The following is a 57114-nucleotide window of genomic DNA, read 5'->3' on the forward strand; positions in this document are numbered from 1 at the left end:
TTCTTCTTGGAAGCCTTCTTCTTGGAAGCCTTCTTCTTGGAAGCCTTCTTCTTGGAAGCCTTCTTCTTGGAAGCCTTCTTCTTGGAAGCCTTCTTCTTGGAAGCCTTCTTCTTGGAAGCCTTCTTCTTGGAAGCCTTCTTCTTGGAGGCCTTCTTCTTGGAGGCCTTCTTCTTGGAAGCCTTCTTCTTGGAAGCTCCCGTAGCTGACGTCGCCGAGGATGTACCGGACGCGGCCGGTGTCGATGCCGTCGCAGTCCCCTGGTCAGACACCTGTTGTTCGAGCTGAGATTCTTCGTTTGTTTGCATGATGCTGACCTCCCGGGGTCGTGATCAAGAAAATCCAACTTTTCGTCCGGCGAGACCGATCGCTCTGCGTTCAGGTCAGGCAACGTCTCGCAGCGCGCTCTACTCTGCCATACTCTGCAGTCTGGTTAAAGGTTTTCAGGCCAGATACTGATCGCATTGCACAGGCATGAAGCAAGGTCCGTGTCAGAACAACAAACAACCATTACAAGCGCAGTTCAACTACCGCCCTGCAGTCTGCTTCGCCGTCTGGCAGCCATGCTGTATGACGGCCTGCTGATCATCGCGCTGCTGATGGTGGCAGCAGCCATCGTCGTTATCCCCGCAGGCGCCGGAGTCAAGGCGGGCACCTTTGCCTTTCAGCTCTATCTGCTGGTCGTGTGGTGGGCCTACTTTGCCACTTGCTGGCGCATGGGCGGGCAGACCGTCGGCATGAAAGCCTGGCGCATAAAACTGATCACGGCCAACGGGCAGCGAATGAGCTGGTCCAGCACCGTGCTGCGGTTTGTGGTTGCAGCGCTTTCGGCGGCACCACTGGGCCTGGGTTATCTGTGGAGCCTGTTCGGTGCGCAACGCCGCAGCTGGCACGACATGGCCACATCGACACGGCTGGTGGTCATGCCCAGGGTCAAAGACGCCTGAGCAGCCACAACCCCAACAACCCGAAGAACAACGCCGGCAGGATCATCAGCAGCCACAGCGGCCCCGGCCACAGCATGGCAGCACCACGAATCAGGCGGCTGATCACGAAGAACATCAAACCAAGCGACAGGCCGACGAACACGCTCAGCCCGCGCCCGCCCTGCCGGCCACCGCGGAAAGAGAACGGCAGGCTGACAAGAATCATGGCCAGCACGTTGAGCGGGAAAAACACCCGATTCCAGAGCGCCTGCCGGTACTGACCGGTATCGAGTTCATTGGCGTCAAGCAGCCCGATCATGCCCAGCAGATCATTGATGGCCAGCAGGCGTGGCTTGCTCACGGCAGAAGAGAACAGGTCGTAACTGAGCGTCGATTCCAGCGACAGCCTTTCCAACCGGCTGGATTGATCCGCCGTGCCAAACACTTCGCGCTGAACAACATCACGAAGCTCCCAGGTCTGTCCGGTGTGGGTTGCTCCTTCGGCACGCAATACCGCCCGGGGCTGAACGCCACCATCGATTCGATAGATGGTGAGATTGCCGAACTTGGGCTGATCCTCGTCCGTCCAGGCCGAATAACCGATACGGATCATCATCTCTCCGTCGCGCAGCCACAGCGCGCCGAATCGACCGAGATGAACCTGCCCGCTTCTGAGCTGATCCCGCTGCGCGTTGGCGCGCGCCTCGAGGTCGGGAATCAGAAACTCCGCCATCAGGAACAGAACAACCAGGCAGGCGCCGACGGCCAGCACCACGCTGCCGAGAATGCGCTCACGGTCGTAACCGGCCGCGCGCATGGCCACCAGCTCATTGCTGCCGGCCAGGCCGCCCAACCCGAGCATGGTGCCGATCAATGCAGCAAACGGAAAAATGTCGTAGAGCCGGCTGGGCAACGTCTGCGCCAGGTAAGCCAGCATCTGCAGCGGGCCATAATCGCCGGTGATGTCCTGGGCCTCGCGCACCAGCTCGATCAGGGTATACAACCCCACCAGAAGCACGGCCACGATCAACACCCACACCAGTACGGTGCGGCTGACATAGCGCCCGAGTATGCCGGCGATCACCACGACCTCCAGTGGCGCCAGAAAAGCGCGCACAGCAGCAGCGTCAGCGCCGCATGAATCGGCCACAGGCCCACACCCTGCATGCTGTCGTGCCGCTCCATGAGAATCAGTCCGCCGTGTACGGCGTTGCTGTACACCAGATAGAGCACCAGCGCCATGACCACGCTGGCATGCCGGCCCTGCCGCGGCCCGCGGCTGGATAACGGCAGCGCAAGCAGCCCAAGCATCAAACCCGCCAGCGGCGAAGCCAGCCGCCAGTGCCACTCACGCCGCTGAGCCGGCGTTTCCGGGGGCCACAGCTGCGGCAGCCGATGGCGGGACTCGCTGTCAATGGAGATGTCTTTCGGCGCTGGCAGCCGCAGCTCGTTGCGCCCGAAACGGATCTCCTGAATGCTGCCGTCGAGCAGGTCAACGGCATGCTGAACCTGGCGACCATCGCGCAGAAGAAGATACCGTTCCTCGTCTTCGCCCGGCAGCCAGAGCTGGCCATGGCTGGCCGTCAGCAGCTGAACGCTGTCGTCTTCCGTGTGCTGGATGAAAACATCGCTGAGCTCGCCGCTGCGTCGCTCGACGCCGCCGACATAAACCGTGGTTCGCCCCTGGTTGAGCCGATCGAACTGCCCGGGGCGCAGCCCCGCCACCATGGCCGTGCGCGCAGCGTCCGCCAGCAGGCCGGCCGAGCGCTCCACTGCCATGGGCGAAAGCCAGCCGGTAACGATCAGCAGACCACCGGCCCAGAACACCGCCGCGGTCGCCACCGGTCGGAAAAGCCGCCGATAGGTCAGGCCGCCGCTGCGCATGATCACCAGCTCGCTGTCTTCCTGCAGCCGCCCCAGGGTCATCAGCATCCCGGTCAGCAAAGCCAGAGGCCCAACCAGAATGGTGGCCTCGGGCAGCCTGAGCACGAGCATCAGCAAAACGCTGCCGCCGGGCAGGTCACCCTGAGCGGCTTCGCCCAGGAGCTCAGCCAGGAACAGCGCGCTGATGACGCCGAGAAACACGGCCAGGCTCAAGAGGCTGGCGAGCAGGCCCTGGCGCAAAACATAGCGCTGAAGAATCAGCATTCAGACCACGCGCGCTGACGGGTACAATGACCCGGAAAACCCTGACCGGCAAAACGCGCGCCAGCTACGGCCCGCGGAAGAAAACCCGGCCCGACGTCGGCAAACACGACCCCGCCAGACAAACTGAAGCGAAACCGGTTGCCGACCAGCGCGATATCTTTCGGGCCAATACCGGAAGCGCGGTGCCGGGCGCCCTTGATGCGCTGGCCGCGCCGCGCCCGTCGGTCCTGGCCAGGGCAACAGCCACCCGGTTGGCGCCATGTCATTTGCAGCGTGTTCCACTGACGCGCTCGGCGCGTATCATGGGCCAGGCTTTGCCAGTCTGCCATCAGCATTCACATTGATCCTTCAAATTCGAGCAGGAAACGCGACTCATGCAGTTTACAACCACCAAAGACTCCGCCACGAACGTGCGCACCGATTGTCTCATTGTTGGCCTGGGTGAAACCGGGCTGGCTGGCCCGCTGACCGAAATCGACCAGGCCAGCGACGGCCTGCTGTCGCGCCTGCACGCCAGCGGCGACCTGCCGGGCAAGGCCGGCAAGACCACGCTGCTGCACGCCGTTTCCGGCATCGAGGCGGCTCGCCTGCTCATCGTCGGCCTGGGCAAGAACGAGAAATTCGACGGCGTAGCTTACGACAAGGCGGTCAAGGCTGCCGGCAAGGCGCTGAGACAGTCGCGAGCAAAAACTGCTCACTGTCTGCTCGCTGACCTGGAAGTCACAGACCGCGGTCACGACTGGAAGGTTCGCCAGGCCGGCATCGCACTGCAGTATGCCGACTATGTCTACAGCGCCACCAAGCAGCCCGCCAGCGACGCGCCGCCGGCAACCGACAGCGTCAGCTTTCCTGACGGCGAAGGCGTCAGCCACCAGCTGACTCTGGCCACGGCCATCGGCGCCGGCGTTCAGCGCGCACGCGATCTGGCCGATCTGCCGCCCAACCTGTGCACCCCCGCCTATCTGGCTGAGACCGCCGAAAAACTGGCCGCTGCGCACGCCGACCTGGAAGTGGAAGTCCTGGAAGAAGAGGCCATGCAGAAGCTGGGCATGAACGCGCTGCTGGCCGTCGGTCAGGGTTCGGCCAACCGCCCGCGCCTGATCCGCCTGAGCTGGAAAGGCGGCAAAGCCGGCGAGGCGCCGCTGGCCATGGTCGGCAAGGGCGTCACTTTCGACACCGGCGGCATCTCGCTCAAGCCGCGCGATCTGATGGAACAGATGAAATTCGACATGGGTGGCGCGGCAGCGACCATCGGCACAATGGAAACCGTGGCCCGGCTGAAGCTGCCGATGAATATCGAGGGCGTGGTCGCCGCCGTCGAAAACATGCCCAGCAGCAATGCCTATCGACCGGGTGATGTGGTTACCGCCATGAACGGCAAGACCATCGAGGTGCACAACACCGATGCCGAAGGCCGCATGATCCTGGCCGACGCGCTGTCATGGACCGGCAAGAACCTCGAACCGCAGACCACCGTTGACCTGGCCACGCTGACCGGCGCCTGCGTGGTCGCGCTGGGCCATCATGCCAGCGGCGTCATGACCCAGAACGACGAGCTGGCCGAGGAGCTGCTCTCGGCCGGGCAGCGCTCGACCGATCGCAGCTGGCGCCTGCCGCTGTGGGACGACTACCAGGAGCAGATCGACTCGCCCTTTGCCGACATGAAGAACATCGGCGGCATGCCCGCAGGCAGCATCACCGCCGGCTGCTTCCTGTCGCGCTTTGCCGAAGGCCAGCGCTGGGCGCACATCGACATTGCCGGGTCGGCCTGGCAGTGGGGCAAGCCCGGATCCGGTACCGGCCGGCCGGTCGGCATGCTGGTCGACTGGCTGGTCAATCGCGCCGGTGGCTGGGACGCCCTCGGCTGACCTTCGACGCGTCCCGGATCGTTGTGACTTCGATGCGAGCGCTGCCAGGTGGCATCACGCAGAGTCGCAGAGGAAACAAAAGAAACTCAAGGATGACTTCGAGTGCTGAAAACGCCCGCCCGACGTATCATCAGGCCCGGGATTCTGTTTTTGACTCCGCTCCTCTGCGGCTCTGCGTGAGAACTGACAAGCTGCAATCATGCGCGTAGATTTCTACGAAATGGGCGGGCGCTTCACCGATCCGCTCTACGTTGCCGGAGTACTGGTCTCCAAGGCCTGGCCAGCGACGCGCGATATTGCCGTCGTCGGCCCGGCCGGCGACCTGGAAAAGCTTGACCGGCAGCTCTGGGAGTTGCCGGAAGGGCGCTTCCTGCCGCATGATCGCAATGGCGAATCCGGAGCCCCCATCCGTCTGCTTGAGCAAGCTCCGCAGGAGGCCGGCATCCTGATCAACCTGAATCCGAGCGCGCCCCTGCCGGGCGGGTACTTTCAGCGCGTGCTCGAAATCGTGCCGCCCGACGAGTCGCTCAAGCAGAAACTGCGCGAACGCTGGCTGGCCTGGAAGCAGCGCGGCGCCGAACTGCAGCACCATGTATTGAAATGACCGCGGGTCATTGCGGGCATGATCCGGCATTTTCCGGCGACCATCACCCAACCGAACAACGATAACGCAAGCAATCGACACACCCCATGGAAAAAACCTACAACCCTGATCAGATCGAGCAGCGCTGGTACCCCTTCTGGGACGAAGCGGGCTGCTTCAGGCCCTCCGGCGAAGGCAAGCCATTCACCATCCTGCTGCCGCCGCCCAACGTCACCGGCACGCTGCACATGGGGCACGCCTTTCAGCACACGCTGATGGACGCGCTGATTCGTTATCAACGGCTGAAAGGCCGCGACACGCTCTGGCAGGTGGGCGTCGACCATGCCGGCATTGCCACCGAAATGGTGGTTACCCGCCAGATCGAGGCCGAGGGCGGCAAGCGCGATGACTACAGCCGCGACGAGTTCATCGACAAGGTGTGGGACTGGAAAGAACACTCGGGTTCGACCATCACCGCGCAGATGCGGCGGCTGGGCGCCTCGTGCGACTGGTCGCGCGAGCGCTTCACCATGAACCCGGATCTGTCCGAAGCCGTCGTCGAGACCTTCGTTCGCCTGCATGAAGAAGGCAGGATCTACCGCGGCCCGCGCCTGGTCAACTGGGATCCGGTACTCCAGACAGCCATTTCCGATCTGGAAGTCGTCAACAGCGAAGAGCAGGGCAAGCTGTGGTCGATTCGCTACCCGCGTACCGACGGCAAAGGTGACGTCATCGTTGCCACCACCCGCCCCGAGACCCTGCTCGGCGACGTCTGCGTTGCCGTCCACCCCGACGACGAGCGCTATACCGACCTGGTCGGCAAGACCGTCGAATTGCCGCTGACCGGCCGCCAGATTCCGGTCGTGGCCGATGACTATGTCGATATGGAATTCGGCACCGGCTGCGTCAAGATCACGCCAGCGCATGACTTCAATGACTACGAAGTCGGCAAACGGCACAGCTTCGAACCGATCAACGTCTTCACCCCCACCGCGGAAATCAACGACAACGCCCCCCAGGCCTACCGGGGCCTGGATCGCGTCGAAGCCCGCAAACGCATCATTGAGGACCTGAAGTCAGAAAATCTGCTGGTCGAAGAAAAACCTCACACCCTGATGGTGCCGCGCGGCGACCGCTCCGGCCAGATCATCGAGCCCTACCTGACCGATCAGTGGTTCGTGAGGATGGACGAGCTGGGCCAGCTCGGGCTCCAAGCGGTCGAGTCCGGCGAGGTCGAATTCGTGCCCGGCAACTGGATCAACACCTACCGTCACTGGATGGAAAACCTCCAGGACTGGTGCATCTCGCGCCAGCTGTGGTGGGGCCATCGCATTCCGGCCTGGTACGACGGCAAGGGCAATGTCTTCGTCGGGCGCAGCGAATCCGAAGTGCGCGCCAAGCATGGCTTGTCCGATGACGTCCATCTCGAGCGCGACGAAGACGTTCTCGAAACCTGGTTCTCCTCGGCGCTGTGGGCATACTCCACCCTCGGCTGGCCCGATGAAGAGCGCATGCAGTCCGAAGGTTTCGAACGCTATCTGCCCAGCTCGGTGCTGATCACCGGCTTCGACATCATCTTCTTCTGGGTTGCCCGGATGATCATGATGACCAAACACTTCACCGGCAAGGCGCCCTTCGAGCAGGTCTACATCACCGGTCTGATCCGCGACCGCGACGGACACAAGATGTCGAAATCCCGCGGCAACGTGCTCGACCCGATCGATCTCATCGACGGCATCGAGCTCGAAGCGCTGGTGGCCAAGCGCACCGACGCCATGATGCAGCCGAAAAAAGCCGAAGCCGTGGCCCGGGCCACCCGCGAGGAATATCCCGACGGCATCCCGGCCTTCGGCGCCGATGCGCTGCGCTTCACCTTCGCCGCCCTTGCCGGTTACGGTCGCGACATCAAGTTCGACCTGGGCCGCTGCGAAGGCTACCGCAACTTTCTCAACAAGCTCTGGAACGCCGCGCGCTTCACCCTGATGAACACCGGCCAGGAAGAAAAGCTGCCGGTCCCGGCTGAACACGACCATGACGTGCTCTCGCGCTGGATTCGCTCGCGGCTGAGCCGCACCATCGAAACCGTCGACGCCGCCCTGGCCGACTATCGCTTCGACCTGGCCAGCCGCGCGCTCTACGACTTCGTCTGGCACGAATTCTGCGACTGGTATCTGGAGCTGGCCAAGCCGGCCCTGGCCGACGACGCCGATCAGGCGACCGCCCGCGCCACACGCTACACCCTGGCCACCGTACTCGAAGCGACGCTGAAGCTGCTGCATCCGTTCGTGCCCTTCGTCACCGAAGAAATCTGGCAGCGCGTACGCGTGCCGGCCGGCAGCAATGCCGACACCATCATGGCCACCCGTTGGCCCGAACCCGGCCAGATCGACGAAGCAGCGGAACACGACGCCGAGTGGCTCAAGACCGTGATTTCCGCCATCCGCTCGGCGCGCACCGAACTGGGCCTGGCGCCCGGCAAACCGATGCCGCTGATGGTGCAGCTCGGCAGCGACGACGACTTCGAGCGCCTCGAACGCTTCGGCTCGCTGATTCAGCGCCTGGCGCGCATCGAGTCCATAGAACGGGTTCCCGACGAACGCGACAGCGGCGACTGTGCGGTGGCCCTGGCCGGCAACCTGCGGCTGCTGATCCCCCTGGCCGGCCTGGTCGACATCGGCGAAGAACTCGCCCGGCTCAACAAGCAGCTCGAGCGCGAACGCAAGGGTCTGACGCAAACCGAAAGAAAGCTGGCCAACGAGCGCTTCGTCGACAACGCCCCGGCCGAAGTCGTTGACCGCGAGCGTCAGCGCCTGGACAAGCACAAGGCCCGAGTGGCCGAGCTCTCCAACCAGGTCAAAAAGCTCGAAGCACTGGCCTGAACAGGTGCCGGCATCAGGGGTTCAGCGCCGCCAGCGCATGCCCCAGAACACCGCGGTGCCCACCAACAGCACCGCCGCGGTGGCGAGAATGGAATCGAGGCTGATCTGCACCAGCAGCAGCCCGCAGGCGCAAAATGCAATCACCGGGATGGCCCAGCCGCCGGGCAATCGAAAACCGGACTCACCGGTCTGGCTGCCCGCCGCGCGCAGTCGCGGCATGGCACCGATGCAGGCCATGTAGATCAGCACCCGCACCAGCGCGCTCATCGCTGCCAGCCACAGAAAAGAACCCACTACCGACAACAGCAGTGTCAGCACGGAAAAGAAAATGATGGAGTTGGCCGGCGTGCGATAGCGGCCGTGCACCTGCCCGAGCCAGTCCGGCAGGTTGCCATCGCGCGCCAGAGCATAAGTCAGCCGCGGTGCTGAAATCATGGTGCCGGCAACGTTGCCGCCCACCGAAAGCACCACGCCGGCAGTCAACAGGACGGCGCCCGTGGGCCCCATGAGCACAGCAGCGACATCAACCAGCGCGCGCTCGGACGTGGCCAGATCGGGCAGGGCCGCCACGCTGATGGCCTGAATCAGCACGTACAACGCGGTGGCCACCGCCAGCGCTCCGAACAATGCCAGCGGCATGGCCCGTCCCGGCATGCGCACCTCGCCGGCCGGCACCAGCGCCGACTCCCAGCCAACAAAGGCATAAATGACCAGCAGGGTCGCCGCGCCAAGGTCACCGCCGACCGGCAGCGGTGCGGCCGTCACCGCCCGCACCGACGGCGCCAGCCACGACAGCCCGGCCACCACCAGGGCCAGCAGCGGAATCAGCTTGAATATCGTCAACACGCCCAGCGAGCCCACAGCGCGCCGAACGCCGGTGACATTGACCCAGCACAGCAGCCCGAGAATCACCGTCAGCAGGGCAACCCGAACCCAACCCTCGCCGGCGGGCGGCCACAGGTAGGCAACCGACACGATCAGCAGATTCAGGTTGGCCGCATAAGCGGTCAAGCGAGCAATATAGAAAGCCCAGCCGGTCTGAAAACCGGCAAAGCGACCAAAAGCGGTATCGATATAACGAATGGGACCGCCGGTGTGCTCGAAGCGCGAAGCAATCTCGGCAAAGCACAGCATGATGAAGCCCAGCACCAGCGCGCAGACCACGAACACCAGCGGGCTCCATGCGCCCGTCAACGCCGCAGCACCGGCAGGCACCCCGAAAATACCCGCTCCGATCATGCCGTTGAGCGCCAGCAAACCAATACCGACCGCACCAAGCTGCCGATCGAGCCCCTCGTCGCCTGACTGTTGCCTGTTTCTCATCGCGTGCTCACGGACCATTGACCGCAGCAGTATAGAGGGCAACTGCCGTATGCAGCCAGCCCGGCGGGGCCCGTCAGAACCGGGCGCCTGAATCGGTCATGGTTTGATTCCGGTAACCGGCTCTGTTAATTTTTACAGGCACAGGCGTAGCAATGGGGATTGCCAATCATCGCTTTCGAGCCCGTCGGATTCTCAGGTTTTGAGAATCCGGCGGGCTAGCCTGACTGCAGATTGAAGGCGCGAAAGGGAGGTGCCGTGCCAGACAGCACGAAACTGAAGCACTACTGGGGCAAGGCGGGAGAAGGTTCCGAGCACCATCCGCTAGCTTGTCACCAGCTCGATGTAGCCGCCACCGGGATCGCGCTTCTTGAAGCGATGCCGCGACTCAGGCAGCAGTTTTTGATCGTCAGCGGCCTGCCCGATGCACTACTTGAAGGCTGGGTCGGGTTTTTCCTCGCCATTCACGACCTCGGCAAGTTCAGCAGCGCTTTCCAGCAGCTGAGAGGTGATCTTTGTCCGCAAGTTGAACCAGCCTACTTCTATACGATTCGCCACGACACACTCGGCTACATTGCCTGGCGGAAGCTCTTCGCCTACGACGAAAAGCTGCTGAATCGCCTCGCATCCTGGGGCGAAGACGAATCGGATGAGAGCGATCCACTCGATCTTATCGATACCTGGGTGCAGTGCGTGACGGGACACCACGGCCAGCCCCCACTGCAGAAATCCCGAACTCCGCTGTCTGAGCACTTCAGCGCGCAAGATCAGACCGCTATCCGTGAATGGGTCGAAATTGCCGCCGATGCCTTTCTGCCTGCGCCGCCCGTTGATCTCGGCGCCACACTCTCCTATGCAATCAATCGACGTCACGATACCTCCTGGCTACTGGCCGGACTGTGCACTCTGGCTGACTGGCTGGGCTCCAATCGCGAACACTTTCCCTTTCAAACCATGCCGCAGGATCTGGGGCAGTATCTTCATCAGCAAGCGCTGCCGCAGGCGCGCAAGGCAATCGTGGCCAGCGGACTCGCGCCTGTTGATGCGGCAGCCTTTCCGGGCATTGAACAACTCTTCGACTACATTAGTGAGCCAACACCGCTGCAGGCGGCCTGCCTTGAACTACAGCTGGAAGATGGGCCGCAACTTCACATTCTTGAAGATGTCACCGGCGCGGGCAAGACGGAAGCGGCATTCACTCTGCTGGCGCGGTTGATGGCCGCTGGGCAAGCCGACGGCGCCTACATCGCGCTACCCACCATGGCCACCGCAAACGCCATGTACGGGCGGACGGCCAGCGTTTATCGCCAGCTTTTCCACGCGCAGGGTCAGCCGCCCTCGCTGGTCCTGGCTCACGGCTCACGCCGCGTTGACTCGCGGTTCAACAACAGCCTGATTCACCCGCATCAATTGACAGGAGAAGGTGAGTACGAGCGTGACGAGCTCGACGCCGAAGCGCGCTGCAACGCCTGGCTGGCCGACAACAACAAGAAAGCGTTGCTCGCTCACCTTGGCGTCGGCACTATCGACCAGGCACTGCTGGGGGTACTGCAGTCGCGGCATCAATCGTTGCGTTTGCTGGGCCTGGTCGGCAAGGTTCTCCTCGTCGACGAGGTGCATGCCTCGGACGACTACATGCACACTCTGTTGTGTCAACTGCTGACGATGCATTCACGCGCCGGAGGCAGCGCCATACTGCTCTCGGCCACCTTGCCAGCCGCCATGCGCGACGAGCTCATCGGCGCCTGGGGCGGTAAAGTCCACTCGCTGGAGTCGGAAGAAGGCAAGCGCCCTTATCCCCTCTTGACCAGTGTTGTACCCGCAAGATCGCCCGACTACCGCCCGGTTTCAACTCGCCCCAGCGTGCGCCGCAAGCTGCAATTTCGCCTGATAAACGAAACAGAGCAAGCCAGCCGCTGGATCTTGAACCAGGCCGAACAAGGGCGCTGCGTGGCCTGGGTGCGAAACACCGTCAACGACGCCATCGAAGCCTGGCATACGCTTGCATCCGTTCTGGGCGAAGACCGGGTGACGCTGTTCCATGCCCGTTTTGCAATGGGCGATCGCCTGGAAATAGAACGCACCGTACTGGACGCTTTCGGCCCCAAAAGCACCGAAGCCGACCGGCGCGGCCAAGTGGTGGTTGCCACCCAGGTCATCGAACAATCTCTGGATCTGGACTTCGATGAGATGGTCAGCGACCTGGCCCCAATCGACCTGCTAATCCAGCGGGCGGGCCGTCTGAAAAGACATCGACGTGACGCCGATGGCAACCGTCTCGGCGACGATGGCTCCGACGATCAGCGCAGCCGCCCCTGCATGCATGTGCTGTCACCAGAGCCAGACGAAGCCCCGGGGAAACAGTGGATGCGGCAGCTTCTTCCGGGCAGCGCCGCAGTCTACCCCGACCATGGCCAGCTATGGCTGACCGCTTGGGAGCTGGCCCGGCGCCAGACCCTGCGCATTCCTGAAGACTTGCGCGACCTGATCGAGTCGGTCTACGGCGATGAGGCCTTCGAGAAAATCCCCGAGGCCTTGCGCTCGAGCAGTCAAGAGGCCGAAGGCAAGGCCTACGGCGACCGCAGCATGGCGCGCCTGAACGCCATCAAACCCGCCATCGGCTACCGGCGACAGGGCGGCCAGTGGCTGGATGAATCGATCACGCCAACGCGCCTGGGCGAACCAACCGTGACCGTTCGATTGGCCCGCTGGCACCAGGGTGAACTCACACCCTGGTGCGAAGCCGACCAACATGCGTGGGCGCTCTCCGAAGTCCGGCTGATCGCAAGAAACTTTGGTGAACCAATGATCGACGACCACTCGCTGGCCGATGCCATGGAGCAACTGCGAAAAACCTGGCCGCGGGCGCTTCAGAACCAACCGATCCTGCCATTTGCCCGGATCGACGGGCAGTGGAAAGCACAGATCAGATCGACCAGCGGCGAAAGCACTCAATTCCGATACAGCCCCGACTTCGGCCTGAGCAGAGTCGAAAAGGAGAATGCATGAACCTGATCACCACCCCCTGGATCCCGGCCCGGCGACGCGATAGCCGATCGACCGAATACATTCACCCTTGGCAACTCACTGAAGGCCACGAGGACAACCCGATCGTGGCGATCGATTTCCCTCGCCCCGATCTGAGCTCCGGCGTCGTCGTTTTTCTGGTTGGGCTATTCCAGCTCGCCATGACACCCGGAAATAACCTTCGCTGGCATCGCAACTACGAAGAGCCGCCCAAACCGCAGGAACTGGAGACCGCGCTGAAGCCCTGGCGCGATCATTTTCAGGTCGACGGCGACGGAGCGCGCTGCTTTCAGGACCTGGAACTGGCGGATGAGGATCCGCGCCCGATCAGCGCCCTGCTGATTGACGAGCCGGGCGGGCAGACACTGCGGCGCAACTCCGATCTGTTCATCAAGCGGGATCAGTTCCCGGGCCTGGGAATCTCCGCCGCTGTGGCGGCGCTTATCACGATGCAGTCCAGCGCGCCGGCCGGCGGCAAGGGGCATCGCACGTCGCTGCGGGGAGGCGGCCCGCTCAACACGCTGCTCGTTCCCGACCCACACAACGACGAACTCGCACCCACGCTTTGGCGCACGATCTGGCTCAACGTACTCAACCGCGACGAGGTCGAGTCCCTGAGCGGCAACCCCGCGCTCGATCAGCCTGAGTCCATCCTGCCCTGGCTGGCGCCCACCCGCACCAGCGAGCGCGATAGCGGCACAGATACTTACCCCGAACATGCCCATCCCCTGCAGATGTATTTCGCGATGCCCAGGCGCATCCGCCTCGAGCTGGAAGGCCTGTCAGAGGGCCCCTGTCCCCTGACGCTGCGCGAAGAACCCCTGGTGAGCCATTACCAGACCCGCAGCTACGGGGTCAATTACCAGGGGGCGTGGCAGCATCCGCTCTCCCCGCACCGCTTCGACAAGGACGGCCAACCGATACCCCTGCACCCGCAGCCGGGCGGCATCGGCTACCGCCACTGGCTGCACCTGACCCTGGGCAGCCCCGAGGGCGCCAGGACCCGGGTGCAACCGGCTGCCGTGATGGAAGCCGCGCAGGGCAACCGTAAGGACAAGCGACGCGTCCTGGTCTGGTCCTTCGGATTCGATATGGACAACATGAAGGCTCGCGGCTGGTACGAGTCCACCATGCCGGTCCTGCACATCGAACCCGAACACCTTGATGAGCTGGCCAGCCGCACCGATGCGCTGATCGATTCCGCCCAGCAGATCAGCTCGAAACTGCGCCAGGCCGTTCGCAAGGCCTGGTTCAGCGATGGCGCAACGGTCAGCGGCGACTTTTCGGTGATTACCCAGAGTTTCTGGCACAACACCGAATCGGCCTTTTTCGATCAACTGGCACAGGAACATGCCGCACTCGAACACCGCAGCGATCCGCCGGATAGAAGAGATTGGCTGAAACGCCTGAGCACTGAAAGTCTCCGGCTGTTCGACCAGTTCGCTGCCAGCGGCAACATCGCGTTCGAAAACCCGAAACGTATCGCCCTGGCCAGACGCAATCTCATCAAGTTCAACGCTAAAAAGTCGATCAAGGACAAGCTGCATATCGGCAGCCGCGCCGCTTGAAACCAACGAGGTCCAACATGAATCAGCCCGAAAAGCAATCCAGTGAGCAAAGTCAGAAACAGGAAAGGCCGATAGAGCACCAGCGCCTGCTCGAATGGTGGCGCGCGCTGGAAGAAAATCGCGGCGACCGCGCGACCCTGCGCCGAGCCTCAAGCGTCCAGCAGGTGATCTTCAATCCAGGATTTCACCGGCTCTGGCACAAGCTTCGCGATACACGCTGGAACCGATCTGAGCGGGTGGCGCTGATTGCCGCCCTGGTCGCAAGAATCAAACACAACGATACGCACAAGCCCTTTGCCGCCCAGCTGGGCGCGCCGCCAAAAGGACGCGAAAAGGCGGCCCTGTCCGGGCTGCGCTTCAGGCGCCTGCTGCAGAGCGAGCAACCCGACGACCTGCTGCAGGCCTGCTCCCGCGCAATCGCCATCCGGGGCGGACAAGCCAATATCACCAGCCTCGCCGAAAGCGTCTACTGGTGGAACGACGGTGCCCGGAAGCAGTGGGCTTTCGATTATTACGACGCCAATCCGTCTGCCGACTGAACACGCTTTCAGCAACCCGACTCACTCATTCCAAGGGAGAACCAAAATGAACCGTTTCATGCAACTGCACCTGCTGACCAGCTATCCGCCGTCCAACCTCAACCGCGACGACCTGGGCCGCCCCAAGACCGCAGAAATGGGCGGCGCTCAGCGGCTGCGAATTTCATCGCAAAGCCTCAAGCGCGCCTGGCGCACATCCGGCGTCTTCGAAGAAGCCGCCAAGGGCCACGTCGGCACCCGCACCAAGGAAATGGGCGCGCGAATCTGCAAGCGCCTGCTCGAGGGCGACGTTGCAGAAAAGAAGGCCCGGGACTGGTCGCGCAAGATCGCCGAACAATTCGGCAAGCTCAAGCGGACCAAGGACGACGACAAACCCGAGGGTCTCGAAATCGAGCAGCTTGCCCACTTCAGCCCGGAAGAAATCGAACAGATCGACAAGCTTGCCGATATCTTGATCGAGCGCGGCTCCGAGCCCACAAAGGAAGAACTGACGCTGCTGCGTGAAAAGCCGGCAGCCGCCGACATTGCCCTGTTCGGCCGCATGCTCGCGGCGAGCCCGCGCTTCAATGTAGAGGCCGCCGCCCAGGTCGCACATGCCATCACTATCCACAGAGTTGCCGTTGAAGACGATTTCTTCACCGCCGTGGACGACCTCAACGAAGGCATCGACGATGTCGGCGCCGGCCATATGGGAGAAACCGAATTCGGCGCCGGCCTGTTCTACCTGTATGCCTGTGTAGATCGACATTCACTGCTTGAAAACCTCGGCGGCGACGAGAAGCTGACCGAGCGGACGCTGGCCGCGCTTGTTGAAGCTGCCGTCAAGGTCTCGCCCACCGGCAAGCAGAACAGCTTCGCCTCGCGCGCCTACGCCTCCTTCGCGCTTTGTGAAACCGGCGATCAGCAGCCGCGGTCACTCTCGGTGGCCTATCTTCAACCCGTTGGCGGCACCAGGCTGCTCGAAGAAGGCATCAAACGCCTGAAAGAAACCCGCGAGCGGATGAATCAGGTCTACGGCGACTGCGCTGACCGCCAGAGCTCCTTCAACACGCTCTCCGGCGAAGGCAGCCTGAACGAACTCATCGAGTGCGCCACGCAATGAGTAACGACAACCGCTATCTGCTCTTTCAGCTCTACGGGCCGATGTCGTCATGGGGCGATGTCGCGGTAGGCGAGTCCAGAGTTTCGGCCATCCTGCCCGGTCGTTCGGCATTGCTGGGCATGCTGGGCGCAGCCGCAGGACTGAAACGAACGAACGAAGAGCAACTCGCCTCGCTTTCGGCCAGCGCCCGGTTTGCCGTGCTGGCACTCAGTACCGGGCACTTCATGCGCGACTACCACACCGTTCAGGTGCCACCGGCCAGCGCACTGAGAAGACGCCCGTCCCGCACCCGGCGCGACGAACTGGCCGTGCCCAAAAGCGATCTGGGCACCATTCTTTCATCGCGTGACTACCGCGGCGATGGCCTGTACCGCATTGCGGTCGAAAATACCGGTCGCGGCGGCTTCAGCCTGGAGCGCCTGCAGCAGGCCCTTCGCAAACCGGTCTTTCCGCTCTACCTCGGCCGCAAGGCCTGCCCACCTGCCCTGCCGCTGCAGCCACAGATCATTGCAGCCGGCAGCGTGCTCGAGGCGTTTCAGAAGGCCGCTTTCGAGCATCCCGAAACCTGGCTGACCGCTCTGGTGCGCGGAGGACGAATCCCAGCGCTGGATCAACCGCCCTACCCGCTGACCTGGGAAGACGGCATGAATGCCGGCGTCGGCGCACTGAAAACCACGTTGCGCCGCGATCATCCGCGCACGCGCCGCCGCTGGCAGTTCGATGAACGCCTCGAACACCAGGCAACGTTGCCGAACCTGGAGGAGAACCCATGTACCTGAGCCGAGTTCAGGCTTCCAGCCAATCCGATCAACTGCGCCGCCTGGCACACATCGCCGGCGGCGGGCAATATCGCATCCACCAGGCGCTCTGGAATCTGTTCGACCGCGACCCCGATGCCTCGCGCGACTTTCTCTATCGCCAGGAAGGTCAGGCTGAAAAGCTGTCCTTTCTTGTCCTTTCAAGGCGCAGGCCCGGCGATAGCGAAGGCCTGTGGGCGATCCAGACCAAGGCGTTCGCGCCCAGGCTCCAAACCGGCCAGCGCCTGCGCTTCTCCGTTCGCGTCAACCCCGTCATCAAGCGTCGCGATGAGTCCGGAAAGCAGATACGCCACGACCTGGTGATGGATCTTCGGAAACGAGACCCGGACGCGGACACGAGCCAGGCCGAGCTCGTACAGCAGGCCACGCGACAATGGCTGAGCGCACGTGCCGAACCAAACGGCTTCGCCCTCCACAGCGACAGCCTGATCGGCGAGGCATACCGGCAGTGGCGCTTCCGCGGCAAGGGTGGACGCTCGATTCGCTTCAGCTCCATCGACTGCACCGGGTTCCTGACAATTACAGACGCCGAGCGCTTCCAGGCCTTGCTGGCCACCGGCCTGGGCCCGGAAAAAGCCTTCGGCTGCGGCTTGTTGCTGATTCGCCCGGGTTGAATTATGCTATCAATTGATGGCACAAAAAGGAGACAGCATGGATACCTTTACCGTCCGCGATTTGCGCGAGCGAACCGGCGAGTTGATCCGAGACGCCGAATCAGGAAAGCTGTCGGTCATCACCAAACATGGTCGGCCGGTGTTTCTTGCCGTGCCGTTCGACGAGCTGCTGGTTCGCGAGGGCATCGGCCTGGTCTTGGCCGTGCGCCTGTTCCAGCAGGCCGAAATTTCCCTTGGCAAGGCAGCGCGCCTGGCGAGCATGGATCGGCAGGAATTCATGACCGAGCTTGCCCGGCGCAGCATCCCGGTGACTCATCAATCCGAGACCGAGCTCGAACATGAGCTCGAGCAGTTCAACTCCTGAGGTCGTTGCCGATGCCGGACCGATTATCGCGCTTGCCAGACTGGACCTGCTGGCCATTCCCGGGGCGATTTTCGGCAAGGTTTTCGCCACCGGCGTTGTAATGGATGAGTGCCTCGCCAGACCCCAGCACGCCGAATATCGCGCAATTCGAAAGGCCCTGGATCGCGGGCAACTTCTGCTGGTCGAATGGCATGAATCGCTGCAGCCCTCGATGTGGAACCTGGACCTCGGAGAAACCAGCACCATCGACCTGGCGGCAATCATGCAAGCCACCGTGCTGGTTGACGACCTGGCTGCCCGGCGCACTGCCCGCAAAATCGGGCTGAACGTTATCGGGACCTGCGGATTGCTGCTCGAAGCCAGGCGCCGCAATCTTATCGAGGCGATCAGGCCGCCGGTCGAAAAGCTGGCGAAATCCGGCTACTACCTGAGCGAATCACTAATCGAAACCGCCTGCCGGCTGGCCGGAGAACCATGAAATCATGCTGCCACCGCTCAAGCCCATTGCCATGAAAGAACGCATTTCCATGATCTTTGTCGAGAAGGGTCAGATCGATGTCCTTGACGGCGCCTTTGTTGTGGTCGACGAAACCGGCGTGCGAACCCATATTCCGGTCGGCAGCATCGCCTGCATCATGCTTGAGCCAGGCACACGAGTTTCCCACCGGGCCGCAGCGCTGGCTGCGCGAGTCGGCACCCTGCTGGTCTGGGTCGGCGAAGCCGGCGTGCGCCTCTATGCCTCCGGCCAGCCAGGCGGCGCACGTGCCGACCGTCTTCTCTATCAGGCGCGCCTGGCGCTCGACGAGAAAACACGTTTGAGAGTGGTCCGAAAGATGTATGAAATGCGCTTCGGCGAAGCACCGCCGTCGCGCCGAAGCGTAGATCAGTTGCGCGGAATTGAAGGTGCCAGAGTGCGGGAAACCTACAAGGCGCTGGCAGCAAAGTACGGCGTCAAGTGGAGCGGTCGGCGCTACAAGCCCACCGACTGGGACGCCAGCGACACCCCCAATCTCTGTCTGTCAGCAGCGACCGCCTGCCTCTACGGCATCACCGAGGCTGCCATCCTGGCCGCGGGCTACGCACCGGCTGTTGGTTTCATCCACACTGGAAAACCACGCTCGTTCGTCTTCGATGTCGCTGACGTCTTCAAGTTCGATTCCGTCGTACCGGTCGCCTTCCGCATTGCCGCCAAAGCGCCCCGGGACGCAGAACGCCAGGTGCGGCTGGCCTGTCGGGACGTATTCAGAGAAACCAGGCTGCTGGGCAAGATCATTCCGGCAATCGAAAAGATGCTGGCGGCAGGCGAAGTGGGCAAGCCCGAGCCCGGAGAAGGATCGATCGGGCCGGCATTCTCCGACGGCAAGGGCATGGGCGATGCTGGTCATCGTCACTGAAAACGTCCCGCCAAGGCTGCGGGGAAGACTCGCCGTCTGGCTCGTGGAAGTGCGAGCCGGCGTCTACGTCGGTAATCCGTCGAAACGACTGCGCGAGTTTATCTGGGAGCAAACCACCAACGGCGTGGAAGAAGGCAATGCCGTTATGGTCTGGCGAACAGCCACCGAGTCCGGCTATGATTTCGCCACCGTTGGACAAAACCGTCGCACCCCGGTGGATTTCGACGGCTTGAGATTGGTGTCATTTCTGCCCCAGAAGGATCATTGACAAGATGCAATCTGCTTCTGCAATACGCGCAAAAAAGCTGGTGAAATTTTCGGGTCGGAAATTTTCCTGACTTTTCAAGCAGATAGAGAAAGAGTGTTCCCCGCACCTGCGGGGATGAACCGTACTATAGGATTTAGGGGGGGGGCGATTTAACGTGTTCCCCGCACCTGCGGGGATGAACCGGTAATTGAATATGCGAAGTATATTAAAGTCATGTGTTCCCCGCACCTGCGGGGATGAACCGGTCTAAAACAGAAAAAAATTAAGACTAAATTAAGACTCAAGAAGTGTTCCCCGCACCTGCGGGGATGAACCTTCAAAAAGATCGTGGACTGATCTTTCGCTTACGTGTTCCCCGCACCTGCGGGGATGAACCGGTATCGCTCGCTGATCTTCGGCAAGGCAAGATGTGTTCCCCGCACCTGCGGGGATGAACCGGAATTGGCGGCTTTTCGCAGCTCAGATACAACGTGTTCCCCGCACCTGCGGGGATGAACCGGACGCCGCCTTAGCGCAGGCCGAGGATCTGTAGTGTTCCCCGCACCTGCGGGGATGAACCGTTGCTGGTGGTCTGGACGCCGCTGTTTTGGAGGTGTTCCCCGCACCTGCGGGGATGAACCGGCGTGGGCTTGCAGAAGCACCTGGTGCGTGTCGTGTTCCCCGCACCTGCGGGGATGAACCGCTGTCTCCGAGGTCGCCGTTGCTGTCGAAGATGTGGTCCCCGCACCTGCGGGGATGAACCGCACCACCCCAGCCACAAGCGCAATCGTCCAACGTGTTCCCCGCACCTGCGGGGATGAACCGATGATGGGCGTCATCACCGAAGATGCCGCCGCGTGTTCCCCGCACCTGCGGGGATGAACCGTCAATCGGGTAGAGAGTCGCCGCCGAGCAGTGGTGTTCCCCGCACCTGCGGGGATGAACCGCGCATGGAACATCCCGTCGGTGTATTCCACGCGTGTTCCCCGCACCTGCGGGGATGAACCGTCGGGCTGAGATCGGGCGTCCAGGTCGTCGAGGTGTTCCCCGCACCTGCGGGGATGAACCGGCTCTCCTGCCATATATAGGACCAGTGCGAACGTGTTCCCCGCACCTGCGGGGATGAACCGGCGACCATGTACTCGTGACGCTTCCACTTTTTGTGTTCCCCGCACCTGCGGGGATGAACCGCTCTGGAAGCGCATGGGCCTGGCCGTCATCAACGTGTTCCCCGCACCTGCGGGGATGAACCGTAACCACCGCCTGAGTCACTGTCGATAGCAGGGTGTTCCCCGCACCTGCGGGGATGAACCGGAGAAACGCAATGAAGGTTACTGCCGTATTGCGTGTTCCCCGCACCTGCGGGGATGAACCGGGCGATAGCGTTGCGGCGTGACGGTTACCAGTGTGTTCCCCGCACCTGCGGGGATTAACCGCGCCTACGAGCAGATGATCCAGGCCCAGCACCGTGTTCCCCGCACCTGCGGGGATGAACCGGCGGCGTAGTTCGCTGTCCAGCCCCAGAAAAAGTGTTCCCCGCACCTGCGGGGATGAACCGAATGCGGCCATCGCGGAACTGAATTATGACGAGTGTTCCCCGCACCTGCGGGGATGAACCGTCCTCCCCTCGTTACCGTTCCAAATCGTCTGGAGTGTTCCCCGCACCTGCGGGGATGAACCGTTCTGTATGGGCTGGGAATCGCCATAGACCCGGTGTTCCCCGCACCTGCGGGGATGAACCGTCAGGTTATGCCGGTCTACATTGCCGGGAGTGGTGTTCCCCGCACCTGCGGGGATGAACCGTGACGGCTCAGCCTGCTCAGTGTCCCGATTTCGTGTTCCCCGCACCTGCGGGGATGAACCGGTCGGCGAATACCAGGACCGCAACGGCGAAACGTGTTCCCCGCACCTGCGGGGATGAACCGGCTATCACCGATGTTCAAGCCAAGCCTGCGGAGTGTTCCCCGCACCTGCGGGGATGAACCGAACCAATCAGATTTTCTCACCACGGACGCAATGTGTTCCCCGCACCTGCGGGGATGAACCGCATCCGAGGGAGAGCTAACCCGAGATGAGGCAGTGTTCCCCGCACCTGCGGGGATGAACCGTCAGAATTCCGCAGCCAGTGCCCGACAATCGAGTGTTCCCCGCACCTGCGGGGATTGAGCTGCACAGCAGCATGAACCGTGAAAATACAGTCGCTGAACGAACCGAAAGGCTTAGGGCACTCTCAATGTTCTGCCAGCGCCGGCCGCACGATTCCGGGCGGGACGGGGAGAATCACCTCTCCGGCCCACAATCGATATGCAACACCATCACCATCGCGTCTTCGCGGCCCTGTTCGGCAGGATAGTAGCCGGGGCGGCGGCCGATGACGCGGAAGCCGCAGCTTTTATAGAGGGCCACGGCGATCTTGTTGCTGGGACGCACTTCCAGAAAGAGACGGTCGGCGCAGCCGACCTGCGCTTCGCGGATGACGTGCTCGAGCAGCAGCCTGGCCAGACCCGCGCCGCGCTGGTCGGGGTGAATGCAGATGTTGAGCAGGTGCGCTTCATCCAGGGCATGGGAGACGATGGCGTAGCCGGCCAGCTCGCCGTCGTTGAGCAGCACGCGACAGCGGTAGCCCACGCGCAGGCAGTCCTGAAAGATGCCGCGTGTCCAGGGATAGGGGTACGACGCCTTGTCGATCTGTGCCACCGCGTTGAGGTCGCCGCGCTGCATGGCGCGGATATCCACGCGCGGCGATATGACCGCCGACATCAGTCTTGCAGCGCTATCGACAGCGTTTGCCACAGGCGCCGCCGCGCCTCGGCGCTGGTGGCCAGCTGCGCAAGATCAGGGGCCAGATGCAGGCCTGATTCGACCGGGGCGCTGCCGAACACGAGCACGTGCTGCACGCCGCGGGAGCCCAGCTCGTCGAGGGGCACGCCGGCCGAGTCGGAGTGAGCCCACTGGCCGAAGCGGCAACGGGCCGAACCAATGGTTGCCTGGATATCGCCGAGCAGCACGTCATGGCGCCCGTCCCAGGGCGCGTCCTGAACGAGCAGCCAGTCGCCGCTGCCCGATGCCATGCGAACCCGGGGGGCGGCAGCCGCTTGCGCTGTCGACCCGGCGACGGGTTCGGCAGCGGCGTCGGCGGGCGGTTGTGCTGTTCGGTGGCGCGCACCCCGACGATCGCGGCGCAGCCACACGTCGATGCCCAGGGCCGCGAGGCGCTCGCGCGAGGCTGACGTGAGCGTCATCAGCGATCTCCTTCGCGCCGGCGGCGCAGGCGCTGGCGGTTGCGGCCGCGGATGGTGACCACCGGCCCGGAAAGCACGTAGAGAATACCGACGGTCAGCAGTACGGCGGGCAGATCGATGGCCAGCAGCACCAGCAGCACCAGCAGCAAGAACAGCCAGGCGAAAGGCACGCGGTCGCCGCGCGGCCTGGCCTTGAAGCTGAAATAGCGCACCCGCGAGACCATCAGCGTGCCCAGCAGGATCGTGACCACGAGCAACGGCCAGGACATCAGCTCGGGGTTGATCTGACGGTCGTCGGAAAACCAGACGATGGCAACCAGCATGCCGGCGGCAGCCGGGCTCGCCAGCCCCTGGAAATACAGCTTGTCGGCAACCCCGGCCTGGGTGTTGAAGCGGGCCAGCCGCAATGCCGCGCAGGCGGCAAAGAAGAAAGCGCCCAGCCAGCCGGCCTTGGCGGCCACGGTGCCGGGATCGCCCAGCGCGTCTAGCGCCCAGGTAAACACCAGCACCGCCGGTGCAATACCGAACGAAACCATGTCGGAGAGGGAGTCGTACTGGACACCGAACTCCGACTGGGTGCCGGTCAGGCGCGCCACGCGGCCGTCCAGGCCGTCGAGCAGGCCGGCGATGAGGATGGCGATACAGGCCGATACCGGCTCGCCGCCGATCGCTGAAACGATAGCGAAGAACCCGGCCATCAGCGCGCCGGTGGTCAGCGCGTTGGGCAGCAGGAAAGCGCCGCGGGCGGGGGAGTGTTCGGATTGATCGTCGGCTGCCATGCCTCGGACATTCGCATCGGCTTGAACAAACCCAAGAATAGCATCTCCCCCGGAACTTGCGTTGGCCCGGATACTGCGGCAAAGTCGGGGCGCAAGCCCCTTGCTCGAGGAAAAGACGCATGCACAAGGCAATCATCAGCGCTCTGCTTGTGGCTGGATTGATCGGCCTCATGGCCGCGGCGGAGGCAGCAGCACAGGACCAGACGATCTACAAGTGGGTGGACGCGGAAGGGGTGGTCCACTATGACGCACGACCACCGGCCGACGGCAACTATGAAGAGATCGACATCAGAACCCGCGAGGCGGTGAATTCCGGCAGCGGCAATGGCGAGGCCCCGGCCGACGCGCAGCAGGCTGAACCCGAGCAGGCGCCGCCCGGGCAGGCAGCCACGGAGCCGGCGGGGCCGGACCCCGAGGTTGTCGCCGAGCGCTGCAAGCAGGCGCGTGACAATATGGAAAAACTCAACCAGCGCAACAACCTTCTGGTCCGCGACGCTGATGGTGAAGCGCACGTGATTACCAGCGAGGAGCGCCAGCAGATGCTGGACGAAGCGCAGAAATTCGTCGACGAGTGGTGCTGAAAACCGAATGCCCGGCTACCGCGAGCCGGGCCGGGGCTGCAGCCGACCACGCTCTTTCCTGCTGCCGGCGCAAATCCCCGCCCGCCGGCTGCTAGAATTCCGCGCTGACTCATTGCCGATTAACAGCCGGACAGGCCGAAATCCCATGAAAACCTCCCGTTTCCACCTGGTTACCCGACGCGAAGCGCCGGCCGACGCCGAGATCGTCAGCCATCAGTTGATGCTGCGCGCCGGCATGATCCGCAAGCTCACTTCAGGCATTTACAGCTGGACGCCGCTGGGCCTGAAAGTCTTGCGCAAGGTCGAGCAGGTGGTGCGCGAAGAGATGGATGCCGCCGGCGCGCTGGAAATGCTGATGCCCGCCATTCAGCCGGCCGAGCTGTGGCAGGAAACCGGCCGCTGGGAAGACTTCGGCCCGCTGCTGCTCAAGATCACCGACCGGGCCGGGCGCGAGTTCGCTTTCGGGCCGACGCACGAGGAGGTCATCACCGAACTTGCGCGCGCGGAGCTGCGCTCGTACAAGCAGCTGCCGATGTGCTTCTATCAGATCCAGTCAAAATTCCGCGACGAGATCCGCCCGCGCTTCGGAGTGATGCGCGCGCGCGAATTCTTGATGAAGGACGGCTACTCCTTCCACATGAGCGACGCCAGCCTGGCCGAGTACTATCAGGTGATGTTTGACGCCTATACGCGCATCTTCGAGCGCCTGGAACTGAAGTTCAAACCGGTTCTGGCCGACTCGGGCGCCATCGGCGGGGCCGTCAGCCACGAATTTCACGTCCTTGCCGACTCCGGCGAGGACGCCATCGCGCACGTGCCCGGCGGCACTTTCGCCGCCAACGTCGAGCTGGCCGAGGCCGTGGCCACCGGCGAGCGCGCCGAACCGGGCGAAGAGATGCGTCTGGTCGACACGCCCGAAGCCAAGACCATCGCCGAGCTGGTCGAGCAGTTCGACCTGCCCATCGAACAAACGGTCAAGACGCTCGTGGTCGAGGCCAGCGAGGAGTGTGAAGCCGGATTCGTGGCCCTGCTGGTGCGCGGCGACCACGAGCTCAACGATATCAAGGCAGAGAAGCATCCCTGGGTGGCCGCGCCGCTGCAGATGGCCACCGAGGCCGACATCCGCGCCGCAGTGGGCGCCGGCCCCGGCAGCCTGGGCCCGGTCGAGCTGCCGCTTCCCTGCGTGGTCGACCGTCAGGTAGCGCAGATGAGCGACTTTGCCGCCGGCGCCAACGTCGAGGACAAGCACTATTTCGGCATCAACTGGGAGCGCGACGTCGCCCTGCCCGAGGTGGCTGATCTGCGCAACGTCGTCGCCGGCGATGCCAGCCCCGAAGGCGACGGCACACTCGAGATCATCCGCGGCATCGAGGTGGGCCATATCTTCCAGCTGGGCCGCAAGTATTCCGAGGCCATGAACGCCGTGGTGATGGATGAAAACGGTCGTGGCGTGCATCCAACGATGGGCTGTTACGGCATTGGCGTCTCACGCATCGTGGCCGCCGCCATTGAACAGAACCACGACGAGGCCGGGATCATCTGGCCTGAGCCGATGGCGCCTTTCCAGGTCGCCATCCTGCCGGTCAATGGCCACAAGTCGCATCGCGTGCGCGAGCAGGCCGAGAAATTCTACGAGGAGCTAAGCGCAGCAGGCCTGGAAGTGCTGCTCGACGACCGCGCCTTGCGCCCCGGCGTGATGTTCGCCGACGCCGAGCTGATCGGCATTCCACATCAGCTCGTCATTGGCGATCGCGGCCTGGACAAGGGCATTGTCGAATACCGCCGGCGCGGCGGCGACAACGAGGATGTTGCGCTCGACGAAATCGTGGGCCGGCTCACGCGCGACTGAACACGGCGAACCAGCCCAATGGGGTGGGTGACCTCAGCCGGCGTTGTCGGGGCGACCCGGCCGGCCCGGCGTGCCGGCATCCCGCACCCACACATCGCGCTGCGGAAACGGAATTCCGATTTCAGCGGCGTTGAGCGCGTCATAGACCGCCATATTGAGCTCATGGGTGATCCGGCCACGCTCGACTGGCCGGCGCACCCAGCACAGCAGCTCGAAATTCAGGCTGGAATCACCAAAGCCACGCATGCGCACCCGCGGCTCGGGATCCTTGCAGACGGTCTCATGGTCGCCGGCAACGGCCTTGAGCACCTCGACAACTTCATGAACGTCACTGCCGTAGGCCACGCCGATCTTGATGCGGATGCGAAAGCGCTCCCACTTGCCGCCCGACTCGTTGTAGATCTGCGAGTTGGCCATCATCGAGTTGGGCACGGTGATCTCGACATCGTCGCGGGTGAGAATGCGCGTCGAGCGGATGCCGACCTTGGTGATTTCGCCGCGCTCACCGCTGCCCAGTACCACGTAGTCACCCAGCTTGTAGGGGCCATCGGCGATGATGAAAAAACCGGCAAACAGGTTGGCCAGGCTATCTCGTGCGGCAAAACCCACGGCGAGACCGATCACCCCGGCTGACGCCAGCCAGGCGGTCGGATTGATATTCCACACCAGCAACAGCGCGTAAGCGCCGGCGCCGATGACCAGCACCGTCATGATCAGATCGAACAGCGGCATGGTGCGTGCTTCGACGATGGCGAAACGCCGGCCCAGCCCGCCGAGAATCTCCAGGCCGACATGCCCGGCCTTGAGCGCGGATACGATCAGGCGCAGCACCAGCAGGGTCAAGGCAATGCGGGTCAGGACCATTTCGGCCGTCTTGCCCAGACCCAGCACCTGAATGGCGAGCACGATGGCCAGATAGGAAAGAATCAGCGCGGCAGCGTTGGCGCTGATCCTGAGCAACTGCTCGTCGAGCGCGGTACGCGTGCGGGAGGTCAGCTTGCGGCCCCAGAACAGAACAAACCAGCGGCCCAGGACGGCCAGCGTCACGCCGGTCAGGGCTATCGCCAGAGCCAGCACCGGCGGGTAATTGGCCAGAAACTCCCAGGCGCCCTCAAGCTGCGGCGGCAGCCAGCCGGGGACGTGGGCTACGGATGCCGCATCTGCGGCCTGCGTGACTCCGACCTCGCCGGGCTCGACCGTGATGGTGACAGGCGGCGACTCGGTGCCTGCTGGAACCTCGATACTCTGCTCAGCACCGCTGCTACCGTTCGAATCCCCGCTTGGCTGAACTGGATCCTGCATGTTTGTCTCCCTGTCGTCGGCGACTTCGGGCCGGGCAAACCGATCTCGTGTTCCCAGGGGCATATTACACTGCCGTCGGGGAATGCCGACATCACGCGCCGGGGCGGCGCAGCATGTGTCCTTGCACGGCAAGGATGCACTCCGGTATAATTGGCTGGATTTGCCTGCCCACCAGGTCAGGCGAAGAACCTAAAACACACGCTGATCGACACATGCGTCGGGGTTGTCCCGTTCCTGTACCCGGGGACGAGGATCGCCGCATGGGGTCAGCGGAGGCCTAAACCCCGGACAAAGCGCGTTCCGCCGAGCCGACCCGAAACCATACTGCGGGCGGGCGTCTTGTCCATGAAAAATGGAGTATTACCATGCCTGATGTCACTATGCGCCAGATGCTTGAAGCCGGCGTTCATTTCGGCCACCAGACGCGTTACTGGAACCCGAAGATGGCCCCCTACATCTTCGGCGCTCGCGGCAAGATTCACATCATCAACCTTGAGAAATCGCTGCCGCTTCTCAAGGAATCCATGAGTTACCTCAGCGGACTGGCTGCCCGACGCGGCAACATTCTGTTCGTTGGCACCAAACGCGCGGCCAGCACGGCCATTGCCGAAGAAGCGCAGCGCTGCGGCATGCCCTATGTCTCACACCGCTGGCTTGGCGGCATGCTGACCAACTTCCGTACCGTGCGTGGCTCGGTCAACCGCCTCAAGGAGCTTGAGGCGATGGAGACCGACGGCACGTTCGAAAAGCTGGTCAAGAAGGAAGTGCTCGACCTCACGCGCGAACGTGATCGTCTGGAGCGCAGCCTGGGTGGCATCAAGGACATGAACGGCCTGCCCGACGCCATGTTCGTCATTGACACCGGCCACGAGGCAATCGCCGTGGCCGAAGCCCGCAAGCTGGGCATCCCGGTCGTCGCCGTGGTTGACACCAACCACAACCCGGACAACGTCGACTACGTGATTCCGGGCAACGACGACGCCATTCGCGCCATTCGTCTCTACACCCAGCTGGCCGCCGACTCCGTTCTGGAAGGCCGGGCTTCGGTGCCGCAGCCGGGTGAAGGCGACGCCGACGAGTTCGTCGAGCTCGACGCCGAAGGCAACCCCATCCAGGCGGCCAGCCCCGGCAAGAAGGCGGTAACCAAAAAGACCGCCAAGAAAAAGACGACCGCGCGGGCCGAGCCCGAAGAAAGCGCGGCCGCAGCGCCGACGGCCGAGGCACCGACCGAAGCCGCTGAGCCCGCTGACGAGGCAGCCGCCGCAGCCGACGCCCCGGCCGCTGAAGCCAGCGACGAAGGCGAAGCCAAGGCTGCCAAAACGGCAAGCAAGAAGAAGGCCGCCAAGAAAAAAGTGGTCAAGAAGACTGCGGTCAAGGCTGACGACGAAGACAGCGAGTCCTGATCGAATCCGATTTGCAAGGAGCTTTGAAAGAGCAATGAGTATTTCCGCATCACAAGTCAAGGAACTGCGCGAGCGCACCGGCGCCGGCATGATGGAGTGCAAGAAAGCACTGGTCGCCACCGAGGGCGACATGGACGCCGCCGTAGAGCAGCTGCGCAAGAGCGGCTTGGCCAAGGCCGAGAAGAAGTCCGATCGGGTGGCCGCCGAAGGCGCGGTGGTCATGGCCGAGTCCGGCGATCAGGCGGCCCTGGTCGAGATCAACTGTGAAACCGACTTTGTGGCCAAGGACGACAACTTCCGCGGCTTTGCCGAAGAAGTGGCCGGCCTGGCCCTGACGGTCGACGACGACGAGGCCCTCAACAAGGCCACCATGGCGGGCGGCTCGACGGTCGCCGAATCAGCCAAGCAGCTCGTCGCCAAGCTGGGCGAAAACATTCAGGTGCGCCGCATGGCCAAGCTTTCAGCCGCGGGCGGCACTCTGGGTGGCTACATTCACGGTGGCCGGATCGGCGTACTGGTCGCCCTGGAAGGTGGTGATGAGGCACTGGCCCGCGACCTGGCCATGCACATCGCGGCGCTCAATCCGGCCTATCGTGACATCGAGGACGTGCCTGCCGAGGTCATGGAAAAGGAAAAGCAGATCCTGGTGTCCCAGGCCGAGGACAGCGGCAAACCGCCCGAAATCGTCGAAAAGATGGTCAGCGGACGCCTCAACAAGCACCTCGCCGAGATCACCCTGACCGGCCAGCCCTTCGTCAAGGACGGCGACCAGACGGTAGGCAAGCTGCTCAAGAGCAAGGATGCCTCGATCAAGGACTTCGTCCGCCTCGAGGTGGGCGAAGGCATCGAGAAGCAGGAAGACGACTTTGCCGCCGAGGTCATGGAACAAGCCAAAGGCAGCCAGTAGAAATGCCTGCAGGCGCCAGCCGGCGCTCGACCAACCGAGACTACAGGGAGTAACCGCTGACCATGAACGAGACCACCCACTACAAAAGGGTTCTACTCAAGCTCAGCGGTGAAGCCCTGCTTGGCGAACTCGATTACGGCATCGATCCCAAGATTTCTTCGCGCATTGCCAGCGAGGTAGCCGATGTTGTCGCCGCCGGCGTCCAGATCGGCATCGTGATCGGTGGCGGCAACATCTTTCGCGGCAAGGGCCTGGCAGCCTCGGGCATCGATCGCATTACCGGCGATCACATGGGCATGCTGGCCACGGTCATGAACGCCCTGGCCCTGCAGGATGCGCTCGAAAAAGCCGATGTGACCACTCGCGTCATGTCGGCTGTTTCGGTGCGCGATGTCTGCGAGGACTACATCCGCCGGCGCGCCGTGCGTCACCTTGAAAAGAATCGCGTGGTGATCTTCGCCGCCGGCACCGGCAACCCCTTCTTTACCACCGATACGGCAGCGAGCCTGCGCGCCGTCGAGGTCGGTGCCGAACTGATGATCAAGGCCACCAAGGTGGACGGCATCTATTCGGCCGACCCGATCACCAACGCCGAAGCCACCCGCTACAGCCGTATCAGCTACGATGAGGTCATCGAGCGCAAGCTCGAGGCCATGGATGCCAACGCCATCGTGCTGTGTCGCGAGCAGTCCATGCCGATCCGGATTGTCAACACTCATCGTCCGGGTGAGCTGGGCCGGATCATTCGCGGCGAAGACGTGGGCACGCTGGTGAGCTGACCCTGCACCGGAAGATGCAGACTGCGCCGCCACTGCCAGGCTCAATCACAGGTTCTCACTATTCAAGGTAAGGCCATGCTCAACGAGATCAGAAAGGATGCCGACGCGCGCATGCAGAAAAGCGTTGCCGCGCTGGTGAATGAACTCACCAAGATTCGCACCGGCCGGGCCCACCCCAGCCTGCTCGATCACATCACGGTCGACTATTACGGCGTTCAGGCGCCGCTCAATCAGGCCGCCAACGTCAGCATCGAGGATGCGCGCACGCTCAGCGTGGTGCCGTTCGACAAGTCCATGGTGCCGACGATCGAAAAGGCCATCATGACCTCCGATCTGGGCCTCAACCCAACGACAGCAGGCAGCAATATCCGCGTGCCGCTGCCGGCCCTCAACGAGGAGCGCCGCGCCGAGCTGGCCAAGGTTGTCCAGGGCGAGGGTGAGCACGCCAAGATTGCCATTCGCAACATCCGCCGTGACGCCAACCATCAGCTCAAGGAGTATGAAAAGGAAAAGGAGCTGTCAGAGGATGACGTCCGGCGCGGCGAAACGCAGGTTCAGGAATTGACCGATAAATATGTCGGTCAGGTCGATGACCTCGTCGCGGAGAAAGAACGGGAGCTGATGGAAATCTGAGGTCCCCTTGTCCGATTCCGCCTCCGTTCCGGCCCACGTTGCCATCATCATGGATGGCAACGGTCGCTGGGCGTCTCGCCAGGGGCAACCGCGCTCGGTCGGCCACGAGGCCGGGTCGGACGCGCTCAAGCGCACCATTCAGGCGGCGCTCAGTCACCGCATTCCGGCGCTGACCGTCTACGCCTTTTCAAGCGAAAACTGGAGCCGACCGAAATCCGAGGTGCGCACACTGCTGGATCTGTTCCTGCGTGCGCTCAACCGTGAAATTCGCGAGCTCGACGACCACGGCGTGGCGCTGCACTTCATCGGCGATCGCTCGGCCTTCAGCCGCACCCTGCGCGAGGGCATGCTGCGGGCCGAAAAGCGCACTGCCGGCAACGCGGCGCTGCGGCTCAACGTGGCGGTCAACTATGGCGGCCGCGCCGACATCGTGCAGGCGGCCCGCGCACTGGCCCGACAGGCAGCCGAAGGCGACTGCCAACCCGAATCGATCGACGAACAGCGCTTCGCCGCCATGCTCACGCCGACGTCCAACTCGCCCCCGGATCTGTTCATCCGCACCGGTGGTGAACGCCGGTTATCCAATTTCCTGCTCTGGCAGCTGGCCTATACCGAACTCTACTTCACCGATGTTCTGTGGCCCGATTTTGGCGCAGAACACTTTCGCGCCGCCCTGTCGGATTACGCCCGCCGCGACCGCCGCTTTGGCGGCCTCAGCCAGGTAAAAAGTGCTTAGACTGCGCGTTGTCACCGCCGTGGCCATGGCCATCGTCGGCCTGTTGAGCGTCTTCTTTCTGCCGCCGGCGGCATTCGCCGTGCTGGCGGGTGCGGTGCTGCCGCTGCTGGGCGGCTGGGAGGCCGCTCGGCTGGCAGGCATCGACCAGGCGGCGGGGCGCTGGCTCTACGCCGTTGGCCTGGGTGCTCTGGCGTTCATGGTGCATGCCCTTGCCCTGGAGCCTGGCTGGCTGCTGCTGGCCGTTGGTCTGCTGTGGCTGCTCAATCTGGCCTGGCTTTCGCGGCCGGGGCTTGGCCGGTCACAGGCACCCGCGATAATCGTTTTCAAGCTGATCGTGCTCGGCGCCATTCTGCTCGCCGCCTGGCTGGGTCTGAGTCTGCTGCAGAAGATTTCGCCCTGGTGGGTATGCCTGCTTCTGACCACCATCGCCGCGGCCGACACCGGCGCCTACTTCAGCGGCCGCCATTTCGGCGGCGCCAGGCTCGCGCCCACCATCAGCCCCGGTAAAACGCGATCGGGCGCGCTGGGCGGGCTGCTCGCCGCCGCCATCCTGACGCCAGTCGCGGGTGCGCTCTTCCCTCTCGGGCCTTTCAATCTCTTCGGCCTTGCCGTGCTGGCCTGCGGCATTGCCATCATTTCGATGGGCGGCGACCTGTTCATCAGCCTGCTCAAGCGCCAGCGCGGCCTCAAGGACACCTCGGCACTGCTGCCCGGCCATGGCGGCATTCTCGATCGCTTCGACAGCATGTCGGCGGCGGTGCCCTTCTTTACCCTGGCGGTGCTGCATGCCGCCAACACTGGGCTGCTCTGAGCCTGCGGCACAGCAAGCGGACACGGCCATTGACGGGCGCGCCTTGCAGGCCGCCCGCTCTGCTTGGCGACAGAGCCCGCCCACAGCCGGTACAATGTCGCGCTTGACTGAACGAACACTGCTACAGTCGGCAACCTGCCGGCTCGGATGAGCGCCCCGATCATGCTCGATATTCTCGGTCCCCTGCTCTGGCTGGCCGTCGCACTCGGCCTGCTGGTGACCTTTCACGAATTTGGCCACTTCTGGGTGGCCAGGCGCGCGGGCGTGCGTGTGCTCCAGTTCTCGGTCGGGTTCGGCCCGGCATTATGGTCGCGCACCGCTCGTGACGGGACCGAATACCGCATCGCCGCCATCCCGCTGGGCGGCTTCGTGCGCATGCTCGACGAGCGCGAAGCGCCCGTCGCCGCCGGAGAAATCGACCAGGCCTTCAATCGCAAGCCCCTGGGCCAGCGGATGGCCATTGTCGCCGCCGGCCCGGCCTTCAACTTCATCTTTGCCCTCGCCGCTTTCTGGCTGATGTTCGTGGTTGGCATACCTGAAACGCGGCCGGTGGTCGGCGAGGCCACGGGCATTGCCGCCGAAGCCGGGCTGGAGCGCAAGGATCTGATCGTTCAGGTGGGCGACAAGACCACCGAAACCTGGACCCATGTGTTGCTGGCGCTGATGCCGCGCGCGCTCGATGGCGACAGCGTCAAGCTGGTCGCCGAACGCCCAGGCGGCAGTCGTCGCCCGCTCGTTCTGCCGCTTGATCAGCTGCCGACCGACTTTGACGAGGCACGCACGCTCGAGGCCATCGGGCTGGTGCCCTGGCAGCCGGATCTGCCATCGGTAATCGGCGAAGTCAGCGCCGATACACCCGCCGACCGCGCCGGACTCAAGGCGGGTGACCGGATTGTCAGCGTCGCCGGCGAGGCCGTGAGCGGCTGGCGTGATGTCGCCCGGCTGATCCCGGCCCACGGCCTGGATGACAAGAATCAGGCGCGCGAGTTGAGCCTGAAGATCGAGCGCGACGGCAGCCGCCGCGAGCTGAGCCTGACCCCGGAACTGCGCCAGGGCCGAGCGGTGATCGGCGTGCAGTCACCGCCACCCGATGCGGCCGTGCGCAAGGACATGGAGCGCGCTTTCACGGTGCTGCGCCACGGCCCGGTCGAGGCCGCAGGCCAGGCCTTTGCGGAAACCGGTCGGCTCACGGCGGCCACTTTCGGCATGCTCGGCCGGATGATCACCGGCAGCGCCAGCCTGCGCAACCTCTCTGGCCCGATCACGATCGCGCAGATGGCGCAATCTTCGGCACAGCTGGGATTTTCCCGATTTCTGTTCTTTCTGGGCCTGATCAGCCTTTCGCTTGCCATCATCAACCTGCTGCCGATTCCGATCCTGGATGGTGGCCACCTGATGTATTACCTTGTGGAGCTGGTCAAGGGGTCTCCCGTGTCCGAAAGAACGCAGGTTGTGGGCCAGTATCTCGGCATGCTCATGGTCGTGGGACTCATGGGCCTGGCGATATTTAACGATCTGTTACGCGTTTTCTCATAAACTGCAGCACGCCCTGAGCACAGGATCATGCTGAAACACCCAACCGGAACGCACCCGACATGAAACGAATCTGCCTGCTGCTGATGCTGCTCGCCGTCACCGGCCTCGCGTCAGCCGAGACATTCCGCATCAGCGACATCCGGGTCGACGGGCTGCTTCGGCTTTCCGAAGGCAACGTCTTCAGCTACGTGCCGATCGAAGTCGACGACACGATGACGCCCACCCTGGCGCGCAGCACCATCCGCGATCTGTGGGAAACCGGATTCTTCAACGACGTCAGCCTCTCACGCGAGGGCAACGTGCTGGTCATCACGGTCGAGGAGCGCCCGGCCATCTCGTCTGTCAGCATCACCGGCAACAAGCAGATCAAGAACGAGGATCTGATGCCGGCCCTGGCCAATATCGGCATTGCCGAAGGCGAGATCTTCAACAAGCTCGAGCTCAGCCGCGTGCGCCAGGAAATGATCCGGCAATACTACAGCCGCGGCTACTACGCCGTGGAGGTCGAGGCCAACGTCGATGAGCTCTCGCGCAACCGGGTCGATCTGAGCATCGAGGTCGAAGAAGGCTCGCAGGCGCGTATCCGCCATATCAATATCGTCGGCAACGAAACCTATACCGAAAAGGAGCTCCGCGACGACTTCGAGTCCGACAGCAAACTCGGCCTGTTCTTCTGGCGCGGCGCCAACAAGTACACGCGGGAAAAGCTCTCCGGCGACCTCGAGACCTTGCGCTCGTATTACCTCGACCGCGGCTATCTCGACTTTTCGATCGAATCCACCCAGGTCTCGATCAGCCCGGACAAGGAGGACATTTTCGTCACCGCCAATATCCGTGAAGGCGAGGTCTACACGATCAGTGACGTTGTTCTGACCGGCGAGATGATCCTGCCCGAGCCGACCATGCGCAGACTGGTCGTGATCGAATCCGGCGACATGTTTTCGCGCAAGCGCGTCGAGCAGAGCATCGAAAACATCACCAGCGTACTGTCCAACATCGGCTACGCCTTCGCCAACGTCAACCCGGTGCCGAGGGTCAACCGCGACACCCTGGAAACCGAGCTCAACTTCTTTGTCGACCCGGGCAAGCGGGTTTACGTGCGCCGCATCGAGTTTCAGGGCAACACCCAGACCAAGGACGAGGTGCTGCGCCGCGAAATGCGTCAGTTCGAAGGCGCCTGGTTCTCCCAGGCGGCCATCGACCGATCCAAGCTCCGCCTGCAACGGCTGGGCTATATCGACAATGTCAACGTCGAAACACCGGCCGTCGAAGGCACCGACGACCAGGTCGACGTCATCATCAGCGTCGAGGAGCAGCCTTCGGGCAGTTTCCAGATCGGCTTCGGGTACTCACAGATTCAGGGCCTGATCACCTCGATCTCGGTGCAGCAGAACAACTTCCTCGGCTCGGGCCGGCGGTTGGGCTTTTCGGTCAGCCGCAGCAGCATCTACACCCAGGCCGCCGTCAACTACACCAACCCCTACTACACCGACGACGGGGTCTCGCGCGGATTTTATGCCCAGTACACCGAGTTTGATCAGGGTCGGGCCAACATCTCGTCATTCTCCACCAGTCAGGCGGCCGCCGGGGTCAACCTGGGCTACCCGATCTCGGAAGTCGACTACCTTCGCTTCGGCATGGGCGTGCAGCAGGTCGACATCAACATGCGCGGCGGAGCCTGCCTGATCGATCCTGACGCCGATCCGGATGACCCGGACAATTTCCGCTACTGCATTCCGGCCGAGCGGCCACTGGCAATCACGCTGGACAAGAACCTCGACGGTGAGCTGTCCTCCAGCGAGCGCCGCGTGACCACCTACCGCATGAGCGGCACCTGGTCCAGAGACAGCCGCAACCACTACCTCAACCCGACCCACGGTTCGCTGCACCGCCTGGGCGGTGAAGTGGCCCTGCCCGGAAGCACGCGGGAGTTCTACCGCGCCAACTATCGCTTCCGCAAGTACTGGCCCATCGGCAGCAGCGGCATGGCATTCAGCGTCAAGGGCGACCTGGCCTACGGTGATTCCTACGACAACTACGACCGCGACCTGGGCATCGAACCGGTCGAGCCGGAGCTGAAGGAAAACCTGCGCCGCAGCTGCCAGCTCGACGAGGTGGTCACCTACGACGCCGGCCTGCCCTTTTACGAGCACTTCTACGGCGGCGGCGTGTCCGACATTCGCGGCTTTGACGACAACTCGCTGGGCCCCAAGGATTCGTTCTGTCGCTCAGTCGGCGGTGACTTCAAGGTCATCGGCGGTGTCGAGCTGGCCTTCCCCCTGCCCAACATCCAGGCCAGCGGCACTCGCCTGGCCTGGTTTGTCGACGTCGGCAACGTCTACCGCGACTTCGACAGCTTCGAAACCGACCTGCTGCGGGCCTCCACTGGCCTGTCCCTGACCTGGCAAGCGCCGGTCGGGCCGATTATCATCAACGTAGCCACACCTCTGAAGAAGCGCGATGGAGACCGAACCCAGGTCATACAGTTCTCCTTTGGCAACACCTTCTAGCCTTGAGCGGGCATGAAACGGGCGGGAGTATTCAAGGCCATCACCGGACTGCGCGTTCGGCTGTTCGTGCTCGCGGCAGCGGTACTGGTATCTGCCGCTGCCCTCGGGCAGGATTTGCGCATCGGCTACGTCGACATGAAAAGGCTGTTTGAATTTGCGCCCCAGGTCGTCGACGCGCGCGAAGGTCTCGACCGCGAGTTCAGCCCCCGCAACGAGTCGCTGCTGGCCGATGAGGCCCGCCTCGAACGGCTGGAGGCCGAGCTCGCCGAAGCCGTGGATCTGCGCTCGGAAGAGCGTTTTGAAAAAGAGCGTGAAATCCGCAACCTGCAGCGCTCCATCGAGCGGCGACGCGAGGACCTGGCAGAGGAGCTGCGCTTTCGCACCAACGCCGAAAAAAAGGCGCTCGAGGAAACCATCGAGGTTGCCGTGCGGCAAGTGGCAGAAGCCGGCGATTTCGACCTGATCCTGACCAGCCCGGTGGCCTACGCCTCCAACCGCATCGACGTGACCGAGCGCATCCTGCGCTGGCTCGAAGAGGACTTCCAGAGCCAGCAGCCACAACAACACAGCCAGTAACACTCATCCGGAAGCGCGTATGCACACCACCACGCTCAAGGCCCTGGCCGACCGCTTTGACCTGCGGCTTCGCGGCGACCCCGACCATCGCGTGAGCTCGCTCGCCACGCTGGCGCACGCCGGGCCGGAAAACGTCAGCTTTCTGGCCAACCCGGCCTATACCGCGCAGCTGGCCGACTGTCGCGCCGGTGCGGTCATCATCGCCGAGCCGCTGGCCGGGCGGTGGCAGGGCAATGCCTTGATCAGCGACAACGTCTACGCCAGCTGGGCGCGCGTCGGCAGCTTTCTGCATCCACAGAAAGCCGCCCGCGCCGGCATCGACGCCATGGCCGCGGTTGACCCCGGGGCTCAGGTCGACGCAACGGCCAGCATCGGACCCCATGCCAGCATCGCTGCCGGCGCCCGAATCGAGCGCGATGCCGTGATCGGGCCGGGCTGCGTCGTCGGCGAAGGCGCCGTCGTCGGCGAGAGTACTCGCCTTGTCGCGCGCGTTTATCTGGGGCCCGACTGCCGCCTGGGCCGGCGCGTGCTGGTGCACCCGGGCGCGGTGATCGGCGCCGACGGCTTTGGCCTGGCCATGGAGGCCGGCGAGTGGATCAAGGTGCCGCAGCTGGGCGCGGTCGTGGTCGGCGACGACTGTGAGATCGGCGCCAATACCACCATCGATCGGGGCGCGATCGAAAACACCGAGCTGGCCGAAGACGTGCGTCTGGATAACCAGGTCCAGATCGCCCACAATGTGCGCATTGGCGCGCATACCGCCATTGCCGGCTGCGTGGGCATTGCCGGATCGACCACGATCGGACGCTATTGCATGGTTGCCGGCGCCTGCGGCATCGGCGGGCATCTGAGCATCTGTGATCAGGTGGTGGTGACCGCAATGAGCACGGTGCTCGAATCGATCACCGAGCCCGGAGAATACGGCTCCGGCATCCCGGCCCGGCCCCACGCGCGCTGGAAACGAACCCTGGTCCGGCTGGGGCAGCTTGACGACTGGGTGCGTCGCCTGCGCCGGCTGGAGCGTAATTCATCCTGAACAATCATTTCCGAACGACAAAGCCATCAAACAATGAATGACTCCCCGCAGGTAGACATCGAGAAAATTCTTGAACTGTTGCCCCACCGCTACCCTTTCTTGCTGGTCGATCGGGTGCTGGAATACACGCTCGACAAACCGCCGCGCATCCGAGCACTGAAGAATGTCAGCATCAACGAACCCTTCTTTCAGGGTCACTTTCCGGGGCACCCGGTCATGCCCGGCGTGCTGCTGCTCGAGGCCATGGCTCAGGCCGCCGGCTGCCTGGCGCATCTGGCGCGCGCGGCGACCGGCGGTGACAACCGGCTCTACTATCTGGTCAAGATCGACAAGGCCCGATTCACCCGGGTTGTCGTGCCCGGCGATCAGCTGATCTTCGAGGTTACCGAAAAACGGCTGATGCGCAATATGGGCATCTATGAAGCCACCACGCTGGTGGACGACAAGCCGGTCGCCAGCGCCGAGCTCCTGTGCGCCGCACGTCCCGACCCGACGCCATGATCCACCGCACCGCCATCATCGAAGAAGGCGCGCAGATCGGCAGCGATGTCGCCATTGGCGCCTACAGCGTCATCGGGCCACAGGCCGTCATCGGCGACGGCTGCTGGATCGGGCCGCATGTTGTCATCGGCGGGCGCACCAGCATCGGCAGCAACTGCCGCATCTACCAGTTTGCGTCCATCGGTGAAGCTCCACAGGACAAGAAATACGACGGCGAAGACACCGCTGTGGAGATCGGCCGTGACAACACCATACGCGAGTATGTGACCATCAACCGCGGCACCTCCGACGACGTTGGCGTGACCCGCATCGGCGACGACAACTGGCTGATGGCCTACTGCCACATCGCCCACGACTGCCAGGTGGGCTCGCACACCACCTTTGCCAATGGCGCCACCCTGGCCGGCCACGTGATCGTTGGTGACTGGGTGATCTTCGCCGGCTACTCCGGCGCCCATCAGTTCTGCCGTATCGGCGCGCACGCTTTTCTGGGCATGTACGGCGGCGTCAACCTGGACGTTCCTGCCTACGTGATGGTTTCCGGGCAGCCGCCGCGACCGCGGGGCATCAACGCCGAAGGGCTCAAGCGCCGCGGCTACAACAGCGCGCAGATTCGCAACATTCGCGAGGCCTACCGCCTGATCTACCGCAAGGGCCTGCCGCGCGAAGAGGCCGTCAACGAACTGCGCGCACGCGCGGGCGAGCAGCCCGAGCTGGAGCTGATGATCGCGTCGATCGAAAGCAGCCAGCGCGGCTTGCTGCGCTGAAACTGCCAGCATGAACGACCGCCCTCCGCGGATCGTGCTGGTCGCCGGCGAAGCCTCCGGAGACACTCTGGGAACCAGCCTCGCCCGACACCTGCGCGAGCAGCGGCCCGATATCGAGCTGGCCGGCGTGACCGGCGAGGGCATGCGCGCCGCAGGCGTCGACACCTGGTTCGATCTCGACGAGCTCAACGTCATGGGCCTGACCGAGGTGCTGCGCCACCTGCCGCGGCTGTTCCGCTTCCGCCGCACGCTCAGACACCGGATCCTGGCCTGGCAGCCGGACGCGTTCGTCGGCATCGATGCTCCGGACTTCAACCAGGGCCTCGCGCGCCAGCTCAAGCGCCGCGGGCAGCGCACGGTGCATTACGTGGCCCCGACCGTCTGGGCCTGGCGCCCCGGCCGAGCCGCCTCGGTGGCGCGCGCCACCGATCTGCTGCTGACACTGTTTCCCTTCGAGCCCGCGCTGTTTCGTGCCCACGGCCTCAATAGCTGTTTCGTCGGCCACCCGCTGGCCGACGACATTGCAGCCTCGCCGCTGCTGTTGCAGCGCCAGCAGCGCGCCGACCGGCAACGCGGCGCTCACATTGCCCTGCTTCCCGGCAGCCGGCGCGGCGAGATCGAAAACCATGCCCGCCTGCTGGCGGAGACCGCCCTGTGGCTGCGACAACAGCGCCCGGACCTGAAGCTGACCATGCTGCTGGCGCGCGCGGCTCAGCGCGATCAGGTGCAGGCGCTCGCCGGGCCGGAGCTGGCCAGGGCCGGGGTGCAGCTGGTCTGCGAGCGCACGCGTGCCGGCCTGGCCGCGGCCGACGCCGCGATATCGGCTTCGGGCACGGCCACGCTTGAAGCCTTTCTGCTCGAATGTCCGCTGGTGGCTTATTACCGCCTGGCAGCGCCCACCTACTGGCTGCTGCGCGGTCTGCGCCTGGTACGCTCGCAGTTCATCGCCCTGCCCAATATTCTCCAGGGATGCGCCCTGGTGCCGGAGTTCGTGCAGGCACAGGCACGCCCCGAGGCGCTGGGTCGCGAAGCGCTGGCCTGGATCGACGATCCGGCCCGCCTCGATGCCTATCGACAGGCCGCCGCCGGCTGCCGCAACGAACTTGCCGCCGGTGCCGGTGAGAACGCCGCTCGTGCCCTGCTGGAGTTGATTGACCATGATCGGCGCTGATATCTGCAGCGGACCGATTGCCGGCGTCGACGAAGCCGGCCGCGGCCCCCTGGCCGGCCCGGTTGTGGCCGCCGCGGTGGTTCTGGAGCGCCGACGGCCCATCAATGGCCTGGCCGACTCCAAGCAACTCAGCCCCCGGCGGCGCGAGGCGCTGGCCGAGATCATCCGCGAGCGGGCGCTGAGCTGGGGGCTGGGCGTGGTCGAGCCGGCTGAAATCGATCGGGTGAATATCCTCCAGGCCACTTTTCTGGCCATGCGCCAGGCGCTCGACGCGCTCGCGCTTGAGCCCGTGCTGGTGCGAGTCGACGGCAACCGCGCCCCGCCGCTGCCCTGGCCTGCCCAGGCCGTGATCGGCGGCGACCGCATCGATCGCGCCATTTCTGCGGCCAGCATCCTGGCCAAGGTGCACCGGGATGAACTGATGCTCGCCGTGCATGCGCGCTGGCCCCAGTATGGTTTCGACCGCCACAAGGGCTACCCCACGGCGGCGCATCTGGCCGCGCTGGAACAACACGGCCCCTGCCCCATCCACCGAACCAGCTTTCGCCCGGTGCGCCAGACCAGCCTGTTCTGAACCCGGCGCGGCAACACGCTTCAGCCGGTGGTGAAACCCGCAGGCACGTTCGCGGGCGCTGCGGTCCGCACCAGTTCGTCGACGCGCGCCGCCGGTGGGCCATGGGCAAGCCAGGCCTCGAGCTCTTCGAGCGCCGAAACCGGACCGGCAGCAACAACTTCCACGCGGCCGTCGGGCAGATTCACGGCATGTCCGGACAGACCCAGCGGTTCGGCCTGCCGGCGCGTCGATGCGCGAAATGAGACGCCCTGAACGCGTCCGCTCACCAGCCACTTTCGTGTTTCAGTCATGAATACCCATCCTCTGCGTTATCATTTTGTCGTGCACCCGCTGGCCGCCCCGGCCACCGTCAGCACCCGCAAGTGCCGCTGCCGAAAGCCTGGAAGGCTTCATGAAGCATCTTCCGGCTGGAACTTGAGCAGCGCCTTGATCGACCGATTCAGGGCCGGAGCACCGACCACGTCGATCGACTCCAGGCAGTTGACCAGCGCGCGATCCCAGTGACTGTCGATCGGAATCGACTGCAGCTCGCCAATCGGCAGTATGAACGGCCCGGCGCGGTAGAGCTGTGCCAGGGTGACATCTTCCAGATCGGTCGACAGCAGCCAGTCGCCACTGTCGTCGGGATGGATGAAGCCAGCGCGGTGGAACCAGTCGAGGATGCGCCCGATCTGCGCGTCTCCGGCGGCACGCTCGCGCGCCAGCAAATCGGCCTGCGACAGAACACGCCCCTGTCGTTGCGCATGCCAGAAGTGACCCAGCAGCCGCAGCGCCAGCACCAGCTCGTGGCGGCTCGACCAGTGCCATTCGCTGCTGCGGTAGTTGAAGGTGGTCAGCGCGGCAGCCACGCTGGCGCCCAGAAGCACCACCACCCAGGAGACGTAGATCCAGACCAGAAAGATCGGCACCGCAGCGAGCGCACCGTAGAGCTTTTCATAGGTTGGAAAGTGCGTCAAATAGAGCACGAAGCCGTGCTTGGCCAGCTCGAACAACAGCGCCGACAAAAAGGCGCCGGCCAGCGCGTGGCGCAGCAACACCCGACGGTGGGGCACCACCATGAAGACGAGCGTAAAGCCGATCAGCGCGACCAGAAACGGCGCGAGGTTGAGAAACAGCGCCTGCATGGCGCTGCGGACCGCTTCAGGTGCAAGCGCGGGCACGGCGGCCAGATAGGAGGTCAGCACCAGCGAAGCCCCCATCAGCAGCGGGCCGAGGGTCAGCACCGACCAGTAGGTGAGCAGCCTGCCGATGATGCCGCGCGGCCTGGGCACCCGCCAGATGCGGTTGAGGCTGCGCTCGATGGTGGACATCAGCAGCAGGGCGGTCACGATGAGAAACAGGGTGCCGGCGCCGGTCAGCTCGGCTGTGCGCTCCACGAACTGATTGAGATGTTCCTGTACCGCGTCACCGGCCGCCGGCACAAAGTTGGTGAAGACGTAGCTCTCGACCTCATTGGCCCACTGGTCAAACACCGGGAAAGCAGAAATCACGCCCAGCATGACCGCCATCAGCGGCACCACGGCCAGCAAGCTGGTGTAACTCAGGGCGGCGGCCGCCTCGAGAGAGCGATCGTCGCGAAAGTGGCGCCACAAGTGAGCGCCGAACGCGCGCAGCCAGCCGCTGTCGATCAGGCTGGCAGGCCAGCCGCGGGATGTCTGCGTTGACACCCCGGACTGAACGGGTACGCTACCCTTCCCTTCGTGTCGAGACTTGGATGAATTCATGTCCACCAGGATCTATCACAATCCACGTTGCTCCAAGAGCCGCCAGGCACTGGCGCTGATTCGCGATCACGGCATCGAGCCCCGGATCATCGAGTATCTTGAGCAGACGCCCTCGCCGGATGAGCTCAAGCGTATCACTCAACAGCTGGGCGTCCCGATCCGCGAGATCATGCGCAGCGGCGAGCCGGAATACAAGCAGCTGGGGCTGGACGACGAGGCACTCGACGATGCCGCGCTGATCGCAGGGATCTGCTCGCACCCGCGGCTGTTGCAGCGACCGATCGTGGTGCATGGCGAGCAGGCGCGCCTGGGCCGTCCACCCGAAGCCATCGAAGAGATTCTGCCGTGACCGAGATTCTGGTGCTTTTTCATTCCGTACACGGCAACACGCACAACATGGCGCGCGAGATCGCGCGCGGTGTGGAGTCGGTCGACGGCTGCCAGGCCCGCCTGCGTACCGTGCCGCCAGTGGCAACCGCCGACGCGCCGGCACGCGAAATCCACGCCAGCGGGCCGGCGTTCGTCAGCCGTGAAGACCTGGCCGAATGCCATGGCCTGGCGCTGGGCAGCCCGACGCGCTTTGGCAACATGGCCGCAGCCCTGAAGTACTTTCTCGACGGCACCGCCGGCGAATGGTTCTCGGGCACGCTGGTCGGCAAGCCCGCCGGCGTGTTCACCTCGACGGCCACCATGCACGGCGGCCAGGAGGCCACGCTGCTGAGCATGATGGTGCCGCTGCTGCACCACGGCATGATGGTTCTGGGCCTGCCCTACACGCTGCCGGAGCTCACGCATACCCGAAGCGGCGGTACGCCCTACGGACCCAGCCACGTGGCCGGTGTTGATTCCGACCTTGATCTGGACGACGACGAGCGCCGCCTGTGCCGGGCGCTGGGCCGCCGGCTGGCCGAAGTGGCCACCCGGCTAGGAGCGCACAGTTGATCGGGCCGGGCACCTGTCGCTGGAGCCTGGTCGGGCTGATCGTGCTGCAGCCAATCTGGTTCGGCTGGCTGGCGCCACCGCAGCTGCTGCCACCCTGGGTCGCCATCGTGGCGCTGGGGTTGCCGCTACTGCTGGCGCTGCCGTTTGTATGGCGCGCAAACAAGACCGGGCTGGTGGTCACTGGCTGTCTGCTGCTGGTGCATTTCTGCCTGGCCGTGGCCGAAGCCTGGGCCAGCCCGGCAGCAAGAATTCCGGCCGTTGCCCAGGTGCTGCTGGTCGGGGTCTACTTCACGGCGATGTCGGCGCTGCGCTTCGGGCGCAAGCGAAACACGTCGAAGCCCTGAGGGCTCATGGCGCCATCCGGCGCTGAAGCTCGGCCAGCCGCTCCAGGCTGTAGTCAATCTCCGGCGCGCGCTGCCCGCGTTCACGCAGGGCTTCGGGCAGCGCCATCCAGGCATCGCGCAGGGCCTGAGCACGTTCTTGCCCCAGCTGCGGCATGTCGCTGGCCACCACGCCGGCGTCGCGCATCAGGCGTACCCGGTCACGGGTCATCAGACCGGACTCGCCGGCCAGCATGGCGCGAACCGGCGCATGCTGTCGGATGACTCGGGGATAGTGCAGCTCCAGCACGCGCCGCAGCAGCGCCGCTGAATCGGCAGCCCGCGCCATCGCCTGAACCAGCGGGTTCTCGTCGCCGCTGCGCGGCGGGTTGATCAGCGGTGCCAACAGTTGGCGCTCACGCTGCGCGACCAGGTGAGCCAGGTGCGCTCGGACTGCGACCTGCATCTCGGCCGGATCAACCTTCTCGATGTGCTCCACACCGCGCCCGGTGACAAACCAGTCACGCCACTCGGCGCCACGGTCCCAGTTGGCCTGCATCTGCGCCTCCGGCGTGGTCGGCGCGCTCACGAAATAGGTCAGGCGATTGGGCACCAGGCCGGTATGCCCCTGCGCCAGGCTGCTGGCCACCGAGCGGCCGATCTGATCAATGGGGCAATTCTGCGCCAGCGTGGCCTCGTCGCTGGCGGCAAACAGGTAGTGCCGCGTTTCACTGTCGGTCAGACGATAACGAAACACCGTGCTGACCTCGTTGTTGCCGCGAAAGGTACCGACCAGATCGAAGCCGAGCTTGCCGTGGTAGTTGGCAATGCCGCTGGCTTGCCCGGGCGCCGGCGCCATGCTGCGCTCCACCCAGCGTACCCGATCGTAGCAAAGGCCCAGCTCGCCCATGCCAACCTGATCAGCCAGCAGGTAGCTGTTGGGAAACTGCCCGAGCAGCGCGCGGGAAACGGGCAGCTGTATGCGGGCCCCACAGGTGTTGGCTCCGGGGCAGGGGCCGATGAAAAGATCCTGCGGCTGATAGGCGGTCACCTGATCGGCCAGGCCATCGAGTTCGATATCGGCACCCGGCCGGGTATGGCTTTCGTAAAATGCCGCGCGCGCCTGCTCCAGCAGCCCGGCGACCTCATCCAGCGCCGTGGCGTGGCGTGCCAGCAGGCGCTCGACCGGATCACGCCGGCTGTCGCCGCGACCGGTCAGGCAGTCAAGCCACTCGATCCGCTCGGCTGTCTGCGACTGCATCTGCCCCATCAGCCGGTCGATCGTGTCGCGCCAGCCACTACCGCTGAAAAACACCGGGCGCTGCGACACCCAGCGCACCAGATGATCGGCCAGAAGCGACCACTCCAGAGCGTTGGCCCAGCGCGGTGTCGGGCACTGCGCCGACAAAAGCCAGTTGAGGTGACCGTCCAGATAGGCTGCCCGCTGCCAGCTCATCAGGCCCAGCTCACGACGCAGGAACTCCGTTGCAAAGGGGCCCTGGCCACCGCCGACGAGCTCCTCGCTGTCGAGCTGAGCGGTCATCACTGCGGCGAGATTGCGAACACAGCGCGCAAAACGGTCACGCGGCAGGGGGCCGACAAGAAGAGGGTCGGGACGGCAATCGGCCAGCGTGCGCCGGACCGGCTCACGCACCGGCTGATCGAGATAAAAAGCAAGGTCCGGAACGAACAGGGCCAGCCGGGCATAGGCATCGCCAAGCTCGTCCAGGGCGGGCGCGGCGGCGCGCTCGTCAACGGCCACGAGATGGTTGGCCGCATCCGTCAGCAGCGCCAGCACGACCGGCAGGTCGATATCGACCCGCCGGAGCGCAGCATTCTGCTCCTCGGCGATCTGCCCCAGCCACTGCAACCAGGCGTCGCTGCGGTCTTCCAGTGCTACCTGAAACTGGGTCAAGCGCGCCAGCGCCTCGAAGGTCAGCCAGACCGCATCCAGCGGCTGACCCGTCTCCCAGGCCCGGCGGGCCTGCCCAAGCAGCATGGCATCGCGAAGCCGGGCGCGCGCCGGAGCCGAGTCAGCCAGCGACAGGCGGCGCGACAACCCGGCCTGCTCGCGGGCGTAGGCGACCCTGCCCTCGTCTTGTTGGCGCGTCAGGCCCGCGTCCAGATCCGACCAGAATGCGGCAACCGATGCCTGCCCCTGTTCGCCCAGGCTGGCGGCTACCGCGCGCCAGATGCGCGGCGACTGATAGGCTGCCGCCACCTGCATGCGCGCCAGCTCGCCGACCGCCTGCTCTCTGTCCAGCAGCTCGCCGGCAGCCGCAGGATCGGGCTCCGGGAACTCGCGTTCCGGCTCGGCAGGGCTGCTCTCGCGTTCTTGGGCCAGCCAGGCCAACAGGCCGTCCGCCAGCGAAACCCGAACCGGCCCGGCCGGGGTCAGCGCCCGCTCGAACCGCAGTGCGAGTGCCTCCACGGTCTGCTGCCAGTCGTCCGCCTCGCCGCCGCGTGCCAGCCAGACGGCCGCTGCCATGGTTCGATTGCGAGCGCGATCAGCCGTGGCCGGATGCCAGTGCAGGGCAAGCACCTCGTCGGCCACAGTCTGCGCCTGCAGCGGCTGGGTCAGGGCCGCCAGCATCCACAGCAGGCAAGCGCTCCTCAGGGCGGTTCTCATGGCCGCTATACTACTCGAATGCCCGTGCATTCCGGGCTTGTCTGCACTCACCCGAAAGACCATTCAGGAACCCGCTTTGAACAAGCTCAACATCCTCACCACCGGCGGCACGATCGACAAGATCTATTACGACGACAAGTCCGACTATCAGATCGGCGAGCCGGAGATCGGACGCATTCTGGAAGCCATGAACGTGGCCTTCGACTGGGAAATTCGCGCCCTGATGCGCAAGGACTCCCTGAACATGGGTGAGCCGGAACGCAGCCTCGTTCGCCAGGCCGTGATGACCAGCGACGACCGCCACTTTCTGATCACCCACGGCACCGACACCATGGTCGAGACCGCAGCCGCGCTGGAAGACACGGGCGAGCGCGTGATCGTGATGACCGGCGCACTCAACCCGGCGCGTTTCATCGACTCCGACGCCATGTTCAACATCGGCTGCGCCGTCGGCGCTGTACAGGCGCTGCCGCCGGGCGTCTGGATTGCCATGAACGGCCGCATCTGGGACCCGAAGAAAGTGCGCAAGAATCGCTCGGAAAACCGTTTCGAAGCAGTGGAGTGAAGACGCCGGCGCCGGCCTTTGTAGGAGCGATCTCCAGATCGCGATACGGCGTTGACAGGAACCGCCGGGCCCGGCAGCCTTCTCACGGTTTCATACCCGCTGTTCACCCTCGCAGCCGAGTTTTCCCATGCGGGCTTCGACACGTCAAAGGCGTTGCGCCCGGCTTGCTTCGCAAGCTCTTTGGGCGGGTCGCGTGGTGCCCAGGATCGTTTCCGAAAGTGGCCATGGGATAGATCGTGGGCTTGTGCTCGGGAGGCTACACCGCGCGCGTTGCGCGCGCTTGCTGTGGGGAACGGGGGCGATAGAGATGGAAGTCTGCCCCAGATCGTCGGGAGGCCAATTCCGAAGCCCGGAATCCAGACGCCATCCCAGCGCTACCCGAAGCCAATGATCGAAGCCGAGCCGCCCGGGTGCCGGCTCCGCCCCATTGCGGCAAGGCCACCGGATCCTTCGACGGAATGCTCGCGAAGGCACCGCCGCGAAGGGGCCAGCCCGCACAGTACGCGAGTCCTGAAACAATCAAGCGTGGGACTTTGAAGTTGAGGAGCAATTTTTGGTTACTTTTTTTGCTCTGGAAAAAAGTGACCCGCCATCAGCCTGCGCAGCAGGCGGGCGGAACGCCTTTGACTTTGACTTTGATTTAAACGTGCCGAAGCCGGGCCGGCATCGCGACCGGCCGGTCGCGATGCCTGGATCAAGACCTCAGATGCGCACCTTGCCCTGCCGAACGAACGGCGGCTTGACGACCCGGGCGGAGAGCTTGCGGCCGCGCAGCTCGATATCGACTTCGTCGAATTCGCCGGCAGGGATGCGCGCAAGCGCGATCGGGCACTGGGTCGACGGCCCGAACACGCCGCTGGTTACTTCCCCCTCGCCGGCCGGGGTGTGCACCACCGCGCCGTTGCGCGGAATGCCACCGCGACCGAGCACCAGGCCGACCAGCTGCCGCAGCTCGCCCGCTTTCTTCTGTTCTTCAAGTGCCTGGCGACCGATGAAGTCGCGATCCTGGGGTTCGAAAGCCACGGTCCAGGCCAGGTTCGACTCCAGCGGAGTCGTGTGGATGTCCATGTCCTGTCCGTAAAGGTTGAGGCCGGCCTCCAGACGCAGGCTGTCGCGTGCGCCGAGGCCGCAGGGTCGGATTCCGGCCTTTGCCAGGGCCTGCCAGAAGCCCGGCGCTTCTCCGGCCGGCAGCAGAACTTCGAATCCGTCCTCGCCGGTGTAGCCGGTGCGGGAGATGAAGTAATCGCCGTGGCTGGTGGCGCGGAAAGGCTTGATCTGTCCGGCGTCGGGGGCGCTCAGCAGCTCGATGACCTGATCGCGGGCCTCGGGCCCCTGTACGGCGATGATCGCCAGGTCATCGCGCTCGACGATCTCGACGTCGAAGTCGGCGGCCACGCGGTGCATCCAGGCGAGATCATCTTCGCGTCTGGCCGCGTTGAGCACGCTGCGGAAAAGCTCATCATCGAGCCAGTAGGTCAGAAGGTCGTCAATCACGCCGCCGTCTTCATTGAGCATGCACGCATACAGCGCTTGGCCCTTTTCTCCCAGGCGGGCCAGATCATTGGCCAGCAGACGTCGCAGAAAATCACGCGCTCCGCGGCCCTGAATGTCAACGACGGTCATGTGGGACACATCGAACATGCCGGCCGACTCGCGCACGGCCTTGTGTTCTTCCATCTGTGAACCGTAGTGAATGGGCAGTTCCCATCCGGCGAAATCGACCATCTTGCCGCCGGCTTCCAGATGCTCGGCGTGAAGCGGAGTTTTCAAGCTCATGTTCTCAATCGTGCCTCTTGTCGTGTCAATCCGTGTCAATCCCCTTTACCCCGCAGGGTGGGCGGATCATTATATCGCGCGCGTTCGGCCCGACCGGATCAGCACCGCGACCGGAATGGCGCCGAGCACCACCAGCAGCAGCGCCGGCAGGGCGGCCAGCTGCCACTGGCCCTCAGCGGTCAGCTCGTAGATGCGCACCGCCAGGGTTTCCCAGCCGAAGGGCCGCAGCATCAGGGTAGCCGGCATTTCCTTGGCCACCTCAACCAGGGCGAGCAGAAAGGCGGTCACCAGACCCGGCCACAGCAAGGGCATGTTGACCCGCCAGATGCGATACCAGCGCGGTACGCCCAGGCTGCGCGCCACCTCGACATAGCGCGGTCGAATACGCCCGGCGACGCTGTCGAGCGGCCCCCAGGCCACCCGCAGAAAGCGGATCAGATAGGCCAGAACCAGTGCGGTCATGCCGCCGGCCAAAGCGGTACCGGCCAGGCGGTCGAACTTCAGGAAAGCCAGCATGATGGCTACCGCCAGCACGGTACCCGGAATGGCGTAGCCGAGGGCAGCGACCTCGCCGAGCAGCTGCTGTCGACGCGAAGCGCGATAGGTTGCCGCCAGCAGCACCAATCCGCCGGAGACCACGGCCAGGGCCCCGGCCAGGCCCAGCACCATGGTGTTGGCTACCGCCTGTACCAGCCGGCCATCGAACAGCTCGCCAAGCTGCGGCCAGGCCCAGACCAGCAGCTGAATCAACGGCAGCACCACGGCAACCAGCAGGACCGCCAGCTGCAGCGCGGTTGCCAGCCAGGCACGAGCGCCGTGCAGGCGAATGCGGTGCCCGGTCGGGCGGCGCTCGGCCTGGCTGACGCGGCTGCTGCGACTGAGTCGCTCCACCCCGAGCAGCAGCAGAACAAACAGCATCAGAATGGAGGCCAGTTGAACCGCGGCCGTGAGATTGAACATGCCCAGCCAGGTTCGGTAGATCGCGGTGGTAAAGGTGTCGAATCCATAGATCGAGACCGCACCGAAGTCCGCCAGGGCCTCCATCAGCGCCAGCGCCAGGCCAGCAACGATGGCCGGGCGGGCCATCGGCAGGCTGATGCGCAAGAACGTGCGCAGCGGCCCCTGCCCCAGACTGCGCGAAGCCTCGAAGGCGCTCAACCCGCCACCGACAAAGGCCGCACGCGCGAGCAGGTAGACATAGGGGTAGAAGGCGAGAACCAGGATGAACAGCACGCCGACCGGCCGGCTGAGCAACTCCATCGGTGCCGGGGCGGCGCCGAACCCGTGGCGCCAAAGCGTCTGCACGGGGCCGGCGTAGTCAAGCATGCCCAGATAGATGAAGGCGAGCACGTAAGTGGGAAATGCCAGCGGCAGGACCAGCATCGGGTCGAGCACGCGCCGCAGCGGATACTCGCAGCAGGCCGAAAGCCACGCCAGGCTGACGCCAAGCACCAGAACGCCCAGCCCGACGACCACCATCATCAGTGCCGTGTGGCCAATCAGGCGCGGCAGCAGATATTCGGAAAGGTGCTCCCAGGTTTCGGGCTGCGGCTGAGCCCAACTGATCAGCAGCACTACCAGCGGGATGCCGACCAGCAACAGCAGCGGGCCGATCAGCCAGTGCCGATCGGCCCGCGGCCAGAGCCGTGACTGTTCAGCTTCAGCGGTAGCCGGCACGATCCATCAGGCGCACGGCCTGGGCCTGGCGTTTGCCGGCAATCTGCAGCGGGGTGTCGTCGGCGCGGAAGTCGCCCCACTCGCGGACAATGCCGCGCGGAGCCACCTCGGGGTTGACCGGAAATTCCAGATTGTTCTGCGCGAACTCGTTCTGGGCTTCGCTGGAGGCGAGCCACTCCAGCAGAGCCTGCGCCGCTTCCGGATGCGGCGCATGCCGGGTCACGCCAGCGCCGGAGATATTGACATGCGTGCCGGTGGTTGCCTGGTTGGCCCAGAACAGTTTGACCGGGTAGTCGGGGTTCTCGGCCAGCTTGCGGCCCAGGTAATAGCTGTTGACGATGCCGACATCACACTGGCCGGCCTCCATGGCCTCGATCAGGCGGGTGTCGGAGGAAAAAGGGCCGGTCGCCAGGTTGTCGACCCAGCCGCGCACGATGTCCTCGGTGCGCTCCTCGCCGTGGTGCTCGATGAGCATCGCCACCAGGGACTGGTTATACACCTTCTTGGAGGTGCGCAGGCACAGCCGGTCCGACCACTTTTCCGAGGCCAGCGCTTCGTAGGTCGACAGCTCGCTTTCAGCCACGCGGTCAGGATGATAGACAATGGTACGCGCACGCACCGACAGCCCGTACCAGCGGCCCTGATCGTCGCGCAGGGCGGCAGGCACGGCGCGGTTCAGCGCCTCGGATTGTACCGGCTGCAGCAGATCGCGCTCAGCGGCGTGCCACAGATTGCCCGCATCCACGGTCATGAACAGGTCGGCTACGGTCTTGTCTTCTTCGGCGTCCAGCCGTTCGATCAGAGCCGCTTCGCTGTCGTTGATGTACTCGATGTCGATGCCGGTTTCAGCGGCATAACGATCGAACAGCGGTTCGATCAGGTGCGGCTGGCGCGAGGTATAGACCACCAGCCGAGTCGGCTTGTCGGCTGCCGATTCGGTTGCCGCCTGCGATGGGGCGCGGTCGCTCGTCGGGGCGGTCGCATCAGGCGACGTCGCGTCCGTGGCGGCGGGATTTTCGGTCGGCGCGGAATCCGGGCTGCAGGCCGTCAGCAGGGCCAGCGCAATGGCAATCATCAAAAGACGCATGAGGTTTTCCAGTCACTGCAAAACAGGCAGATAATTCTACTGATAACGATTTGCATTTACAACGGACATCAGCTGCACAAGTCTACCGCCTTGCCTGCCGACATTGCTTGACGTGCATCAAATACGTCAGTCCGTGTCCCTGCCTTCCTGCAGCAGGCGCCGATCTTCACTGAACAGTTCCTCGAGTTGCTCACGGCTTCTGCGCTCGATGCGCGCCAGGCGCTCGTGGTCGCCGCGGTGCTCGATCTGCTCGCGCAGCGTGGCCTCGTCGTGCTCGGCGAAACGGTCCACATAGTGATCGGCGCGGCGCACGCCCATGGAACGCAGCGCCGTGCGCGCCATCGCCAGGCTCGACAGCCAGGTTTCACGAATCACCTCATCGACCCCCAGCGCCAGCAGCTCCATGGCGTGGTCGCGATTGCGCGCCCGCGCCAGAATCCTGAGCTCAGGAAAGTAGCGGCGCACCATGGCGGCGGTGCGAATCGAGCGTTCGGGATCGGAAATGGTCAGGATGAACAGGCGGGCCCGCCCGACGCCGACAGCACGCAATACCTCGAGGCGATTGGCGTCACCGTAGAAGATCTGATGGCCAAACTTGCGCACGAACTCCACGTGCGCCGGGTCGCTGTCGAGCGCGGTGAAGTGAATGCCCAGCATCGACAGGTTCCGCCCGACGATCTGACCCACGCGCCCGAAGCCGGCGATGATCACGCGCGGGCTGCCGTAATCATCAGGAATCGGGTCGGGCTCCGGTTCGGGCTCGGCGCGCGCCAGGCGCGGCTGCAGAAACCGCTCATTGGCCATGTAGAGCAACGGCGTAAGCGCCATCGAAATGCTGGCGACCACGATCAGCTGAGCGACCAGTTCCGGCGCCATCACGCCCTCGTCGACGGCCACGGCAAACAGGATGAAGGCGAACTCTCCGGCCTGCGGCAAGGCCATCGCCAAAGCCACGGTCGACGAGCGCTTCAGATGCGCCAAGCGGCCGACCAGCAGCAGCGCGACAAGCTTGATGGTCATGATCGCCACCACCAGCGCAAGGATCGTCAGCGGTGCAGCCATGACGCGGCCGAAGTCGATCGACATGCCCACGGCGATGAAGAACAACCCCAGCAGCAGGCCCTTGAAGGGATCGAGCGCGGCCTGAATTTCATGGCGGTACTCCGAATCAGCCAGCAGAACGCCGGCCAGGAAGGCACCCAGCGCCATGCTCAATCCCGCGTAGTCGGCCAGCACGGCGGTGCCAAGCACCACCAGCAGATCCATGGCTACGAACACCTCCGGCACCCCGGTGGCGGCAATGGCGCGCAGCAGCGGGCGCAGCAGAAAGCGACCGGCGAGAATCAGCGCTGCAATCAGCGCCGCAGCGCGCACGATGCCGACGGCAATTGACCAGCCCGAATGCAGATCATCACTGCCGCCGGCAAGCAGCGGCAGAATGGCCAGCAAGGGGATGACGGCAATGTCCTGCAGCAGCAGAATGCCGAACGCCTGGCGACCATGCGCGGCGCCGAGCTGCTTGCGTTCGGCCAGAATCTGCACGCCCATGGCCGTCGATGACAGCGACAGCACAATGGCAATCAGCAGCCCGACACCAGCGCTGGCGGCCCACCAGGCGGCCAGCGGCCACAGCAGCAGCGTAGTAATCAGCATCTGCATCGAGCCGACGTAGAAAACCACGCGTCGGAGCACCCACAGACGCGAGGGCTTCAGCTCCAGGCCGATGAGAAACAGCAGCAGAATGATGCCGAATTCGGAAAAGTGCAGGATGGTGTCGACATCATCGATCAAGGCCAGTCCCCACGGCCCGATGATCACTCCGGCGACGAGAAAGCCGAGCACGGCCCCCAGACCGGCAAAGCGCGCCAGCGGCACCATGACCACCGCGGCGATCAGAAAGATGATGATTTCGGCCAGCAGGCTCATGCCGGCCGTCTCTGTGTCAACCGATTACGAGTCGGAAGGTCGCGATCAGGCCAGGTAGCGCGAGAACACATGCTCGCCATCATAGCGCGCACCATCGCCCAGCGCCGCATGAATGCGCAGCAGCTGGTTGTACTTGGCAACCCGGTCGGAGCGGCACAGCGAGCCGGTCTTGATCTGGCCGGCATCGGTGGCCACCGCCAGGTCGGCGATGGTGACATCCTCGGTTTCGCCCGAGCGATGCGAGATGACGGTGCCGAAGCCGGCATTGCGCGCCATGGTGATGGCGTCGAGCGTTTCCGACAGCGTGCCGATCTGGTTGGGCTTGATCAGGATCGCGTTGCCGATATGCTCATCGATGCCGCGCTGCAGAATGCGCGTATTGGTCACGAACAGGTCATCACCCACCAGCTGTACCTTGCCGCCGATTCGCTGCGTCAGTTCGGCCCAGCCGCCCCAGTCTTCCTCGTCCATGCCGTCTTCGATGGAAAGCACCGGGTAGCGATCGGCCAGGCCGCCCAGATATTCCGCAAAACCCGCGCTGTCGAAAGCGCGGCCTTCAGCGTCGAGCACATACTGACCATCGCGATAGAACTCGCTGGAGGCCACGTCCAGGGCCAGATGAACGTCGTTGCCGGGCTCGTATCCGGCCTCGGCAATCGCCGTCATCAACAGCTCGAGCGCGGCCTCGTTGGAAGACAGGTCCGGCGCAAAGCCGCCTTCGTCGCCCACCGCGGTGTTGAGGCCGCGCTGGCGCAGGATGCTCTTGAGCGCGTGGAAAATTTCAGTGCCGGCCTGCAGCGCAGCGGGAAAATCCGGCAGGCCGGTGGGCATGATCATGAATTCCTGAATATCGACCCGGTTGTCGGCGTGCGCGCCACCGTTGAGAATGTTCATCATCGGCACCGGCAGGCTGGCCTGCTGACCGGAGGCAGCGAGCAGGTACTGCCACAGGGCAATGTCCTGCGCAGCTGCGGCGGCGTGCGCGGCCGCCAGCGAAACCCCCAGCAGGGCGTTGGCGCCCAGGCGCGATTTGTTGTCGGTGCCGTCGAGCTCGATGAGCCTGTTGTCGATACCGATCTGGTCGGTGACATCCATGCCCTTGACGGCCTCGGCGATCTCGCCGTTGACGCTGGCCACCGCTTGGCGCACGCCCTTGCCGCCGTAGCGCTCGCCGCCATCGCGCAGCTCCACGGCCTCGCGTGCCCCGGTCGAGGCGCCTGACGGCACCGCCGCGCGGCCCACATGGCCGCCCGCGGCGACCACCTCGGCCTCCAGCGTCGGATTGCCGCGCGAATCCAGAATTTCCAGTGCTCGAACTTGAGTGATTTTCATGGTGTATTGATTGGGTTTGTCAGATCAAAAAGCTTTCAGCACGAAGAACACGACGAGGGGCACGAAGCACCCGACGACAGGAAAGAAGTGCTGATCGGACTGCTTCCAGCCCCGCGTGCCCTTCGTGCCTTCCCTCGCGGGCTGGATGCTATCTTTTTCTCACCCCGGCCTGACCGCCCGATCAATCGCGACCAGTTGTTCGAGCAGGGCTTCCATATCCGCCAGGCGCATCGAATTGGGGCCGTCGCACAGGGCCTTTTCGGGCTCGGGATGGGTTTCGCAGAACACGCCGGCCACGCCGGCGCCCACGGCAGCGCGGGCGAGCACGGGAATGAACTCGCGCATGCCGCCCGATGACTCGCCCTGCCCACCCGGCAGCTGCACCGAGTGAGTGGCATCGAAAACCACCGGGCAGCCGGTCTCGCGCATGATCGCCAGCGAGCGCATGTCGACCACCAGGTTGTTGTAGCCGAACATGTAGCCGCGCTCGCAAACCATGAGTTCGTCGTTGCCGGCCGCGCGCGCTTTCTCGACGACCTTGCTCATCTCCCAGGGCGAGAGAAACTGCCCCTTCTTGATGTTGACCGGCCTGCCGGCGCGCGCCACGTTCTGGATGAAATTGGTCTGGCGGCACAGAAACGCCGGGGTCTGCAGCACGTCGGCCACGGCGGCCACTTCATCGAGCGGGGTGTCTTCGTGCACGTCGGTGAGCACCGGCACACCGACCTGCGAGCGCACCGCCTCGAGGATGCGCATACCCTCTTCCAGCCCCGGCCCGCGGTAGCTCTTGACCGAGGTACGGTTGGCCTTGTCGAACGAGCCCTTGAACACATAGGGAATGCCCAGGCGCTGGGTGACTTCCGCGAGATGGCCAGCGACATCCAGGCACATCTGTTCGGACTCGAGCGTGTCGGGCCCGGCGATCAGAAACAGGGGCTGGTCGAGCCCGATATCGGATCCGGCCAGCCTCATGATGCTTCCAGCGGCTGGCGCGGCTTGCCGTCGATCCTTTCCTGCCGCGCCAGCGCCGCGCGGATAAAGCCGGCAAACAGCGGATGCCCGTCGCGCGGCGTGGAAGTGAACTCGGGGTGAAACTGGCAGGCCACGAACCAGGGATGGTCGGGCAGCTCGACCACCTCGACCAGCATGTCGTCAACCGAAAAGCCGACCAGATTCATGCCGTTGGCCTCGAGTGTCTCGCGGTAGGCGTTGTTGAATTCGTAGCGGTGGCGGTGGCGCTCGACCACCTCGTCGGCGCCGTAGAGCTTGCGCGCCAGCGAGCCCGACGTCAGCCTGCAGCGCTGGGCCCCAAGGCGCATGGTGCCGCCCAGGTCGGCGCTTTCGTCCCGCAGTTCGCGCTGGCCGTTTTCGTCCAGCCATTCGGCAATCAGGCCGATCACCGGGTCTTCCGCCTCGGGATCGACTTCGGTGGAGTTGGCGCCGGCCAGGCCGCAGACATTACGCGCAAACTCGACCACCGCCGCCTGCATGCCCAGACAGATGCCGAGATAGGGAATGCCGTTCTCGCGGGCGTATCGAATGGCGGCAATCTTGCCCTCGAAGCCGCGCTCGCCGAAACCGCCGGGCACCAGAATGGCGTCAGCGTCGGTCAGAACGCCCGTGCCGTTGGCTTCGATCTCCTCGGATTCGACGCCCTTGATCTTCACCCTGACCCAGTCACCAAAGCCGCCGGCCATCAGGGCCTCGTTGAGCGACTTGTAGGCATCGGCATATTCAACGTACTTGCCGACCATGGCCACCGTGACCTCGTGCTCGGGCCGGGTCTGGCGCTCGACCACCTCTTCCCAGTCCGACAGGTCGGGGGAGGACGCCTTGATACCGAGCCGCTCGAGCACGATACGATCCAGCCCCTGGCGATGGTAGAACAGCGGAATCTTGTAGATGGAGTCGACATCCACCGCTGAAATCACCGCGTCGTGGGGCACGTTGGTAAACAGCGCGATCTTCTTGCGCTCCTCATCGGAAAGCATGCGCTCGCAGCGGCACAGGAGCACGTCGGGCTGAATGCCGATCGAGCGCAACTCCTTG

Annotated in this window: 52 protein-coding genes, 1 pseudogene and 1 CRISPR repeat array (1 of these 54 only partly in view); of the genes and pseudogenes, 34 read left to right on the forward strand and 19 right to left on the reverse strand. The window is 64.2% G+C overall.

Features of this window, described 5'->3' with window-relative positions:
- Window positions 1–305, reverse strand: a 305-nt coding sequence (locus ACEWQZ_RS08800; RefSeq protein WP_476482715.1) for a hypothetical protein, incomplete at its 3' end; no start/stop codon positions are given.
- A 180-nt stretch (window positions 306–485) separates the two neighbouring features.
- Between ACEWQZ_RS08800 and ACEWQZ_RS08805 the strand changes: the two genes are divergently transcribed.
- On the forward strand, window positions 486–944 hold the full coding sequence (locus tag ACEWQZ_RS08805) for an RDD family protein (protein WP_476482716.1): 459 nt from the start codon (window positions 486–488) through the stop codon (window positions 942–944).
- On the opposite strand, the gene lptG is transcribed toward ACEWQZ_RS08805, so the two are convergent.
- From lptG to ACEWQZ_RS08820, 3 genes are read right to left on the reverse strand one after another with little or no spacing between them, the layout of a single operon-like run.
- Window positions 931–2040 (reverse strand): LPS export ABC transporter permease LptG, encoded by a 1110-nt coding sequence (gene lptG, locus ACEWQZ_RS08810; RefSeq protein ID WP_476482717.1) that lies wholly within the window; start codon window positions 2038–2040, stop codon window positions 931–933. The two genes, ACEWQZ_RS08805 and lptG, sit on opposite strands and share 14 nt — an antisense overlap.
- A complete protein-coding gene (lptF, locus tag ACEWQZ_RS08815; protein ID WP_476482718.1) occupies window positions 2004–3071 on the reverse strand; it encodes an LPS export ABC transporter permease LptF in 1068 nt (355 codons plus the stop codon). The genes lptG and lptF overlap by 37 nt, the downstream gene beginning before the upstream one ends.
- On the reverse strand, window positions 3065–3406 hold the full coding sequence (locus ACEWQZ_RS08820; RefSeq protein ID WP_476482719.1) for a hypothetical protein: 342 nt from the start codon (window positions 3404–3406) through the stop codon (window positions 3065–3067). The genes lptF and ACEWQZ_RS08820 overlap by 7 nt, the downstream gene beginning before the upstream one ends.
- Window positions 3407–3445: 39 nt before the next feature.
- Between ACEWQZ_RS08820 and ACEWQZ_RS08825 the strand changes: the two genes are divergently transcribed.
- From ACEWQZ_RS08825 to ACEWQZ_RS08835, 3 genes are all read left to right on the forward strand, one after another.
- Window positions 3446–4939 (forward strand): leucyl aminopeptidase, encoded by a 1494-nt coding sequence (locus ACEWQZ_RS08825; protein WP_476482720.1) that lies wholly within the window; start codon window positions 3446–3448, stop codon window positions 4937–4939.
- 199 nt (window positions 4940–5138) lie between these two features.
- Complete coding sequence (locus ACEWQZ_RS08830; RefSeq protein WP_476482721.1) at window positions 5139–5543, forward strand: DNA polymerase III subunit chi; 405 nt, start codon at window positions 5139–5141, stop codon at window positions 5541–5543.
- Between the two features lie 86 nt (window positions 5544–5629).
- Window positions 5630–8401: a valine--tRNA ligase gene (locus ACEWQZ_RS08835; protein ID WP_476482722.1), complete on the forward strand. Its 2772-nt coding sequence runs from the start codon at window positions 5630–5632 to the stop codon at window positions 8399–8401.
- Between the two features lie 21 nt (window positions 8402–8422).
- Here the strand turns inward: ACEWQZ_RS08835 and ACEWQZ_RS08840 are convergent, their stop codons facing one another.
- Complete coding sequence (locus ACEWQZ_RS08840; protein WP_476482723.1) at window positions 8423–9724, reverse strand: APC family permease; 1302 nt, start codon at window positions 9722–9724, stop codon at window positions 8423–8425.
- A gap of 255 nt (window positions 9725–9979) precedes the next feature.
- Between ACEWQZ_RS08840 and cas3 the strand changes: the two genes are divergently transcribed.
- From cas3 to cas2e, 10 genes are read left to right on the forward strand one after another with little or no spacing between them, the layout of a single operon-like run.
- Window positions 9980–12730 (forward strand): CRISPR-associated helicase Cas3', encoded by a 2751-nt coding sequence (gene cas3 / locus ACEWQZ_RS08845; RefSeq protein WP_476482724.1) that lies wholly within the window; start codon window positions 9980–9982, stop codon window positions 12728–12730.
- Entirely contained in the window at window positions 12727–14316 is a 1590-nt protein-coding gene (casA, locus tag ACEWQZ_RS08850; protein WP_476482725.1) for a type I-E CRISPR-associated protein Cse1/CasA, read from the forward strand. Before cas3 ends, casA begins: the two co-directional genes overlap by 4 nt.
- Before the next feature lie 17 nt (window positions 14317–14333).
- Complete coding sequence (gene casB / locus ACEWQZ_RS08855) at window positions 14334–14855, forward strand: type I-E CRISPR-associated protein Cse2/CasB (RefSeq protein WP_476482726.1); 522 nt, start codon at window positions 14334–14336, stop codon at window positions 14853–14855.
- 46 nt (window positions 14856–14901) lie between these two features.
- On the forward strand, window positions 14902–15957 hold the full coding sequence (gene cas7e / locus ACEWQZ_RS08860; protein WP_476482727.1) for a type I-E CRISPR-associated protein Cas7/Cse4/CasC: 1056 nt from the start codon (window positions 14902–14904) through the stop codon (window positions 15955–15957).
- Window positions 15954–16736 carry a type I-E CRISPR-associated protein Cas5/CasD gene (gene cas5e / locus ACEWQZ_RS08865; protein WP_476482728.1) on the forward strand — a complete coding sequence of 261 codons (783 nt, stop codon included), beginning with the start codon at window positions 15954–15956 and terminating at the stop codon, window positions 16734–16736. The genes cas7e and cas5e overlap by 4 nt, the downstream gene beginning before the upstream one ends.
- Window positions 16727–17389 carry a type I-E CRISPR-associated protein Cas6/Cse3/CasE gene (gene cas6e, locus ACEWQZ_RS08870; RefSeq protein WP_476482729.1) on the forward strand — a complete coding sequence of 221 codons (663 nt, stop codon included), beginning with the start codon at window positions 16727–16729 and terminating at the stop codon, window positions 17387–17389. The genes cas5e and cas6e overlap by 10 nt, the downstream gene beginning before the upstream one ends.
- Window positions 17390–17426: 37 nt before the next feature.
- Window positions 17427–17753, forward strand: a complete 327-nt coding sequence (locus ACEWQZ_RS08875; protein WP_476482730.1) for a type II toxin-antitoxin system prevent-host-death family antitoxin — start codon at window positions 17427–17429, stop codon at window positions 17751–17753.
- Window positions 17728–18231: a PIN domain-containing protein gene (locus ACEWQZ_RS08880; RefSeq protein WP_476482731.1), complete on the forward strand. Its 504-nt coding sequence runs from the start codon at window positions 17728–17730 to the stop codon at window positions 18229–18231. Before ACEWQZ_RS08875 ends, ACEWQZ_RS08880 begins: the two co-directional genes overlap by 26 nt.
- Before the next feature lie 4 nt (window positions 18232–18235).
- The gene (gene cas1e, locus ACEWQZ_RS08885; protein WP_476482732.1) at window positions 18236–19147 is read left to right on the forward strand and encodes a type I-E CRISPR-associated endonuclease Cas1e; all 912 of its coding nucleotides are present in this window, start codon (window positions 18236–18238) and stop codon (window positions 19145–19147) included.
- Window positions 19128–19415, forward strand: a complete 288-nt coding sequence (cas2e, locus tag ACEWQZ_RS08890; protein ID WP_476482733.1) for a type I-E CRISPR-associated endoribonuclease Cas2e — start codon at window positions 19128–19130, stop codon at window positions 19413–19415. The genes cas1e and cas2e overlap by 20 nt, the downstream gene beginning before the upstream one ends.
- A 93-nt stretch (window positions 19416–19508) precedes the next feature.
- Window positions 19509–21563: a CRISPR direct-repeat array (repeat unit 29 nt; unit sequence GTGTTCCCCGCACCTGCGGGGATGAACCG).
- 111 nt (window positions 21564–21674) lie between these two features.
- Here cas2e and rimI read toward each other — a convergent pair.
- From rimI to pssA, 3 genes are read right to left on the reverse strand one after another with little or no spacing between them, the layout of a single operon-like run.
- Entirely contained in the window at window positions 21675–22154 is a 480-nt protein-coding gene (rimI, locus tag ACEWQZ_RS08895) for a ribosomal protein S18-alanine N-acetyltransferase (RefSeq protein WP_476482734.1), read from the reverse strand.
- Window positions 22154–22636, reverse strand: coding sequence for a hypothetical protein (locus tag ACEWQZ_RS08900; RefSeq protein WP_476482735.1), 483 nt, complete (start codon window positions 22634–22636; stop codon window positions 22154–22156). The genes rimI and ACEWQZ_RS08900 overlap by 1 nt, the downstream gene beginning before the upstream one ends.
- Window positions 22636–23415 (reverse strand): CDP-diacylglycerol--serine O-phosphatidyltransferase, encoded by a 780-nt coding sequence (pssA, locus tag ACEWQZ_RS08905; RefSeq protein WP_476482736.1) that lies wholly within the window; start codon window positions 23413–23415, stop codon window positions 22636–22638. Before pssA ends, ACEWQZ_RS08900 begins: the two co-directional genes overlap by 1 nt.
- A 119-nt stretch (window positions 23416–23534) precedes the next feature.
- Here pssA and ACEWQZ_RS08910 point away from each other — a divergent pair, with 119 nt between their 5' ends.
- The gene (locus ACEWQZ_RS08910) at window positions 23535–23996 is read left to right on the forward strand and encodes a DUF4124 domain-containing protein (protein ID WP_476482737.1); all 462 of its coding nucleotides are present in this window, start codon (window positions 23535–23537) and stop codon (window positions 23994–23996) included.
- 145 nt (window positions 23997–24141) lie between these two features.
- A complete protein-coding gene (locus tag ACEWQZ_RS08915) occupies window positions 24142–25845 on the forward strand; it encodes a proline--tRNA ligase (RefSeq protein ID WP_476482738.1) in 1704 nt (567 codons plus the stop codon).
- A 33-nt stretch (window positions 25846–25878) separates the two neighbouring features.
- On the opposite strand, the gene ACEWQZ_RS08920 is transcribed toward ACEWQZ_RS08915, so the two are convergent.
- On the reverse strand, window positions 25879–27147 hold the full coding sequence (locus tag ACEWQZ_RS08920) for a mechanosensitive ion channel family protein (RefSeq protein WP_476482739.1): 1269 nt from the start codon (window positions 27145–27147) through the stop codon (window positions 25879–25881).
- 365 nt (window positions 27148–27512) lie between these two features.
- Between ACEWQZ_RS08920 and rpsB the strand changes: the two are divergent.
- The 14 genes and pseudogenes from rpsB to rnhB all read left to right on the forward strand — a co-directional run.
- Window positions 27513–28244: pseudogene (gene rpsB, locus ACEWQZ_RS08925) on the forward strand (30S ribosomal protein S2); the annotation flags it as partial.
- A gap of 340 nt (window positions 28245–28584) precedes the next feature.
- Complete coding sequence (gene tsf / locus ACEWQZ_RS08930; protein ID WP_476482740.1) at window positions 28585–29457, forward strand: translation elongation factor Ts; 873 nt, start codon at window positions 28585–28587, stop codon at window positions 29455–29457.
- A 62-nt stretch (window positions 29458–29519) separates the two neighbouring features.
- A complete protein-coding gene (gene pyrH, locus ACEWQZ_RS08935; protein ID WP_476482741.1) occupies window positions 29520–30236 on the forward strand; it encodes a UMP kinase in 717 nt (238 codons plus the stop codon).
- Between the two features lie 75 nt (window positions 30237–30311).
- The gene (gene frr, locus ACEWQZ_RS08940; RefSeq protein ID WP_476482742.1) at window positions 30312–30869 is read left to right on the forward strand and encodes a ribosome recycling factor; all 558 of its coding nucleotides are present in this window, start codon (window positions 30312–30314) and stop codon (window positions 30867–30869) included.
- 7 nt (window positions 30870–30876) lie between these two features.
- The gene (uppS, locus tag ACEWQZ_RS08945; protein ID WP_476482743.1) at window positions 30877–31605 is read left to right on the forward strand and encodes a polyprenyl diphosphate synthase; all 729 of its coding nucleotides are present in this window, start codon (window positions 30877–30879) and stop codon (window positions 31603–31605) included.
- Window positions 31598–32416 carry a phosphatidate cytidylyltransferase gene (locus ACEWQZ_RS08950; protein WP_476482744.1) on the forward strand — a complete coding sequence of 273 codons (819 nt, stop codon included), beginning with the start codon at window positions 31598–31600 and terminating at the stop codon, window positions 32414–32416. Before uppS ends, ACEWQZ_RS08950 begins: the two co-directional genes overlap by 8 nt.
- A 147-nt stretch (window positions 32417–32563) precedes the next feature.
- Window positions 32564–33952 carry an RIP metalloprotease RseP gene (rseP, locus tag ACEWQZ_RS08955; RefSeq protein ID WP_476482745.1) on the forward strand — a complete coding sequence of 463 codons (1389 nt, stop codon included), beginning with the start codon at window positions 32564–32566 and terminating at the stop codon, window positions 33950–33952.
- Between the two features lie 59 nt (window positions 33953–34011).
- A complete protein-coding gene (gene bamA, locus ACEWQZ_RS08960; RefSeq protein WP_476482746.1) occupies window positions 34012–36462 on the forward strand; it encodes an outer membrane protein assembly factor BamA in 2451 nt (816 codons plus the stop codon).
- A gap of 12 nt (window positions 36463–36474) precedes the next feature.
- A complete protein-coding gene (locus ACEWQZ_RS08965; RefSeq protein WP_476482747.1) occupies window positions 36475–37038 on the forward strand; it encodes an OmpH/Skp family outer membrane protein in 564 nt (187 codons plus the stop codon).
- 19 nt (window positions 37039–37057) lie between these two features.
- Window positions 37058–38074 carry a UDP-3-O-(3-hydroxymyristoyl)glucosamine N-acyltransferase gene (gene lpxD / locus ACEWQZ_RS08970; RefSeq protein ID WP_476482748.1) on the forward strand — a complete coding sequence of 339 codons (1017 nt, stop codon included), beginning with the start codon at window positions 37058–37060 and terminating at the stop codon, window positions 38072–38074.
- Window positions 38075–38107: 33 nt separating this feature from the next.
- A complete protein-coding gene (fabZ, locus tag ACEWQZ_RS08975) occupies window positions 38108–38575 on the forward strand; it encodes a 3-hydroxyacyl-ACP dehydratase FabZ (RefSeq protein WP_476482749.1) in 468 nt (155 codons plus the stop codon).
- Window positions 38572–39342, forward strand: coding sequence for an acyl-ACP--UDP-N-acetylglucosamine O-acyltransferase (gene lpxA / locus ACEWQZ_RS08980; RefSeq protein ID WP_476482750.1), 771 nt, complete (start codon window positions 38572–38574; stop codon window positions 39340–39342). Before fabZ ends, lpxA begins: the two co-directional genes overlap by 4 nt.
- A 10-nt stretch (window positions 39343–39352) precedes the next feature.
- Window positions 39353–40513, forward strand: a complete 1161-nt coding sequence (gene lpxB, locus ACEWQZ_RS08985) for a lipid-A-disaccharide synthase (RefSeq protein WP_476482751.1) — start codon at window positions 39353–39355, stop codon at window positions 40511–40513.
- Complete coding sequence (gene rnhB / locus ACEWQZ_RS08990; RefSeq protein WP_476482752.1) at window positions 40500–41087, forward strand: ribonuclease HII; 588 nt, start codon at window positions 40500–40502, stop codon at window positions 41085–41087. The genes lpxB and rnhB overlap by 14 nt, the downstream gene beginning before the upstream one ends.
- Before the next feature lie 20 nt (window positions 41088–41107).
- Here rnhB and ACEWQZ_RS08995 read toward each other — a convergent pair whose 3' ends face one another.
- Window positions 41108–41377, reverse strand: coding sequence for an acylphosphatase (locus ACEWQZ_RS08995; RefSeq protein ID WP_476482753.1), 270 nt, complete (start codon window positions 41375–41377; stop codon window positions 41108–41110).
- A gap of 99 nt (window positions 41378–41476) precedes the next feature.
- Window positions 41477–42754 carry a virulence factor BrkB family protein gene (locus ACEWQZ_RS09000; RefSeq protein WP_476482754.1) on the reverse strand — a complete coding sequence of 426 codons (1278 nt, stop codon included), beginning with the start codon at window positions 42752–42754 and terminating at the stop codon, window positions 41477–41479.
- A gap of 55 nt (window positions 42755–42809) precedes the next feature.
- Between ACEWQZ_RS09000 and arsC the strand changes: the two genes are divergently transcribed.
- The 3 genes from arsC to ACEWQZ_RS09015 are packed head-to-tail and all read left to right on the forward strand — an operon-like array spanning window position 42810 to window position 44097.
- Entirely contained in the window at window positions 42810–43160 is a 351-nt protein-coding gene (gene arsC / locus ACEWQZ_RS09005) for an arsenate reductase (glutaredoxin) (RefSeq protein ID WP_476482755.1), read from the forward strand.
- A complete protein-coding gene (wrbA, locus tag ACEWQZ_RS09010; protein WP_476482756.1) occupies window positions 43157–43753 on the forward strand; it encodes an NAD(P)H:quinone oxidoreductase in 597 nt (198 codons plus the stop codon). The genes arsC and wrbA overlap by 4 nt, the downstream gene beginning before the upstream one ends.
- Window positions 43750–44097 (forward strand): DUF2069 domain-containing protein, encoded by a 348-nt coding sequence (locus ACEWQZ_RS09015; protein ID WP_476482757.1) that lies wholly within the window; start codon window positions 43750–43752, stop codon window positions 44095–44097. Before wrbA ends, ACEWQZ_RS09015 begins: the two co-directional genes overlap by 4 nt.
- Before the next feature lie 4 nt (window positions 44098–44101).
- On the opposite strand, the gene ACEWQZ_RS09020 is transcribed toward ACEWQZ_RS09015, so the two are convergent.
- Window positions 44102–46702, reverse strand: coding sequence for a hypothetical protein (locus ACEWQZ_RS09020; protein WP_476482758.1), 2601 nt, complete (start codon window positions 46700–46702; stop codon window positions 44102–44104).
- A gap of 76 nt (window positions 46703–46778) precedes the next feature.
- Here ACEWQZ_RS09020 and ACEWQZ_RS09025 point away from each other — a divergent pair, with 76 nt between their 5' ends.
- Window positions 46779–47267: an asparaginase domain-containing protein gene (locus ACEWQZ_RS09025; protein WP_476482759.1), complete on the forward strand. Its 489-nt coding sequence runs from the start codon at window positions 46779–46781 to the stop codon at window positions 47265–47267.
- Window positions 47268–47969: 702 nt separating this feature from the next.
- Here the strand turns inward: ACEWQZ_RS09025 and gcvT are convergent.
- From gcvT to ACEWQZ_RS09060, 7 genes are all read right to left on the reverse strand, one after another.
- Window positions 47970–49043, reverse strand: coding sequence for a glycine cleavage system aminomethyltransferase GcvT (gene gcvT, locus ACEWQZ_RS09030; protein ID WP_476482760.1), 1074 nt, complete (start codon window positions 49041–49043; stop codon window positions 47970–47972).
- Window positions 49044–49112: 69 nt separating this feature from the next.
- Window positions 49113–50720 carry an ABC transporter permease gene (locus tag ACEWQZ_RS09035; protein ID WP_476482761.1) on the reverse strand — a complete coding sequence of 536 codons (1608 nt, stop codon included), beginning with the start codon at window positions 50718–50720 and terminating at the stop codon, window positions 49113–49115.
- Window positions 50704–51807 (reverse strand): extracellular solute-binding protein, encoded by a 1104-nt coding sequence (locus ACEWQZ_RS09040; protein WP_476482762.1) that lies wholly within the window; start codon window positions 51805–51807, stop codon window positions 50704–50706. The genes ACEWQZ_RS09035 and ACEWQZ_RS09040 overlap by 17 nt, the downstream gene beginning before the upstream one ends.
- A 126-nt stretch (window positions 51808–51933) precedes the next feature.
- The gene (locus ACEWQZ_RS09045; RefSeq protein WP_476482763.1) at window positions 51934–53733 is read right to left on the reverse strand and encodes a monovalent cation:proton antiporter-2 (CPA2) family protein; all 1800 of its coding nucleotides are present in this window, start codon (window positions 53731–53733) and stop codon (window positions 51934–51936) included.
- Between the two features lie 45 nt (window positions 53734–53778).
- On the reverse strand, window positions 53779–55065 hold the full coding sequence (gene eno / locus ACEWQZ_RS09050) for a phosphopyruvate hydratase (protein ID WP_476482764.1): 1287 nt from the start codon (window positions 55063–55065) through the stop codon (window positions 53779–53781).
- Window positions 55066–55224: 159 nt separating this feature from the next.
- Complete coding sequence (kdsA, locus tag ACEWQZ_RS09055) at window positions 55225–56037, reverse strand: 3-deoxy-8-phosphooctulonate synthase (RefSeq protein ID WP_476482765.1); 813 nt, start codon at window positions 56035–56037, stop codon at window positions 55225–55227.
- Window positions 56034–57114: the 3' portion of a CTP synthase gene (locus ACEWQZ_RS09060; protein ID WP_476482766.1), read on the reverse strand. 578 nt of this gene lie beyond the right edge of the window; 1081 of the gene's 1659 nt are visible here — the last part of the coding sequence; the start codon falls outside the window, past its right edge; its stop codon occupies window positions 56034–56036. Before ACEWQZ_RS09060 ends, kdsA begins: the two co-directional genes overlap by 4 nt.

Source organism: Wenzhouxiangella sp. YN1 (assembly GCF_056324145.1).

Excerpts from the sequence above, each read along its gene's own strand:
- lptF (WP_476482718.1), bottom strand. The coding sequence starts at position 3,071 with ATGCTGATTCTTCAGCGCTATGTTTTGCGCCAGGGCCTGCTCGCCAGC.
- ACEWQZ_RS08820 (WP_476482719.1), bottom strand. The coding sequence starts at position 3,406 with ATGCTGATGGCAGACTGGCAAAGCCTGGCCCATGATACGCGCCGAGCG.
- ACEWQZ_RS08825 (WP_476482720.1), top strand. The coding sequence starts at position 3,446 with ATGCAGTTTACAACCACCAAAGACTCCGCCACGAACGTGCGCACCGAT.
- ACEWQZ_RS08830 (WP_476482721.1), top strand. The coding sequence starts at position 5,139 with ATGCGCGTAGATTTCTACGAAATGGGCGGGCGCTTCACCGATCCGCTC.
- ACEWQZ_RS08835 (WP_476482722.1), top strand. The coding sequence starts at position 5,630 with ATGGAAAAAACCTACAACCCTGATCAGATCGAGCAGCGCTGGTACCCC.
- ACEWQZ_RS08840 (WP_476482723.1), bottom strand. The coding sequence starts at position 9,724 with ATGAGAAACAGGCAACAGTCAGGCGACGAGGGGCTCGATCGGCAGCTT.
- casA (WP_476482725.1), top strand. The coding sequence starts at position 12,727 with ATGAACCTGATCACCACCCCCTGGATCCCGGCCCGGCGACGCGATAGC.
- casB (WP_476482726.1), top strand. The coding sequence starts at position 14,334 with ATGAATCAGCCCGAAAAGCAATCCAGTGAGCAAAGTCAGAAACAGGAA.
- cas7e (WP_476482727.1), top strand. The coding sequence starts at position 14,902 with ATGAACCGTTTCATGCAACTGCACCTGCTGACCAGCTATCCGCCGTCC.
- cas5e (WP_476482728.1), top strand. The coding sequence starts at position 15,954 with ATGAGTAACGACAACCGCTATCTGCTCTTTCAGCTCTACGGGCCGATG.
- cas6e (WP_476482729.1), top strand. The coding sequence starts at position 16,727 with ATGTACCTGAGCCGAGTTCAGGCTTCCAGCCAATCCGATCAACTGCGC.
- ACEWQZ_RS08875 (WP_476482730.1), top strand. The coding sequence starts at position 17,427 with ATGGATACCTTTACCGTCCGCGATTTGCGCGAGCGAACCGGCGAGTTG.
- ACEWQZ_RS08880 (WP_476482731.1), top strand. The coding sequence starts at position 17,728 with ATGAGCTCGAGCAGTTCAACTCCTGAGGTCGTTGCCGATGCCGGACCG.
- cas1e (WP_476482732.1), top strand. The coding sequence starts at position 18,236 with ATGCTGCCACCGCTCAAGCCCATTGCCATGAAAGAACGCATTTCCATG.
- cas2e (WP_476482733.1), top strand. The coding sequence starts at position 19,128 with ATGCTGGTCATCGTCACTGAAAACGTCCCGCCAAGGCTGCGGGGAAGA.
- rimI (WP_476482734.1), bottom strand. The coding sequence starts at position 22,154 with ATGTCGGCGGTCATATCGCCGCGCGTGGATATCCGCGCCATGCAGCGC.
- ACEWQZ_RS08900 (WP_476482735.1), bottom strand. The coding sequence starts at position 22,636 with ATGACGCTCACGTCAGCCTCGCGCGAGCGCCTCGCGGCCCTGGGCATC.
- pssA (WP_476482736.1), bottom strand. The coding sequence starts at position 23,415 with ATGGCAGCCGACGATCAATCCGAACACTCCCCCGCCCGCGGCGCTTTC.
- ACEWQZ_RS08910 (WP_476482737.1), top strand. The coding sequence starts at position 23,535 with ATGCACAAGGCAATCATCAGCGCTCTGCTTGTGGCTGGATTGATCGGC.
- ACEWQZ_RS08915 (WP_476482738.1), top strand. The coding sequence starts at position 24,142 with ATGAAAACCTCCCGTTTCCACCTGGTTACCCGACGCGAAGCGCCGGCC.
- ACEWQZ_RS08920 (WP_476482739.1), bottom strand. The coding sequence starts at position 27,147 with ATGCAGGATCCAGTTCAGCCAAGCGGGGATTCGAACGGTAGCAGCGGT.
- tsf (WP_476482740.1), top strand. The coding sequence starts at position 28,585 with ATGAGTATTTCCGCATCACAAGTCAAGGAACTGCGCGAGCGCACCGGC.
- pyrH (WP_476482741.1), top strand. The coding sequence starts at position 29,520 with ATGAACGAGACCACCCACTACAAAAGGGTTCTACTCAAGCTCAGCGGT.
- frr (WP_476482742.1), top strand. The coding sequence starts at position 30,312 with ATGCTCAACGAGATCAGAAAGGATGCCGACGCGCGCATGCAGAAAAGC.
- rseP (WP_476482745.1), top strand. The coding sequence starts at position 32,564 with ATGAGCGCCCCGATCATGCTCGATATTCTCGGTCCCCTGCTCTGGCTG.
- bamA (WP_476482746.1), top strand. The coding sequence starts at position 34,012 with ATGAAACGAATCTGCCTGCTGCTGATGCTGCTCGCCGTCACCGGCCTC.
- ACEWQZ_RS08965 (WP_476482747.1), top strand. The coding sequence starts at position 36,475 with ATGAAACGGGCGGGAGTATTCAAGGCCATCACCGGACTGCGCGTTCGG.
- lpxD (WP_476482748.1), top strand. The coding sequence starts at position 37,058 with ATGCACACCACCACGCTCAAGGCCCTGGCCGACCGCTTTGACCTGCGG.
- fabZ (WP_476482749.1), top strand. The coding sequence starts at position 38,108 with ATGAATGACTCCCCGCAGGTAGACATCGAGAAAATTCTTGAACTGTTG.
- lpxA (WP_476482750.1), top strand. The coding sequence starts at position 38,572 with ATGATCCACCGCACCGCCATCATCGAAGAAGGCGCGCAGATCGGCAGC.
- lpxB (WP_476482751.1), top strand. The coding sequence starts at position 39,353 with ATGAACGACCGCCCTCCGCGGATCGTGCTGGTCGCCGGCGAAGCCTCC.
- rnhB (WP_476482752.1), top strand. The coding sequence starts at position 40,500 with ATGATCGGCGCTGATATCTGCAGCGGACCGATTGCCGGCGTCGACGAA.
- ACEWQZ_RS08995 (WP_476482753.1), bottom strand. The coding sequence starts at position 41,377 with ATGACTGAAACACGAAAGTGGCTGGTGAGCGGACGCGTTCAGGGCGTC.
- arsC (WP_476482755.1), top strand. The coding sequence starts at position 42,810 with ATGTCCACCAGGATCTATCACAATCCACGTTGCTCCAAGAGCCGCCAG.
- ACEWQZ_RS09020 (WP_476482758.1), bottom strand. The coding sequence starts at position 46,702 with ATGAGAACCGCCCTGAGGAGCGCTTGCCTGCTGTGGATGCTGGCGGCC.
- gcvT (WP_476482760.1), bottom strand. The coding sequence starts at position 49,043 with ATGAGCTTGAAAACTCCGCTTCACGCCGAGCATCTGGAAGCCGGCGGC.
- ACEWQZ_RS09040 (WP_476482762.1), bottom strand. The coding sequence starts at position 51,807 with ATGCGTCTTTTGATGATTGCCATTGCGCTGGCCCTGCTGACGGCCTGC.
- ACEWQZ_RS09045 (WP_476482763.1), bottom strand. The coding sequence starts at position 53,733 with ATGAGCCTGCTGGCCGAAATCATCATCTTTCTGATCGCCGCGGTGGTC.
- eno (WP_476482764.1), bottom strand. The coding sequence starts at position 55,065 with ATGAAAATCACTCAAGTTCGAGCACTGGAAATTCTGGATTCGCGCGGC.
- kdsA (WP_476482765.1), bottom strand. The coding sequence starts at position 56,037 with ATGAGGCTGGCCGGATCCGATATCGGGCTCGACCAGCCCCTGTTTCTG.